This window comes from Microcoleus pseudofavosus SVA1_A4 (assembly GCF_036700565.1).
In the GTDB taxonomy this organism is placed as follows: domain Bacteria; phylum Cyanobacteriota; class Cyanobacteriia; order Cyanobacteriales; family Microcoleaceae; genus Microcoleus.
The window spans coordinates 1-52,066 of the sequence record NZ_JAUBPE010000057.1; the positions used below are offsets into that span (position 1 = coordinate 1).

Here is a 52,066-nt window from a genome sequence, read left to right on the forward strand (position 1 = left end):
TTGCCCAACAATAGCTCAAAACCTCTGCCCTAGTATTTCTGAGTATTTATACTCATCGCAAAAGTGACACGCTCCCCGGCACTGCCGTGTCCTCTATATAATTCCGGTGCAACCAGAAACTATATCACTTGCTAACCGTCAATAAATAGCCTTCGTGAACGTTGAAATTAGGAATAACATAAGTCAAACTGCCGCTACCAACAGACACACTTTCTTCTTTAACCGTCACAAGTTTTTGCACAGCACCTTCTAGATTGTTGGGAATCTTCTCTAATTTCAGACTAATTTTTTGACCGTTTTGGATACCTAGCTGTTGCAAATTCGCGAGGTTTAATGTCACCGTTGTTGCTGAGGAATAATTGCGATCGAAATAACCTAAAAGCACCTGTGCTTTACCTTCAGGATTTGACTTGCTGGCTAAAGCGACAAGGCGATCGTTATCCGATCGACTCCGCACCCGCGAATTAACTCCGTCAGCATAAGCTTTGTAAGTCCACCAAGCGGCTCTCGGCTCAAAAGTATTAGGCGTCACCATCCCACTCAGCGTATTGTTGAAACAATTGCTAACTTTATTTGCCCCTTTAGTCTCCCAACAAGCTCTGCAAGCACCGTCGGCTTTTGCATACTCTAAATTATACAAATAACCTAAGATTTCCCCCGGCTGGTACTGCGCTAAGTCCCCGACAATTTCGTTGACGTAAATTTTTTGCAATTTCAGTTCCTTGTAAGAGGGACTTTGCTGAAAATTGCGTTTAGCATCGATGACATGATCGTCCACAAATAAAATCTTGCTATCGTTTAGCTCGTGCCAAGCTAGGAAATTTACTTCCAGTTTGTTCGCTTTGCAGTAATTCAAAAAAGCGGCGAGATATTCTTTGTTGTAGTTGGTAATGCTCGGCCCGCCAATCATAGCTGACGGCCCCAATTCTTCCCGCAAAATTTTGTAAGCCCTTTTGTAGGTTTCAAAGAATTGTTCTCTGCTTCCATTCCAAAACGGATTTTTTAAATCAGGTTCGTTCCATACATCCCAAATAATTTTTTTGCCTTTATTTTGTTGAGCTAATTGCCGTACGAATGCTTCCCATGCAGGGTAGTTTTGATAGGGCCAACCTTTGGGATTGCTGCCGTAACCCCAGAGGTCGCTGACTACCAGTTGAAACTCGGCTCCGCTGGCGATTACTCGATCGTAAATATCGAGTCTCCCCGCCCGCCACAGCTTCGGCTGCAAGGGTTTGATAGAACTATCCGGCGGTTTTGCGGTGTCGATTCCGTGCAGGATGCCGCTCATGGAAATTGTACCGGTGGCTGGCTGTCCAAAATCAACTGCGACGTTCGATCGCATTTGGGCGATCGCTCTTGGTTGTCCCAAATAGGCTATTAACAGAACAGTGACAATAGCTAAGCAAATTGGCAGCAGTTTATTAATACGTGGGAACTTGAATGTAAATTGCATATCTTTTGTTTGGTTGATGTTTTGTGGAATGGGCTCTCCGGCCCATTCCTAAGAATGCTGCAAGAGATCAGTTTTAACGAACAGATGAAAACACTTCAAAACCCTGTATTGATTCTATCACTTGTTGCCACGATCGGGATTCGATCAGCTCGTTGGTATCGAAATTAACTTTTTTTTCCGCAGCGAAAGTACCAAAATTTTTCACCCAATCAAAGATAGTTTCTGTGGTAAAATAAGGCGTGCATGCCCAAGCAGATTGCAAATTATTCACCATCTCGGACATATCTCCCCGATCGTAAGCATCCCAAGCTTTCCACACTAAATAATAGTATTTCAGCAGGCTATCCACTTGCTGTAGCTGCTTTTTGAATTTCGGACTAATAGAGAAACTGTCGCTCTCACCGTCACTTACAAATGCCTGTTCAATTATTTCTCCATATTCCCGAAGCATCCGTTCTTCTTTGAATAGTTCTTGGGCTCGCGCTTTGCACGCTTGTCCTGCAAGTCGGCGCAATTCGGGATTTTCTGCCCATATTTCCACCGTTTCTACCAACTCTTTTACTGTTCCTTCTGGGTCGATTGTAGGATCGGGGAGCAACTTTCCCGTATCTCCCAATTCTTCAGGAATCCCGCTGACTGCTGTGGCAATTACGGGCAATCCTTTCGCCATTGCTTCCATAATTGCTAGCGGCATTCCTTCTGCTTGGGAAGATAAAATAAAGATGTCGCTGGCGTCGAGCCAATCGGCAATATCCCAGCGCTGTCCTAAGAATTTAACCTGTTCTTCTACCCCCAATTTGCTCACAGTTGCTCTTAATTCAGGTTCCAGATTGTCGTGAGTAGTAGACCCAGGCCCCGCCCAAACAAAGTAAATTTGGGGCCAAACTGGACGATTTTTCAGTTGGGCGATCGCCTGCAATTGATACTGATATCCTTTAATTGGAGTCAATCTCGCCGCCGTAAAACAAACGACAGCATTTTCGGGGATTCCTTGTTCTTGACGCAGGCGTTGGCGAGTGGAAAGATTCGGCGGCTCAAAATAACTATTTGGTCGGCCATAATAGATTACTTTTCCCCGTTCTAGACGCGCTTTAAATAGACTTTGGAACAAGTTTAAATTCTCGTGGGAAACTGCTACTGCTGCTTTGGCTACCATGTACTGGTAGGCAACTGCATCGAAATAGGGGATTTGATCGCCGCGATCGAAGGTTTCATAATTGCGATTAATATAACCCAGACTGATTATGTACGGTATATTTTGCTCGATCGCAACTTGTTTGGCTGCAAAGTTCGCCATCGGCCAGCCGTCACTAAATATAATTAAATCCGGTCGAGCCTGAGCGTAAATCTTTTGAGCATCATCCAAATTGTAAGCAATTCGCAAAAACTCTTTCATCGTGTCGAACTCTAGCCAAATATGTTCTATACCTAGCTGTTTTTGTTCGGTAATTAAAGGGTTAGAAGCTTGACTTTGAACGCTGGTTACTCGGTAGCCATCGGCAGCTAATTTACACATCAGCGAGTGGTTAAACTGAGCCAAACCGCCGACTCCTGAGTCTTCTGTGTACAGGAGTACGTGCTTTGTTTGCTGCCGAGAAGTCGAACTGGGAGCCGATTGAAACTGATAAGGATTGTTCGCTGCGATCGCCACTATGTCTTGCCATTCCTGTAAATTGGTTAAGGCATAGGCATCAAAGTTGTAGCCGTACTGTTCTGAAACCCCCTTAAAAGTTTCCAGCCAATTAAAAACAGTTTCAGTGCCTGTCAAATGAGTGTAATACAGAGATTTTTGCAGACTTTCGACCATTTCTGCCAAATATCCGTCGCGGTACATCCGCCACGCTATCCATACGAAACACTTGTAACGTTCCGCGCGTTTCAAGTCGCGGATGTGCTGAGGCAAATCTGGCCGCGCGAAAAATTGCTCCATCAAAATTTCCGTGTTTTTCATTAATTTGGAGCCGTTAGACATGATATTGCTGTCGTGCTGACGATAGCAGGTTAATATCTCTTTTAACCAAACTGACTTGCAGCCTTTTAAAGCTAAACGTAGGACAAAATCTAAATCTTCGGTTGGTGGCAAGCGAGGATCGAAACCTCCCAAGCGTTCCCACCACTCTCGCCGCAGCATCATGGCGCTGGGACGCACTGATTTGTAAAAAACAAAGGCTTCTAAATCTAATTTTGGTTCTTCTTCCCAAGGCTTTACTCCATAGATGCCTTTCTCGTTTTTGTCAACAATAACCCAACCTGTTTGCACCATATCTAATGTGGGGTCAGCGTCAAAGCAAGCTACTTGTTTTTCGAGTTTTTCTGGTAAGAAGAAGTCGTCAGCATCTAAAAAAGCTAAAAATTCCCCTTGTGCTAACTTGCAAGCACTATTTCGAGCAATGGCTGCTCCTTGATTATCTTGATAGATGTATTGAATTAAATCGAGGTAAGGTGCTAAAAATTGGCGAGTGTTGTCAGTTGAACCGTCGTCTACCACGATAATTTCCCAGTTTTGATAAGTCTGGCCCAGAACACTCTCTACGGATTTGACAATGTAGCGCTCACAGTTGTAAGCCGGGATAATGACACTGACGCGCACTTTTTTAGGAGGAATGATATTACCCATTAACTGTTTCCATTCTGGTATTTTTCTGAGAGCAATGCCATCAATTTGGCAGCCGTAGGTGTTAGAAATTCCGATAAGGCGCTTTACCCAATCTATTATAGTTAGTGTCAGTGAGGACGGGGTGTAATCTAAAGATTTTTGCAAATACTCCGTCATTTCTGCGGGATAGCCACTGTAGTAAAGTTGCCACGCCATCCATGTCAGAGCTTCATAAAAAGCCTGCTTTTCTAATTGGCGGATGTCCTCTGGCAAGTCGGCTCTACTGAATAAATTTTGCTTTAACTTAATACTAAGGTTGGCCTGTTTTAGCGCTCTCTGGATGGACACATTTTGCCCGTGCTGGCGGTAGCATACTGTCACTTGAGGCAACCAAGCAGCTTCGCAACCAGATAGTGCTAAACGCAAGATTAAGTCGGCATCATCTACTGAATCATACTGAGAATCAAAGCCACCGACTCGTTCCAACCACTGCCGCGAAAACATCATGGCGCTGGGAAGTAGGGGCATATAAACAATCCAGGTTTTTAAGTCTAGCTGAGGCAAGTATTCCCAGGGTGTGACATCGAAAATACTTTCGCCTTGCTCTTTAACTATTCGCCAGCCACTATTAACAATTCCTAGTGATGGCTGAGCGTCAAATAACGCAACTTGTCCAGCTAACTTATCGGACAAGAAAAAGTCATCTTGATCTAAAAAAGCAATTAATTCACCTCGGGATTCCTGAATTCCTCGGTTGCGGGCGGCAGCTACTCCTTGGTTTTCCTGATAAACATAGCGAATTCTGTCAAAATAAGGCTGCAATGCTTGGCGGGTGTCGTCGGTTGAGCCGTCGTCTACGACGATAATTTCCCAGTTTTTATAGGTTTGGCTGATGACGCTTTCTACCGCTTGCGCTATGTAGCGATCGCCATTATATGCTGGAATAATTACACTTACTCGCGGTGTCGAATTAGCCATTGACATGAGTTTTATCGGTGATAAGGAATGGTTCGGCAACGAGCACTGTACAGGATGTAACGGAGGTCAGGCAGAAGGCAGATGCAATTCTACTGTTGACAGCCATCGGAATTTGAAAGGTCAATCTAGTATTTTAGCGTGCATAAAATACCGATTCAATACCCTGTAATTCCTCGACTAATTGTTGCCATTCTGCTGAGTTAATTAGAGAATATGTATCTAAATCATGCCCTTTGGCTGACGAAAAGTTGCCAAAATATTCTACCCAGTTTAACAGCGTTTCTGTACTCAAAAAAGGTGTGTACTGCAAAGATTCTTGAAGCGATTTCTGCATTTGGCTTAGATTTTTTTGACAGTAAGCCTGCCAAGCATTCCACACTAAAGAGCTGTAGTGCACCCGGCTTTCTATTTTCGCCATTGACCTGTGTACCTCTTTTTGAGTAACAAATTGATCTGTTTGGCGATCGCAAACTAAAGCTTTTTCGATCGCCTCAATCGACTCTGCCAACATCCGTTCCTCTTTAAACACTTTCTCGGCCCGCTGCTTGCAAGCTTGACCGATTTGATGCCGTAATTCTGGATTCATCGCCCAAGCTTCTACAGTTTTCGCCAATTCCCTCGCGGTTCCCTCTGGATCGGTATTCGGATCGGGCAACAATTTCCCAGTATCGCCAAGCCCTTCAGGAATGCCGCCCACAGCCGTTGCAACTACCGGCAATCCCTTAGCCATCGCTTCCATGACTGCAAGAGAAGGCGCTGCATCTGCTAGAGAAGTCAAAATGAATATGTCGCTAGCATCCAGCCAATCTAGGATATCCCAGCGCTGTCCGATCGACTTCACGCGATCGCTCACCCCTAACTCTTTAATAGTTTCCCTCAATTCTATTTCTACATTGTCAGCGCTTCCCTCACCAGTTCCTGCCCAGACAAAATACAGTTTAGACCACACAGGAGACTGCTGCAACTGCTTGATTGCTTCGATCTGATATCGATGCCCTTTAATCGATGCCAATCGAGCAGATGTGAAACAGACAATCGCATCTTCAGGAATTTCTAATTCTCGCCGCAGGCGTTGACGAGCCGCAGCATTAGGAGGTGCAAAATATTCAGGAGAACGCCCCAAGTAAATCACTTGTCCTCGCTCTTTTGGTAACTTGAAATGTTGGCACAATAAATTCAAATGTTCGTAAGCCCCAACAATCAAGGCTCTAGCTTGCAGGAAGTGGTAGAGCGCTCCTTCTACATAAGGCACTACATCCCCGCAGGCAAAAGTTGCGTGTTCTGGCATAACTAGCCCGATCACCATCATGTATGGTATTCCCATTTCAATAACTACCTGTTTAGCTGCAAAATTGGAAAATGGCCAACCATCGCTAAAAATAATCATATCTGGTTCATTGCTAGCAAAAATTTCTTGTGCATCCTGAGTATTTCTTAACACCCGCTGTAAATCTTTATGACCGCTAAAATCCAGCCACAAGTGCTCTATACCTAACTCTCGTTCTCGCTCAATCAAGGGGCTAGAATGTTTGGTTTGCACGCAAGTTACTCGATAGCCTAATAGGGCTAACTGACAGAGAATGGCATGATTGTACTGCGCTAATCCTCCCACGCCCGGATCGTCCGTGTTGTAGAGTAAAATGTGCGCTCGCGCTTTTAAAGGTGTGGGAATAGAACTCTGTTGAGATTGGGGTGGATTAGTCATCACCATCAAAATTATCTCTTGCCATTCCGCTAAATTACTCAGCGAATAAGCGTCAAATTTTTCACCATATTCTTCAGAAGCCATCTGAAAACTTTCCAGCCAATTCAAGACTGTTTTTGTGGGCGAAAAAGGCGTATATTGCAATGATTTTTCCAAACACTGGGCCATCTCTGCTAGATGACCGTCGCGGTACATCCGCCATGCCAGCCACTTGAAGCATAGATAGCGTTCCTGGTTTTTTAACTGGCGGATTGACTCAGGCAAATCACGTCGCTCGAAGAATTCTTTCATCAAAATTTCTGTATTCTTCATTAGCGGCAAACCGCTTGACATGATATTAGAATTGTGCTGGCGATAACAGGTAAGAATCTCTTCTAACCAAACTGCTTTGCATCCCTTTAAAGCTAAACGCAAGGCAAAGTCTAAATCTTCAGCCAAGGGGAAATTATCATTGAAACCGCCCAATTTTTCCCACCACTTTTGGCGCAGCATCATCGCACTTGGACGCACGCATTTAAATATAATAAAGCTTTCTAAATCTAATTTAGGCGCTTGCTGCCAAGGCTTAACAGCAGAAATCTCTCGCCCTTTTTCATCGACCATAAACCAACCTGTTTGCACCATATCTAATGCGGGGTCAGCGTCAAAGCAAGCTAGTTGTTTTTCTAGCTTGGAGGGTAGGAAATAGTCATCAGCATCTAGAAATGCCAAAAACTCGCCTTGCGCTAGTTGGCAAGCAATATTTCGGGCGGCTGCTACTCCTTGATTTTCCTGATATATGTAGCGAATTCTGTCAATATAAGGCTGCAATACTTGATGGGTGTTATCTGTCGAACCGTCGTCTACAACTATAATCTCCAAATTAGTAAAAGTTTGACATAGGGCGCTTTCTACCGCTTGCACGATGTAGCGATCGCCATTATATGCAGGTATAATTACGCTGATTAGCGGTGTTCGATTGACTGTTGACATTATTGATCTCGCTGTTAACCTATTACTGTCTACTTTATATGAATGTCGCGTACATTGATCACTATTTGTATGTCGGTAGATGTACATGAATTTGAAATTTGGTAACTTGTAGCATATAATTTTACAGGGACTTGTTAATTAACAGGACAATCAAAAATGACTTCGGAAACATCGCAGGTGAATTTTCAGCAACAGGCAGAACTTTATTTAGCTACAGGGATGTTCGATCGCGCGATCGCACTTTGCCAACAAGTTTTGGCATCTGAACCCAATTCTGCAGAGACTTGCAAGACCTTGGGAAAGGCGCTGCAAGCTCAGGGTAAACTAGAAGACGCAAGGTATTGGTATAAAGTTGCGATCGCCCAGCAACCGGATTTTGCCGAAGCTTTTGCTAACCTCGGCACTCTCTGCGCTACATTGGAACAGTGGCAAGAGGCGATCGGCTGTTACCAAAAAGCTATCTCCCTCCAACCAGACTTTGCAGGATTTTACCGCAATTTGAGCCGGATATTTACCCAAGTCGGTCAAGCTGAGGAAGCAGCAGACTGTTGGTATCAAGCACTCATGGTGGAACCGATAGAGATAGCGGAAGAATATCTCGATTTAGGTAATACTTTGTTGGCGCAAAACAAGCCCGAAAAAGCGCTGACTTGTTACCACCGCACGATTTATTTAAACCCGAGTTTTTGCGAAGCTTATTGCAAAATAGCCGAAGCTGCTAGCGAGCTAAAGCAGTGGGACGAAGCTATTGTTAACTACCGCAAAGCTATTCAACTCCAGCCGGAGATTTCGGAGTTTCATTACAAATTAGGCCATGTTTTGCAAGCTAAGGAACTCTGGCGCGAAGCGGAGGTTGCCTACCGCGAAAGTATTGATTTGAATCCGAATTATTTTTGGTCTTACTACAATTTAGGCGGCGTTCTGCTCGAGTTAGAGCAATGGCAAGAAGCCATCGCGATCTACCGCACGGCTGTTGAAATTAACCCGGATTTTTCTTGGTCTTACTACAGCATCGGTGAAGCTTGCGACAAATTAGAAAAATGGTCGGAATCCGCCGCAGCATACCAGCGCGCGACTGAATTAGACCAAAAATTTTTCGCAGCTTTTCACAAGTTAGGAGATGCTCTTTTTAAACTAGAAAAATGGTCGGAAGCTGAGGCTGCATACGAACGGGCGATCGCACTTAATTCAGATTTATTTTGGTCTCATTATAACTTAGCTTTGACTTTAGTTAAACTTCAAAAGTTTGCACCAGCAACATTCGCTTATCGGCGGGCGATCGCACTCAATCCAGAATTCTCTTGGACTTACCACAATTTAGGAGAAGCGCTGTTAAAAACCCAACAGTGGAAAGCAGCAGCTACTGCTTACCAACGTGCTATTGAACTTAATCCCCATATTTCTTGGTCTTATTACAATTTAGGCGATGCTTTGAGTGGAAGTCACGAATGGAACGATGCTGTCTCCGCCTACCTTTGTGCGCTTCAAATCGATCCCTCTCTACCGGGAATTTACACAAATTTAGGTGATGCTCTAATTAGAAGAACTCCGGTAGATTCAGATGTAGCAAGTAGCTACTATCACCACGAAATGCAGCCGCTACAGGCACCTGAATTTTACTGTCAATTAGCACAAGATTTTGCTAATAGCGCTAGGCTTAACGAAGCCATAATGTTGTACTTGATGGCATTAGAAATTAGACCAAAAGATCCAGAAATCTCCCAAAAATTAGAGGATATTTTAGAAAAACAGCGTCAAACAGGGGAATCCAGTATATTATTAGAGTTAGAGGCTAAGGATATTCGCGATCGCTACATTGCGCGAGTAGTCAAAGGCAAGACTTTTGCAGAAGTCGGCGGATTGTGGGGAACTGTCAGCGAAAAAGTATCTGTAGCTACCAAATACGGCGCAGCCGCTGTCACCATGATTGATGTAATGCCGATATCCGTACAATTGTGGCAAGATTTTCGCGCTCGGATGACCAGTTTAAACATTGTTAATTATCATTGTATTAGCCAAGATATCACTCAAATTAAGCTTGCAGAAATTGGCGAGCCTTACGATGTAGTTCACTGTGCAGGAGTTTTGTACCATCACCCCCATCCGTTGCAGATTTTAGTTGCTTTGCGTCAGATAACTCGCGAGCATTTAATTTTCACTTCAGCTATTACCCAAGAAGTTATAGAGAATGAGTTGGGACGCTATGAAATTCCCGCTTCTGGAGTAATGTTTATTCCCGCTTTGGACGACGCAGAACGAGCTATTTTAACAGCTTATTGGCGGCAATACATCAACAGCAACCAACTTATAGGGATAACAGAGAAAGCAGTTTTTGAAATCAACGACTTTGGCCCGTGGTGGTGGCTGCCTACAGCTACTGCTTTAGAAGCTATGTGTAAAGTAGCTGGATTTAAGGTTTTAGATAAAAAATTCACTTGGAACAATAATGCTCTGACTCTGCTGCTAAGCCTGTGAGAATTAGCCAATTCAAAATATTAAAGGTAGACTGAGAGAAGGAAAGAAAGTAACAGCCAATTGTGAACAATTCATAACTGAGGGCTATAGCAGCAATGAAATTAAAAACAAAATAGCCGCCACCATTGTTTTTTAACCGAAAATAATCAATCAAATGAATAACAACCTACAGGAAACGCAATTAGGAAACATTTTAGTAGTAGACGATACGCCAGAAAACCTGCGTCTGTTGTCTACGATGTTGACTCATCGGGGGTACGCGCCCCGCTGCGTTATTAACGGAAAAATGGCTCTGAGAGCCTGCAATTCTCATCCGCCGGATTTGATTTTGCTCGACATAATGATGCCGGAAATGAACGGCTACGAAGTGTGTAAGCACCTGAAATCAGAAGCTAAAACTCGCGAAATTCCGGTAATCTTTATCAGCGCTAAAGATGAAATTTTCGACAAAGTAAACGCATTTGCTGTGGGAGCAGTTGACTACATCAGCAAGCCATTTCAGTTTGAAGAAGTGCTCGCCCGCATCGAAAGTCACCTCACCCTGCGGAATTTACAAAAGCAGCTAAAAGAACAAAATCTGCTGCTTCAAGAAGAAATCAACAGCCGCTTAGTCGTTGAAAAAAACATTCACGAACAAAACAAAATCCTGCAACAAGAAATCAGCAACCGCCGCGCCGTAGAAAAAGTCCTGCAAGAGCAAAATTTGCTCCTCCAACAAGAGATATCGAACCGCCAGCACGCCGAATCTGCTCTCTTAAAATCTAACCAAGAATTGGCGCGTTCAAATGCGGAACTAGAACAATTTGCTTATGTGGCTTCTCACGACTTGCAAGCGCCTTTAGCAACCATTGCCAGCTACGCGCAACTTTTAGAAAAACGTTATAAAGACCAACTCGACAGCCAAGCTAGTAAGTTTATCGGCAATATCGTTCATGGCTGCACGAGAATGCAAAGTTTAATTGACGATTTGCTCGAATATTCGCGAGTTGGTCGGAGTCAGAAACCTTTTCAACTGACAGATTGCAATCACGCAGTCCAGCAAGCAATCGCCAACCTGCAAGGGGCGATCCGCGACACTCAAGCAGTTGTTACCGTAAGCGAATTGCCAGCGGTAATGGGGGATAGTTCTCAGCTCGTACAGCTCTTTCAAAATTTAGTCGGCAATGCGATTAAATATCGCCACGATGCACCGCCGGTGGTTCATATTACTGCTTGCAAACAGGAGGAAAACTGGTTATTTTCTGTCTCCGATCGGGGAATTGGCATTGCTTTGCAGCATCAAAAACGCATTTTTCAAATTTTCCAGCGCTTGCACACTCAAAAAGAATATTCTGGGACAGGTATTGGTTTAGCAATTTGTCAAAAGATTGTAGAACGTCACGGCGGATGTATTTGGGTGGACTCGGAACCGGGTAAAGGCTCAACTTTTCACTTTACTCTCGCTTAATCGAGACATACTTTCGGCAGAAGCTAGAAGCTAGAAGGCAGCGGAAGCTGAATAAAATCTTATATTTTAAGGCAGAAGCTAGAAGGTACAAGGTAGAAGTTAAATTGCAAGTTAGAATAAAAAATGTTTCGCGTTGACACCAGAGTTGGTTCGTGATATAATTATAAGTCTTAAACACAATCTTTCTAGCGATCGCTCACACCGCAATCTGACCTAAATTTTGAAAGAGCCGATGTATGTGTAGGTGCAATTTAATAAGTACCCAGGAAATAAAAGGTGAAATCAAAGTTAGCTTGACATTTTTTTGATTAATAACTATTATGAAAGCAGTTTTTAACTTAGCTGTGCCTCCTACCTGCTTTAAAGTTCTGTTAGTAGAAGACAACGCTCAGGAAGCTGAGCTTATTGAAGATTTGCTGTCAGGAATTAGCGGGTCGCAGCGTATATTGCTGACGAAAGTAGAGCGCCTCAGCGAAGCGCAGCAGCGATTGAATGAAGAAACTTTTGACATAATTTTATTAGACCTTTCACTGCCAGACAGTCTGGGAATTGAGACGGTTGCTCGGATACAAGAGTACGCGGTAAATGTGCCGATCGTAGTTCTGACCGCTCAAAACGACGAAGAACTTGCCCTGCGGTTAATTTCGGCGGGCGTACAAGATTATTTAGTAAAAAGAAAAATCGACGGCGAACTGTTAATTCGATCGCTCCGTTACGCCATAGAACGCCAGAACAGTCAAGATGCTTTGCGAAACAGCGAAGAAAAATATCGCTCGGTGGTGGAAAATTCCCTGATCGGAATTGCCATCATCGCTCCAATTATTGACCGCGAAATTCCTGAAAATTGCAATTGGATAGAAGTTAACGATGCGCTGTGCAATTTGCTGGGCTACGAGCGCGACGAACTCGTACAAAAGAATTGGCTGGAGTTGACTCATCCAGAGGATTTTGATGCTAATTGTGAAAAATTGTCTCAGATGTTAGCAGGTACGATCGACGGTTACATCTCAGATAAAAGGTGCCTCAGAAAAGACGGCGAAATAGTTCACACGCAAGTTTCGCTGCGCTGCATCCGCGGCCTGGACGGGTCGATCGACCGGATGCTCGAAGTAGTGTTGGACGTGAGCGATCGCTACCGCTACGAAGCCAAACTGAAAGCGTCAGAAGAATTTTTAAACCACACCATAAATGCTACGCCAGACCCAATTTTTGTCAAAGACGAGCAGCACCGCTGGATGATATTAAATGATGCTTTTTGTCAGTTGCTCGGCAAATCGCGGCAAGAACTGCTGGGCAAATCAGATTATGACTTTTTCCCCAAATCAGAGGCCGATCTTTTTTGGACAAAAGATGAAGAAGTATTGACAACGGGTGTCTGCTTAGAAACTGAAGAAAAATTCACAGACACCGCCGGGAAAGAACACATCATCTCTACCAAAAAAAGCGTTTTTAAAATAGCAGACGGCAGTAAAGTAATAGTAGGGACAATTAGAGATATTACCGAAGAGAGACGGCAGCAAAGAGCCCTGGAACAAAGCGAAGCTCGATTTCAAAAATTGGTAGCTAATATGCCGGGAATAATTTATCAATTCCGAAGGTCAGCAACTGGAGAAAGGTCTTTTCCCTACGTATCTTCAAGCAGTCGCGAACTGTACGGATTAGAGCCAGAAGTAATAGAGCAAAATGCAGAAATAATTTTCAGCGGAATTCATGCAGACGATATCTTAGATTTAGAAGCATCGATCGAAGTTTCAGCCGCTACCCTGGAACCTTGGCAGCAGCAGTGGCGGCATACCCTGTCATCGGGAAAAGTTAAGTGGCTGCAAGGAGCGGCGAGACCGGAAAAGCTCAATAATGAGGCAAAATCTGGGAGCGAAGGCGATATTCTCTGGGACGGTTTAGTGATGGATATCACTGAATTAAAGCAGGCACAAACAGAGCGCGATCGCTTTTTCACCATCTCCTTAGACTTGCTTTGCATTATCGGTTTCGACGGATATTTTAAACGATTAAACCCTGCTTGGTCAACGGTTCTAGGCTACAGCAGCGCCGAACTTTTTTCCAAGCCGATGCTCGAATTTGTTCATCCAGACGATCGAAAAGCCACCGCAGCCGAAGGGACAAAACTAATAGCCGGTACGTCCAGTATCTCCTTTGAAAACCGCTATATCTGCAAAGACGGTTCTTACAAATGCCTGCTGTGGACGGCATCGCCATTTAGCGAAGAAGGTTTAATCTACTCAGTCGGTCACGACATTACATCTCGCAAACAAACAGAGTCCAAAATCGAGCGACAAGCAGTAGCAATGGCCGCGGCTTACGACGGCATCGCCATTTTTAATAATAAAAAATGTATTTATTCAAACGACGCTTATATCAAAATGTACGGCTTGGCTAGCGCTAGCGAACTGTATGGGAAGACATGGGAAATGCTTTACAGCCAAGCAGAAATTCAAAATTTTGAACTACAAGTAATGCCGGTGCTCCAGCAAAAAGGGTACTGCAATATAGAAGCGATCGGTCAGCGCCGCGACGGTACTAAATTCCCTCAAGAATTGTCGCTGACAATGCTTGCAGGCGGCGAGATAATTTCGATCGTCCGCGATATCACCAAAAGAAAACAGGCAGAATCAGCACTGCAATTGAGCCAGCGCCGCTATCAAACTTTGGCAGAAGCATCGCCGGTTGGCATATTTCACAGCGATGCGTTTGGCAATTGCCTTTATGTCAATCAGCGGTGGAGCGAAATCACGGGATTAGACGCAGAATTAGCAGCAGAAACTGGCTGGATGAATGCCATACATCCCGAGGATGCGGAGCGGGTGAGAAATGAATGGTATCGGGCCATTATTGACAAAATTCCTTTTAAATCAGAATACCGCTTTCAGCGTCCAGACAATCGTGTAATTTGGGTCATCGGTCAAGCAGTAGCGGAAATCGGAGATGGCGGCGAAATTAAAGGCTATATCGGCACTATTACTGATATTAGCGATCGCAAACAAGCAGAATTAGACCTACTGCGAGTTACTCAAGCGGTAGAAAGCACCAGCGATGCGATCGGCATTGCTGACTTGGCAGGGCGATCTATCTACCACAATCAAGCCTTTGTTCAGCGGTACGGCTACACAGCAGAAGAACTCAACACAGCAGGCGGAGCAACGGCACTTTACCCCCAAACTCCAGTGCTGGTAGAAATGTATAAAACGATCCGTAAAGGCAAATCTTGGCAAGGCGAACTCAAAATCCAAACTAAAACCAACGAACTGGTAACGACTTTATTTCGCGCCGACTGCATTAAAGATGAAACTGGCAATTTAATCGGGCTAGTGGGAGTAATTACCGACATCACCGAACGCAAACAAGCCGAGATGGCGCTGCTGCTGCAATTAAGGCGAGAACGGCTGGTAGTTGCCATGCTCGATCGCATTCGCTCCTCCCTCAATTTAGAAGAAGTCCTCACCACTGCTGTCGAACAAGTGCGGCAATTTTTGCAAACAGACCGCACAGTTATTTACCGTTTTAATCCCGACTGGAGCGGCTTTGTCGTTGTGGAATCCGTGGCAAAAAATCGAATTTCGCTGCTAAATTTTAACAATATTGATGGCTGTTTTAAAGAGAAATTTGTTGATATTTATCAGCAAGGCTGTATTAGATCTATGGAAGATATTTACCGGGAAAATTTGACGGAATGCCACATGAAATTTCTCGAAGGATTGGAAGTAAAAGCTAACTTAATAGTGCCGATTTTAAAAGCACGAGAAAGCATTTCCCAGACCCAACAGACCGCAGAAAATCAGCTCTGGGGACTGCTGATCGCCCAGGATTGCAGCGGCCCCCGTCCCTGGGATTCCTCAGAAATAGAATCCCTCCGGCAATTGTGCGTCCAATTGGCGATCGCGATCCAGCAATCGACGCTATTTGAACAAGCACAAACCGAAATTGCCGATCGCAAACTTGCAGAATCCGCCCTCCAACAAGCCGCATTAGTCGCAGAAAGAGCCAACCGCGCCAAAAGCGAATTTCTCGCCAACATGAGCCACGAACTGCGCACGCCTTTAAACGGCGTTTTAGGTTACGCTCAAATCCTCAAAACCGACAAAGACTTAAGCGAAGATCAGCAAGAAAGTCTCAGCAACATTCAACAGTGCGGTCAACACCTGCTGATGTTAATCGACGATGTTTTAGATTTATCCAAAATCGAAGCTAGAAAAATGGATCTCTACCCGGAAGAGTTAAATTTTCTAAATTTCACGAAAAACATTGCCGATCTCTTTCAGATGCGGGCCTCTCAAAAAGGAATTTCTTTCAATTACGAACAAGTATCTCCCCTGCCTAGCTGCGTCCGTGTCGATCAAAAAAGATTGCGCCAAATTCTCATAAATTTACTCAGCAATGCCGTTAAATTTACTAACAGCGGCGGAGTGACTTTCAAAGTCGGCTATGTCGGCACAGGGGCCTGGAGTCGAGGGCAAGGAGAAAATTATGAATTATCGATTTTGAGTTCGGAACTGAAACAAAATTATATGCGCTTCGCCCACAATGCGATCGCAGCCCAACACGCTTTAAAAATCCGCTTTCAAATCGAGGATACCGGCACTGGAATAGATCGAAGCAAGTTAGAAGAAATATTTTTGCCCTTCCACCAACTAGGAAGCAATACTTTTGTTGAAGGTACGGGTCTCGGACTCTCTATCAGCCAGAAATTAGCGAAACTGATGGGCAGCGAAATTCGCGTCAACAGCACTTTGGGAAAAGGCAGCACTTTTTTGCTGGATTTAGAATTGCCCGCAGCCAAACGGTACTTGGAGGTGTCTCCTTTTCGGGAAAAACGCTGGATTGTCGGTTTTGTCGGCAACAAGCGGAAAGTGCTAATCGTGGATGACAATCAACTAAATCGCGATTTGTTGTGCAGGCTGCTGCGGCGTTTGGAATTTGAAATTGCAGAGGCCCAAAACGGTCAAGAATGCCTCTGCAAAGCAGTTGAATTTCAACCGGATATCATTTTAATGGACTTGCGGATGCCTGTAATGGATGGCTTAGAAACTGCCAGGAGACTGCGGCAGTTGCCGGAATTAAAAGATGTGGTGTTAATCGCTCTGTCCGCTAGCGTTTTCGAGGCTACGCAGCAAGATAGCATCCTCGCAGGGTGCGATGCTTTTCTTCCCAAGCCGATCGAAGCAAATCACTTTTTGGAACAGTTGCGCGTGCATTTGGGACTAGAATGGATTTACGAGGAATCTTCCGAAAGCAAAAAGCGCAAAACTCCCAGTTTGTCACCAGCATCTGATTTTCCTGCTTATTCTTCTCTGTTACCTGCGGCTTCTGAGTCGGTAGCAAAAATTTTGAAACTCGCAGCTATGGGCGACATTGAAGAAATTTTTGAGGAGAGTGCTAAGCTGGAGAGTTTAGAGCAAAAATTAGTGCCGTTTGTCTCGAAGCTGCGCCAACTTGCTAAGGGATTTCAGCTCAAACAAATTCGGAATATTTTAAAACAATATATCGATGGTCAGTAGTCAGTAGTCAGTAGTGATATCATGTCCGGTCGCTCGATCGGACATGATATCACTCTAATAGCCAACCAAATAATTCTCCTACTGTCAGTTGCAATTCCCTGGCAAAAGATGGCACGGGCAATAACTGTTCCGGCTCGTCAAACACCTCCGTTGATTGAGTCGGCCGATATACAAAAACCGATCGCTCCTCTGGATCGATTAACCAACCCATTTGAGTTCCGTGTTTGAGACAATGTAAAATATTTTTAGTAACTTTAGTTTGGCTTTGGTCGGGGGATAGGATTTCAATTGTCCAATCCGGGGCGATCGCAAACACATTTGCCACACCACCATTTTCTTTGCGGGGAATGCGCTCCCAAGTGAATACAGTCACGTCGGGAACGATCGCTCGACCGCCAAAAATGCACCGTAGTTCTGGAAATGCTCGCGCCACCTTTTGAGGTTTGAGAGCAGTATTAGCAGCGCTTGTCAACTCGCCTTGAATGACACTATGTTCTCCTTGAGGCAGGGGTTTTTGAATGATTTCACCGTCAATGTACTCGCTGGCTGGTTTGGTTTCTGACAACTTCAGAAACTCTTCGAGTGTCAGAGATTTTGGCAGGGTTTGTACCATCCGATTTTACCTCTAAAATAGGAGTTTCACCTGCTATTTTACCAAAAATTGCCCGACTCGCGCGATCGTCGATCGACTTACTTCTTCCTTCGGCTATACCACCTTGCATCCTGCGGCTAATCTTGCTTCTATATATTCAGAGACAGTTTTTGAGAGATTTGGGATTGAAAATACTTTGCCTCAGTAACGGCCACGGAGAAGACGCGATCGCCCTTCGCATCTTGCAGGAACTGCAACAGCACCCGCATCCCCCAGAATTAGCCGTGTTTCCGCTAGTGGGCGAAGGGCAAGCTTTCGCTCAACTAGAAAACGCCCGCATCATCGGCCCGGTGCAGCGGATGCCTTCGGGCGGATTTATTTACATGGATAGAAGAGAATTTTTGCGCGATGTCAAAGGCGGGCTGCTTCAGTTGACCCTAGCTCAGTTTAAAGCCATCCGCGCTTGGGTGCGGACGCAAAAACAATCTGGGAATCAAGAGGGCGTTATTTTAGCCTGCGGGGATATTGTACCTCTGCTGTTTGCTTGGCTGAGCGGCGCGCCCTATGCTTTTGTCGGTACGGCCAAGTCCGAGTATTATTTGCGGGACGAAAACGGGCCTCTAACTCGCAAATCCCGCGCCTTTGGTTGGTGGGGTTGGTCGCGATCGGTTTATTTCCCTTGGGAGCGCTGGTTGATGACTCGATTGCGCTGTCGGGCCGTTTTTGCCAGGGACGCGCTGACTGCCGAGACCTTACAAAAGCTGGGAATTCCGGCTTACAATCTCGGAAACCCAATGATGGACGGACTCGAACCGGAAAATCCCGCCGGTTTTTACGGCCCTGACGCAGAGTTTCGGGAAATGGAGCGAGCGCTCGTCATCACCTTACTCCCCGGTTCTAGAGCGCCGGAAGCCTATGCTAATTGGCTGCTAATAGTAGAGGCTGTAGCCGGAATTTTGTCGCTGTTTGCCGATCGCAAATTGTTATTTTTTGGAGCGATTTCAAGAGAGTTAAATCTAGAAGCTTTGCGACCTAGTTTAGAATTTTTCGGCTGGCGACAAGACGGCGAAATTAGAACGCAGCGGCGAGAAGGAAGTATTTTGCGACCTCCTGTTTCTAGCGCTCAAGAAATTCAGAAAGAATCTCCTAATTTGCTATTGCCCTTGACATTTGTGCAGAGAAACGCCACGATGATTTTGACTCAGCAAAGTTTTAACGATTGTTTGTACGAAGCCGATTTAGCAATAGCAATGGCCGGAACGGCTACAGAACAGTTTGTAGGTTTAGGAAAACCGGCGATCGCCATTCCCGGAAACGGCCCGCAATTTACTCCCGCTTTTGCAGAAGCTCAAAGTCGCCTGTTAGGCCCCTCATTAATTTTAGTCAAACATCCCGTCGAAGTTGCCGGCGCCGTGCAGTCTTTGTTCCGCGACCCCGACAGGTTGCAGCTAATCGCTGAAAATGGCTGGCGCCGCATGGGAGAATCCGGTGCAGCAGCCAGAATTGCCGAGTGTTTAATTCAGCGGTTCGGCGGTGAAGACAGCAATTCTCAATCGCCGACCGTACACTAGGGACACAACAATGTTGCGTCCCTACCGAATATCTTTAATTCTAGTTTCTTTTAAAAAAATCTTGTGCACTAACTACTAATATCAAATCCGGTTGCATCGGAATTATATTACCCACAATCAGGACACGGCAGTGCCGTTTCCCTACAATTAATCGGGGTAGGGAAACGGCACTGCCGTGTCCTGCGTTTATATCATTCCGGTGTTACCGGAATTGATATAACTTCCGTAGGGTGCGCATTGCGCACCTTACTAATACTTGACTCGCAGAAAATTTCAATTTGCCGTTTTTTCTGAAGATTGAACCCAGAAATCAGTCTGAGGAATTTTAAAATCCGACTTAACCAAAACTCCCGGTTCTCGCTGCACCGGCAGCACATCCAAAGTATCCGTTTGCGCGCAATATTTTAAATCTTCAATAACACCTAAACCGAGGAGGCGCTGGCCGTGACTGGCTTTTTCCAACAATTCGTGCAACCGATCTTGCCAGTGCAAATAAAGAGCAATAGCAGCAAATACTTCATCGTTACCAGCAAAATCGCTCGCAGGAATACCGCTTTCTGCTAGGAGACTTTGGGCGATCGCACCAGCACAAACCGTATCTTCCAACGAATAACTCCCTTCCCAACCAGAACCCACAATCCAAATAGTTTCCGGCTGTTTACTTAACAAAAACTGCACCACAGATTTGCGGTTAATCAAAGCCGCCGTTAACACAGTTGCAGCAGATTGCACTCGCTCAAGAGCCCGAGTACCGTTAGTTGTGCTGATAAAAATTCGCTTAAGAGCCACCTTTTCTGGCGTGCAGTCGAAGGGGGAATTCCCCATGTCAAATCCGTCAACTTTGCCGCCGCCGCGCTCTCCAGCGCGAATCCGCTTATCTGCAGGCCATTTTTCGCTGCTTGCCATCAGCTTATCTAAGTCGCTGAAAACTTGGACAGCTTCCGCCCCATTATTCAGGGCAGTTGCCATTGTCGTAGTCGCCCGCAGCACATCAACTGCGATCGCGCAAGCCGGCATTTTGTCAGTTGGCGTAAGTTCCGGGGTATGGTAAATAAAAAGCTTCACTTTTGGGGCTACCTGCAATAAATCCTCATAGGCAATAATAATAGAAAGTGACGCTCTCATGGCTGATATGTCAAAACAGATCGATTCAAATCCCGCCCAAGCCGCCATTACCGCGCCCCTCGGACTTCTGGCAGGTTTTACCTATCCTTTTCGAGCTTTCACGCTGATTTGGCAAACTCCCAAGCTGTGGAGTTATGTATTAGTTCCCGTGGTACTAAATTTTATAATTGGTATCGGTCTTTATTTAAGCTTGCTATTTCCCAGTTTGGCAGGCATAGACGTTTTGGTTGCCGATTTGTCCGTCCGATTTAATGCTTTAATTGCGAGTTGGCCAGCTTGGCTGAGCTTTCTCGGCGCGTTAACAGTCGCTTTCGGCTGGCTGCTGCGGGTACTCCTAGTGTCAGGACTTTTGCTGATAATCGGATTTTTGTTAGTGCAGTTTGGCGTGATTTTAGGTTCGCCCTGGTACGGCAAACTTTCGGAACAATTGGAACTGCTGCGGAACGGTCAATTGCCCGCAGAAGCACCAATGAATTTGGCGAGTAGTTTGCGGGATATTCAAAGGGCGATCGCCTTTGAACTGCGAAAACTACAAATTTTGTTGAGCATCGGGATACCGCTGCTGCTGCTGAATTTTCTCCCTGGCGTCGGCTCTATTCTTAGCAGTTTGGGTGGCGTAGCTTTGGGCGCGACTATTGTCTGTTTGGACTTTTTAGATGCACCTTTGGAGAGGCGGAGGCGACCTTTTAAGGAGAAGTTGGAGATAATTTGGGCGAGTTTGCCGGCCAGCGGGAGTTTTGGTGTGGTTTGTTTGGGTTTGGTGAGCATTCCGCTGTTGAATCTGTTGGCGATTCCGCTGTGCGTGACGGCGGGAACTTTGTTTTTCTGCGATCGCATTTGGCCGGTCCGCTTTGCCCCAGAAGAAACTCATAGCGATCGAGAAACTAACATGACCAATTAAACACTAGGGAGAGGCTTCTCCCTTCGGCTGAATCTGGGAGTTAAGACGCAGAAACGGGCTTAAAAACAGCCAACTAACGAAGAAGAATGAAGCTGTAAATAGCTGGACAATATCAACCGCCGACAAATATCCGTCAGACAATAGTGCAATAGTTCTATCTGTCAGCCCGAATATCCAAGAGAGAATCCCAAACAGCCAAATGCCTTTTTGGAGCATGGAAAAAAATGCTGAAACTTCGGAGTTTTGCTGCTTGTTCATTGATTTAGCCCTTGTTTGCGAAAAGTCTGATTAACCGGGCACCCCAAGGGCTTAAGGATTTTTGGTGTCTCCTCGGATTCCCTTTGTTATCTATATGTTAAGAAATGTTTCCCGATATGGCAACACTCTTCAGGAGGTATTTGCACATCTATCTCAAGAGGTAGTTGGAGCGCTGACAAAGAGTTATATTTGCTACACTTTGGCAGCGACGCTAGAGATTTTGCCGATTTTTTGAGATATAAATTGCTGGGCACGGGTAGCGGCGGGATCTCTTGGCACCGCGCCTACAAAAAAAAACCTTGTAATTTTTATTGAATTATGTAATACTACAAAAGGAACAAGTCTGGTTAAAGAACGATCGTGAGGTTTGTACTGAGGACTGAAGTCCTCAAAGCCCTAAAAGCCACAGGACAAACAATTTGATTATCAAAATCAACCGGACTTGATGTGAGTTCAGCGTCAATAAAATCGAACAATGGCACGCTTAAATCAGATTATTGCGATCGAAAAAGGCATCAAAAGCCGCTCCGTCCAAGAACTAGCAGAAGCTCAAAAAGCGCTCCAGAAGCCCGCTGTGCTTTCTGGAATCTCCCGCACTTACCGTCCCAAAGACGAAGAAGGCGAACAACTGCCGCCCGAGTCCAAAAAAGTTGAAGTCAAAGCCGAAGAGATTATCCGCAAAACAACTGAAGTTTTGACCAAACTCTTCGACGTAACCGCAACCAAAGATTGGACAAATTGTAGCGCCCGCGCGGACGTGACTGTAGACGGAAATGTGCTTTTGAGCCAAGTTCCCGTCAGCTATTTGCTATTCATTGAAAAGCAGTTAGCAGATTTGCAAGCATTCATCAAAAAACTTCCAGTTTTAGATGCTTCCGAGACTTGGAACTTCGATGCTTCGGCCGACTGCTGGGCCACAGAACCGGTGCAAACTCTCAAGACTTTTAAAACTCCGCGCAATCACGTTAAAGCTGAAGCTACCGAACACCATCCGGCGCAAGTCGATGTTTATTACGAAGATATTACGATCGGCTACTGGCGGACTGTCAAGTTTTCTGGATCTTTGCCAGCGCGGCGGATCAATGAGTTGCTGCAAAGGGTGGAAATCTTGCAGCAAGCTGTTATGTTCGCCCGCGAAGAAGCTAACAATTCAGAAGTTGAGGAACAGAGAGTGGGAGAGCGAATTTTTCAGTTTATTTTCCGCTAATTGCTTGCTTTTTTTGATAGTTATGGTTTAAGATATAAACAGAGTACAAGTTCAATCTCAAACTTCAACTTAAACCGTACAAATGTGACAGTACAGGTTCGACTCCTGTCCCTTCTAACCAAAATAGGGGGGTAGCCCAATTGGCAGAGGCAGCATTGCGTACAAATTCAACAGCAAGTTATTACTCAAAACTCAGCATTCTCCGCCGATCGCTAAAACAAATGTCAGGAAAATCACATCATCGATGTTGCTGGTTCAACTCCAGCCTCCTCAACCAAACGCTGGGGAGTAGCTCAATCGGTAGAGCGCGATGCTATTAATCTTAAATCCTTGACTTAAATGTGATAGCGTGCGCAAATGGGCGGTAAATATAAACCCAGTAGTAAGGTCAGAACTGCTGGGTTTTATGCTAATAATTGAATCAATTTGTTAAATCCGTCAGTCCTGGACGCATCAAGACAGATGATTTACTGCATCAATCCTCAATGCGAACAACGCGAAAACCCTGTTGCTGCTCAAAATTGTCAGGCTTGCGGTACGGCTTTGTTAATTGGCGATCGCTACCGCATCCTTAAACCAGTGCGATCGCCCAATCCCGCACGCCCCACAGACATCTTTGAAGTTGAAGATTTGGGAACAGGGGAAAACGAATGGGGGACTGTCAAAGTTTTAAAAGTCTTGAAACACACCCACAATCCTGATTTAGTTCGCTTGTTCAAGCAAGAAGCGCGAGTTTTGATTTGGCTGGCGGGAATGGGCGCAGTTCCCCAAGTCGAACCCGACGGTTATTTCCAAATTCCACTCCTCAATAACTTCCAGAAATTGTCTTGTTTGGTAATGGAAAAAATTAGCGGAGAAAACTTGGCAGAATTCTTAACTAAAAACCAGTACGTTTCTCAACAACTAGCTATTGATTGGCTGCAACAAATGCTTCATATTTTGCAGGAAATCCACAAATATCATTTAGTGCATCGGGATATTAAGCCATCCAACCTGATGGTTGAAGCCAATGGGAAATTGAGATTAATTGACTTCGGCGCCGCAACAGAAGCAGAGATAGATACCGCACCCATAGGTTCTGCTGGATACTGCGCGCCGGAACAAATTGCAGGTAAAGCTGAAGTGCGATCGGACTTTTTTGCCCTGGGGCGTACTTTTGTACATTTATTAACAGGCATACAGCCGATCGACTTTCCCGTTAATGAAAAAACTGGTAAAATTAATTGGAGGAACCAAGCTGTAGATATTGACCAGTTACTCGTAAACTCGATCGACGAATTGATGGAACCGCTACCGGAAAACCGACCCGAAAATACCCAAGTTATTTTAGAAAAATTAAAAATTTACGACTGAGACCCCTGAAAAAGGGGGACGCAACATCGCTTCAATAAATCTGTTCCAACCTGCGAAAATCCCGCTCAACTTCCGCCCACAAAGCCCGATTGTGAGGGTCAGTTTTCACAGCCTTTTTCAAATAAATTCTCGCCTTATCAACCTGCTTTTCCCCGATCAAATGCCGTCCCCAGCGCTGATAGGCGATCGCCTGCCACTGACGCACCTCCAAATCTTCGGGAACCCGCTGTGCCAAACCTTCAATCAAGGCGATCGCCCGTGGAAACCTCTGATATTTTAGCAACTGCTGCAGCTCAAAATAAGCATCTTGCTTTAACTTTTGTTCCGCCGCCGACAGATCCGCATTAGATTGAACCCGCGGCTCTTTTCGAGTCACCTTAACTGCCTGCGGTTGAGCTTTCACCCCCAGATCCGGCGCTGTCGAAGTAGGCGGCACAGTTGAATTGGCAACTTTCGACTCCGCAACATCGGGGGGGGCAATATTCACCAGGAACTTATAAGCCTCAGTAATAGCAATAAACTTATTCTTAGCCTGTTCGTTTCCCGGATTCACATCGGGGTGATACTGTCTCGCTAACTGCCGATAAGAGGTCTTAACTTGCGATAAACTCGCACCCGACCTCAGTCCTAACTGTCGGTAATAATCTGCAATATCCATTTAGCATGAATGAGCGTTTATAATACCATTAAATATGGCAGAATCCTTAAATGTAAAGATTCTGCCAAAATTTACTGCGAACTAGGTTGTAGTGCGAGGGTTGCCCGCACTACTGAAGCGAAAAAATAACTTACGGACGATCTTCGATCACTCTGTCAATCAAGCCGTATTCCTGGGCTTCCTCAGCGGACATGAAATAGTCGCGATCCATGTCCTTCTCGATTTTCTCGATCGGCTTGCCAGTATTCTTAGCATAGATATTATTCAGTTGGTGGCGCAGCCGCAGAATCTCTTTCGCCTCAATCTGAATATCCGTTGCTTGTCCCCGCGTGCCCCCAGAAGGCTGGTGAATCATGATTCGCGAGTGAGGCAAAGCTAACCGTTTTCCTTTCGCACCGGCAGCTAACAGGAAAGAACCCATCGAAGCAGCCAAGCCCACACAAATCGTCACCACGTCCGATTTAATGTGCTGCATGGTATCAAAAATAGCCATGCCTGCCGACACCATCCCGCCTGGGGAATTGATGTACAAAATAATATCCTTACCTGAATCTTCCGAATCGAGATAGAGCATCACAGCGATGATTTGATTGGCAATTTCATCGTCAATGTCCCTGCCCAAGAAAATAATCCGTTCCCGGTAGAGGCGATCGTAGATATTAATCCACTGAGTATCATAACCCCCCGGCATTTTGTAGGGAACTTTTGGCACACCGATAGGCATAATTCGGAACTCCGTTTAGTTGGTAATTGGCGATCGGGCAATTGGGCATCGGGCATCGGGCATCGGGCATCGGGCATCGGGCATCGGGCATTGGGCATTGGGCATTGGGCATTGGGCATCGGGCATCGGGCATCGGGCATTGGTAATTGGGAATTGTTAGTCATAAAAAGACTATTGAATAACTAATCAGGGTAGAAACTACTAGCCATTAACCCTTAATTCTTACTCATTCCCCATTACCCATTCCCTATTCCCCATTCCCCATTCCCTATTCCCCATTCCCCATTCCCCATTCCCAGTTAGATGACTCCAGCCGGCAGAGGTTTAGGCAATTCTTCCGAACTTTCAAGAACGCGATCGATCAAACCGTATTCTTTAGCTTCCTGGGGCGTCATGTACAGCAACCGATCCATATCTTTAGTAATCTTTTCGATCGGTTGGCCAGTACAGCTTGCAAAAATATCAAGCATCGTCGCTTTATTTGCCAGCACTTCCTTAGCCCGAATTTGAATGTCGCTTGCTTGACCCTGGGTGTACGCCTTGGGTTGGTGCAACACAATCGAAGCGTGGGGCAAACTCGCCCGAAAGCCTTTTGTACCAGCCGCTAACAGCATCGCAGCCATGCCCATTGCCGAACCGAGGCAAATAGTGTGCACGGGCGGCTTAATGTACCTGATCGTGTCGCAGATAGCGAAGGCTTCCGTTTCAAAGCCCACGGGTTCGCCGCTGTAACCAGAAGTGCCGGTCGAGTTGATGTAGATTTTGATCGGCTTATCCGCATCTTCGTACTGCAAGAACAACAGTTCAGCAATAATCAGTTCTGTTACCGCAGGCACCAGAGGCATACCCAGATAAACGATCCGCTCCTTCAGCAACAGGGATGGCAAATCCGGAGGCGGCGTCCGAGAGTTGCCGTCCCCGTAGTATGGCGATTGCACTGCTTTAATGGGTGTGTTCATATAACCGAAATGTTGCCTGAACTGATGGAGTTATTCTTAAAGAAATAGTAACGCAATCTTTAGGTATCCCGCATGAAAGTTAGTTTGCTCCCGGTTTTAAACGACCCTAACCTTGACGCTGCCGCGCCCTCGACCCAGCGCCAGCTAGCGGTTTCAGTCTCTGCGACGGCAAGCTCGATCGACTCCAGCGTACCCTTAAACCTGTGCCTGATTCTCGATCACAGCGGCTCGATGGGCGGACGCCCCTTGGAAACCGTCAAACAAGCCGCCGGACGTTTGCTCGATCGGTTGAAGCCCGGGGATCGCTTTTGCGCGGTGGCTTTCGACCACAAAGCCAAAGTCCTCGTCCCCAATCAAATTGTGGGAGATCCCGCTAACATTAAACGGCAAATTGAGCAATTGCGCCCTGCCGGCGGCACAGCAATTGATGAGGGCATTAAGTTAGGTATTGAAGAGTTGGGCAAAGGCAAAAAAGAAGCTATATCTCAGGCGTTTCTGCTGACTGACGGCGAAAACGAACACGGCGATGACAGCCGCTGTTTGAAGTTGGCTAAACTGGCTGCAGAGTATAACATGACTTTAAATTCTCTGGGATTTGGCGATAACTGGAACCAGGATATTTTGGAAAAGATTGCTGATGCTGGTGGCGGTGCTCTGGCTCACATTCAGCGGCCGGAAGATGCGGTTGAGGAGTTTGGTAAGTTGTTTACTCGCATCCAAGGTGTAGGTTTGACTAATGCTTATTTGCTATTTTCGCTGATGCCAAAAGTGCGGTTAGCCGAACTTAAACCGATCGCCCAAGTTGCACCAGATACGATCGAATTACCGGTGCAGCAAGAGGGCGATCGCTTTATGGTGCGCTTGGGAGATTTAATGAAGGATGTAGAGCGAGTAGTTTTGGCTAATATTTATATTGGACAGTTGCCGGAAGGTACACAGGCGATCGGGCAATTGCAAATTCGCTACGACGATCCGAGTGTCGGTGAAGGTTTGCTCTCCGATCCAGTTGCAGTTTCCGCTAATGTCCTGAAAGTTTATCAGCCGGCACTTAACCCGACGGTGCAGCAGCACATTTTAGCTTTGGCTAAGTACCGCCAAACTCAACTCGCAGAAACTAGATTGCAACAGGGCGATCGGGCAGGCGCGGCTACGATGCTGCAAACTGCTGCGAAAACTGCTCTGCAAATGGGCGATAAAAGTGCCGCAACTGTGCTGCAAACTTCTGCTACTCGTTTGCAGTCTGGCGAACAATTGAGTGAAGCCGATCGCAAGAAAACTCGCATTGCTTCTAAAACTATTTTGAAGTAATCCGGTGATTTAAAATTTTAAATAATTTTAAATTGGGCGATCGGACAATTTGGCGATGCGAAACCGCCTCTACAAAAACGAAACCCGCGCCCAGGCGGGTTTCAATATTCTGAGTTTCGCCAGCAGAAAGCGAAAGTCAGTGTAGCCCGATTGTTTCAAGCTGTGGAGCGTGTAGAAGCTCGATCGTTTAGAATGTTTGTATCACCTATCAAGAGTGCTTGTATGAACCAGACAATATCTGATAAAGTACGCTGGACTACCGCCGATTTAGAACTATTGCCAGATAACGGCGATCGTTACGAAATTATTGATGGAGAGTTATTTGTGACTAGAGCACCGCATTGGGGTCATCAACAAGCTATAGGCAACCTCTACCAAGAACTTAATACTTGGTCGCGAGAGACTAATTTAGGACGAGCAGGAATCAATCCAGGTATCATTTTCACGGATGCTGATAACGTTATTCCTGATTTAGTTTGGATTAGCAACGAACGTTTGGCTATCTTGCTAGACGAAGCCGGCCATTTAACCGCCGCACCTGAGTTAGTTGTTGAAGTATTGTCCCTCGGTGCAGACAATGAAAGACGGGATAGAGATTTGAAACTCAGACTCTATTCGGTACGAGGAGTACAGGAATACTGGATTGTGAATTGGCGGTTGCAGCAAATAGAAGTTTATCGCAGGGAACAAGCAAGTTTAAGGCTCATTGCTACGCTGTTGAGCAATGATGAACTAACTTCGCCTTTGTTGCCCGGTTTTAGTTGTTCTGTCGCTCTAATTTTTGCCTAAATTATGAAATCCTCATTTTACAATTTAATTGCTACTCTAGTAATCTTTACTATCTTTGGTAATATATCCCCTGCTGTCTCTGCTAAATCCTCAGCAATATTAAGAGTTCAAAAAACGATTGTTCAAAATCCTGCTGAAGACTTATTCAATAGTGCTTTAGCCAAATCAGAGGCTGGAGACATTGAAGGTGCGATCGCCGATTACACCGAAGCTATTCGCCTCAACCCCAACTACGCCAAAGCCTACAACAAACGCGGCATCATCCGCGGCCGCAATCTCAAAGATTACCCAGTAGCTAAAGCAGATTTCGATCGCGCAATTGAAATCAACCCCAACTACGGCGACGCCTACTACAACCGCGCCAGAGTCCGCGAGTTCTTAGAAGACAAACCGGGGGCGATCGCCGATTATCATAAAGCAGCCGAACTCTATCAAAAAGATGGCAATACCAACGATTATCAAGATGCTATCAAGCATCTTCAACTGCTGCAAGAATAAATGGCTTTTGAAAACATAGTATAATACCTTCAATCTGCGTTCATCCGCGTCCATCTGCGGTTAAACACTCCAAATTAATTATTCAAAAAATGTCCGTAATCTCCACTGTCACCGTTACCGTACCCGCCACAACCGCCAACCTAGGCCCCGGTTTTGACTGCATCGGTGCCGCTTTAAGCCTCTACAACCGCTTCCAATTCTCCCGACTCGAACCCTCAGCAACCGAGAAACTAAAAATTACCGTTACAGGCCAAGAAGCCACCAAAGTCAAGATAGACGAAAGCAATCTGGCTTATGTAGCATTTGTCACTTTATACGATCGCCTCCAACAATCGCCGCCGCCTGCAGCCATACATATAGATATGCAAGTGCCGCTGGCTAGAGGCTTGGGGAGTTCCGCTACAGCTATTGTCGGCGGGTTAGTCGGTGCAAATGAATTAGCCGGTGCGCCTTTGAGTCAGGTGGAAGTGATGCAGTTGGCGATCGAACTTGAAGGACATCCCGACAACGTTGTCCCCGCTTTACTGGGAGGATGTCGCCTCGCTGCTAGCAATACACCAAGCGGTTCCTGGGAAATTTGCGATATTCCGTGGCATCCTGATATTGTGCCGGTGGTAGCGATTCCCGATTTTGAACTTTCTACAGCCGAAGCGCGCCGAGTTTTGCCCGCAGATTACAGCAGGGCTGACGCGATTTTCAATGCCGCACACCTCGGTTTGCTGATGCGGGCTTTGGAAACTGGGAATGAAAACTGGCTGCGCTGCGCCCTCCAAGACAAAATTCACCAGCCTTACCGGCAATCTCTGATTAAGGGATATGAAGCGGTGCAACAAGCCGCCCTGAATTCAGGGGCCTGTGGAATGGTAATTAGCGGTGCCGGGCCGACGCTTTTGGCTTTAACGGATGCTACTAATGCTGATGCGGTTGTGAGGGAAATGGCGGCTGCTTGGATGGAATTTGGGGTGAAAGCTGATGTAAGGGCGATCGACCTTGACACTCAAGGAGCACAAATCTCCCGTTAATTATTCCACTCCTGGACGCACAACATCAACATAAGCGCCTTTTGTAGGGGCAAACGTAACAGCACTATACGGTATCAGAACCATCAATCATCAATTAACCGCAGGAATGATTGAAATCGGTTCCCCTGCTGTATCTTTATCGCCAGGATTAAGACAAATTTGCAAAGTTTGCGTTCTTCTGCTGGAACCACAGCCGCATTTTTTGCCTAAGTCCTATTTGATTGACTTTTGGCCGAGGTAATCAGCACACATCTTTTGATCCTCTTCTGTCACTTTCGGGTTGGTTCTAAGATAATCGCTAATCCAATTGCAACCTAATGCCATTAGTTTATCGAAATCCCAAATCCACAGTTTGATAGTGTTGTCACTGCTAGCAGAAGCCAATGTCAAGCCATCGGGACTAAAGGCGATGCTATAGAGCGGATTGCTATGCCCGGTGAGGGTAGCGATGGGTTTTTGGCTTTGCAGGTTCCACAGTTTGATGGTGTGGTCACTGCTTGCAGAAGCCAAAGTCAAGCCATCGGGACTAAAGGCGAGGCTATTGACCCAATTGCTATGCCCGGTGAGGGTAGCAATGGGTTTTTGGCTTTCGAGGTTCCACAGTTTGATGGTGTGGTCACGGCTTGCAGAAGCCAATGTCTTGCCATCTGGACTAAAGACGACGCTATTGACCCAATTGCTATGCCCGGTGAGGGTAGCGATGGGTTTTTGGCTTTGCAGGTTCCACAGTTTGAGGGTGTTGTCAAAGCTTGCAGAAGCCAATGTCTTGCCATCTGGACTAAAGGCAACGCTCCACACCCAATTGCTATGCCCGGTGAGGGTAGCGATGGGTTTTTGGCTTTCGAGGTTCCACAGTTTGATTGTGTGATCACTGCTTGCAGAAGCCAATGTCTTCCCATCTGGACTAAAGGCGACATTATAGACCGGATTGCTATGCCCGGTGAGAGTAGCGATGGGTTTTTGGGTTTGCAGGTGCCACAGTTTGATAGTTTTGTCATAGCTTGCAGAAGCCAAAGTCAAGCCATCTGGACTAAAGGCGAGGCTATTGACAGAATTGCTATGCCCGGTGAGGGTAGCGATGGGTTTTTGGCTTTGCAGATGCCACAGTTTGATGGTGTTGTCACTGGCTGCAGAAGCCAAAGTCAAGCCATCTGAACTAAAGGCGACGCTATAAACCTCATTGCTATGCCCGGTGAGGGTAGCGATGGGTTTTTGGGTTTGCAGATGCCACAGTTTGATGGTGTTGTCACGGCTTGCAGAAGCCAAAGTCAACCCATCTGGACTAAAGGCGACGCTATTAACAGGATTGCTATGCCCGGTGAGGGTAGCGATGGGTTTTTGGGTTTGCAGATGCCACAGTTTGATGGTGTTGTCACGGCTTGCAGAAGCCAAAGTCAACCCATCGGGACTAAAGGCGACACTATTGACAGAATTGCTATGCCCGGTGAGGGTAGCGATGGGTTTTTGGCTTTGCAGGTTCCAGAGTTTGATGGTGTTGTCACTGCCTGCAGAAGCCAAAGTCAACCCATCTGGACTAAAGGCGACGCTCCAGACCCAATTGCTATGCCCGGTGAGGGTAGCGATGGGTTTTTGGCTTTGCAGGTTCCACAGTTTGATGGTGTTGTCACTGCTTGCAGAAGCTAATGTCTTACCATCTGGACTAAAGGCGACGCTATAGACCCAATTGCTATGCCCGGTGAGGGTAGCGATGGGTTTTTGGCTTTGCAGATGCCACAGTTTGAGGGTTTTGTCATAGCTTGCAGAAGCCAAAGTCAAACCATCTGGACTAAAGGCGAGGCTATTGACAGAATTGCTATGCCCGGTGAGGGTAGCGATGGGTTTTTGGCTTTGCAGGTTCCACAGTTTGATGGTGTGGTCACTGCTTGCAGAAGCCAAAGTCAAGCCATCTGGACTAAAGGCGACGCTATTGACCTCATTGCTATGCCCGGTGAGGGTAGCGATGGGTTTTTGGCTTTGCAGGTTCCACAGTTTGATGGTGTTGTCACTGCTTGCAGAAGCTAATGTCTTACCATCTGGACTAAAGGCGACGCTATTTACAGAATTGCTATGCCCTTCCAAATGATTGCGCTCTTTTACTGCGGACACTGCTTGTTGCAGCGCAGCTATCACTCGTCCTCTAATATGTTTTGTCGTCTCGGCTGAAGAATCTAGTTGTTTGAATGCTTGCCCTGCCTTTAATGCTTCCAACAGTGCTTGGAATGTCTGTCCTGAACGAAATGATTCATTAGAAAAAGCAGTTTCCTGGATGACATTTGCTAAATTTTGGGCTTGAGTGACTTTATACGTGGCCAATTGCTCTGCTTTAATTAGCGTCTGATTCGCCTCAGTCAAAATTTGATTCGCTTGTCTCTGTGCTTCTAACTCTCGTTCAACTTCCCGTTGTTGGACTTCCCGACTGCCATTTAAAAACTGATAATCCAAATCGCTCAAACTTTTATCGGCTGCCCAAGTTTGAGCATCTTGCAAGGCTTGACCCCGCAACAGTCGCGATTCATCTTGGCAATCAGAATCTATCCAAGTTTTTAAACTTTCGCTGTAAGGGCGGAGCTCAGCTAATTGTTTTTCCACCCAATCAAGGTTAAAAACCGATTGATAAATTGGATTATAAACTTTAAGTTTGCCAGACTGCTTAACCACCAACCCAGTTAACCGCAGTTCCATTTGTTCGGGAGTATCATCAGTCGCTATTTGATTATGCTGCAAAATTTGCTGATAGAGTCCCAGCAACCGACTGGCACGCTGTTCGCTGCGTAAAATGCGGTCTCGAATCGTCTTCAAGTGTTCCGGTTCATCCTGTCCTTCCCAATTCTCAATCACCTTTTCTCTAACTAAATTTCCTACCCAGTCAGCGGGAGTTTGCATAAATGCAGAGTTGGCATGATTGAGCAGCAATCTACAAATTTTTTGAGTTAAAAATGGCTGTCCGCCAGTCCAATATAAAACAGCTTCTAACAATGCTTGCGAATTTTCTGCTCGAGTTTCTAACCCGACTGCCAAAGGTTGCGCTTCTGTTAATTGAAACCCCGTTAACTCTATCCCTCGACCAATATTAAAAGGAGTTCGTCGCTTGTCTTGAATTAAATCTGAGGGAGTTGCCACCCCTAACATCGTAAATGTTAATCGACGATAGTCGGGTTTATCGGCTCGATTATTATAGCAATCACGAATCACAGCAAAAAAATCTTCAATCTTAAAATTTAAGCCGATCAAGCTGTCGGATTCATCGACAAAAATTACTATATTTCCTGAAATCTTATTGAGCAATACTTCTTCAATAAATTTACTAAATCGTTTAACATTCGATAGTAACCTATTCTGCTCCCACCATTCATCTAAATCAAAAACGTCATACAAATCTAATCGGCTGACGATGCTATCAATCGCGCCTGCATACCACTCTTCTGGCGTAATATCTGAGGTACCAATTTCTGTGATATCAATGCTACTACAGGCTATTCCCTCTGCTTGTAACCGCTGCATTGTCCGCACTCGCAGTGATGATTTTCCCATTTGTCTGGAATTAAGAACATAGCAAAATTCTCCGGCTTTTAAAGCTTGATAAAGTTCTTCATCCGCCTTTCGAGTGACATAAGTTGGGGCGTTTGCAGGCAGGCTCCCTCCAACTTGATATTGATAATCTTTCATAGGTCATTGTTAATTTATAGGTGGAAAATCAGAGCATCAAGGAATCAATTTGTACAGCCGTACAGGTTCAGGAATTCCCTTTAATTGTTGCAGACCTAAGTCAATAACATTTAAAGGTGAGTGGGTTTTAACGACTTGATAAACTGTTTCAGAAATACAGATTCCTCCTGGCTCTGCTTTCCCTTCTAAACGAGCAGCTAAATTTACACCAGTCCCCCTGATATCATTATTAAAAAAGAAGATTTCCCCCAAGTGAATACCAATGCGGTGTTGCAGGACATGACTCGGAGGTAAGGTTGTAGCAGCTTCGGCGAAATTTCGTTGTATTTCTAACGCACAGGCGACTGCTTTAACGGCACTTTCTGGAAAGAAAATTAATAAACCATCGCCCATTTCTTTAAGGACTTTGCCTTGATGTTTAGCGCAGATTCCTCGGATGATGTTGAAATCTCGATTCACTAATTCTAGTGTCAGCTTTTGGTTGGCAACTGATAAAGCGGTGGAATTAACAACATCCGAGAACATAATAGCTGCTAAATGACTCTCTACGTGCAAGCTTGATTGAGCAGGTATATTAAATGCTTGAGGAGAGGCTAGGCGATGGCGAAAATATTGACGGTACAAACCACACAATGGCATTACAGCATTTCCCTGAAATTTGATCAACCCCATGCTTCGCAATTTAAAAGCCTCTCCGGTATTAATTTCTACAGGTTGTTCGCTGTGAATCACTTGTCTAATTGTTGCTGCTAGTTCTGCATCTGTTTCCAAGTTAACTAAATGCCGTCGTAAATGATCGCAGTAAGGGCTTTCTTCAGTAGGAGCGACTTTTAGCAAGCGATCTAAGGTAATTCTCCCCCTGGCAATTTGGTAGAGAGCAACTCGAACTAAATAAGGATGACCGCCCACCATTTCCATCAGGTCACAAATCTCTTGATTAGACCAATTTAATTGGTGTCGATTCACTAAATCTATTACCTGTATCTGATTGAATTCAGGTAAATATATGGGCAATCCCACGTTAAATGGCGACTGATTAATATTGAGAGGAATATAAACTTCTTGAGAGTGAGAAATAACTAACCTCAGCTTTTTCCAAATTTCCTCATTTTTTCCCCGCTCGTGCCAAGCTCGTAATAATCCAAAGAAGTCGGTGGCTATTTCGGAATGCTGAAAAATCCGATCGACTTCATCTAACCCTAAAACAAGAGGTCGAGCGCTGTCAGATAGTAGATAGCGTTGGAAATACTTCGTGCTTTTATTTTTACTGCCGAGAACGCCTTTCCAATATTCTCCTAACCTATCTTCTAAATTTAATTCATTGGTAATCTCACCACAAAACCACTGCAATAATTCATCAAGATGGGTGAGAAAACTGCCATCAGCCGATTGAAAGTTTAAATAAGCTGTTTGATATCCCTGTTCCTTGGCGCGGTATAAAATTCGCTGCACTAAGGAAGTTTTTCCCATTTGCCGGGGGGCTTTGACTCGGATTAAAGCTCCGGGTTTTACAATAGTTTGGTAGCAGTCCGATTCAATGGGAGGCCTGTCAATATATAGGGGTGAATCTAAACTAACAGAACCTTCTGGGTTGTCTAAGTTGGAAATCAAAACGGGAGGTGCGGCGATCGATCGCGCATTTTCCACCGCAGGCGACGACTCCTCAACGATATCGCTAACAGAAGCATCGCGCGATCGCTCTGCTGCTTCGTCAGAAAAATCAGACTTTTTCTTTAATACTGGAGTCAGTTCTTCGGAAATTCCTGCCATGCTGATGCTAACGCAACCCAATTTATAGGCACGTTCGATCGACTCTCCCGCCGCCAACGTATCGTAAAAACCTACAGCGAATTCTCGTGCGGCGTTATCTCCCACCGCTTGCTTCATGCCGATCACGTAGGGAATGTGACGTGCGATCGCCACCGCTTGCACTTCTGAATAGCAAGCGTTGAGTATTACGCACTCCACGTACTCGTTAAACGCCTCAAACAAAGCTGCCAATGCTTTGGCATTTACTAGCTTAATCTGCCCCATATCATCTTCTAGGGCTAAACCCCCTTCTCCTGCACCATGCCCGGAGAAATGCACAATCTCTGGTTTATAATCTAATACGGCTCGCTGCATTTCTCTTGGCGTCACCGCCCACTGTTGCTCCAGTTGAAACTTGTCGCGCTTTTGCGAGCGTTGCAACCCCTCTGCAATTTCCTTCGCCTCTTTCTGTAAGTCCACAGGAGTGGTGTTTTTGGGGTTGGCTGCCAAAAATAGGATAGTTTTTTTATTTTGAGTAGAAATACTCATTAATGGAACCTTCACGCTTAGGAGATACAGGAGCTTAACGACACTACCCCAGTCAGAGCGAGATATTTCTTGCCTTGACGGTATTTAAGCACAAACATCTTTATTTTTGTTGGTCAGTAAACTGGCAGAAACGATCGCCCTGACTCAAGCATAACCAATCGACAAGGCGATCGCTACTCTCAACTAATCATTTGAGCTACGTATTCAATAAGTGCGATCGGCTTCCCCTTTTGCAGTCGTGTTTTCATAAATATCGAGATTCTTTATAGTTTTATTCTGATGCCTGAGCTAGCACTTTTTGATTTTTTGAGCGCCTAAATTAGTAGATAAAATCTTATCGGATTCTGCATTTGCTTATTTTTTTTGCAGATTCAATCGCGCCTCTAAAAAATGGCGTTTTAGCTACAGATTAAACATCAATTGAATCAACAAGAAAAACTCTTGGGACACTTTTTCCTGTTAAATATCTTCCCATTTCTTCGGCTAGTGTACCAAGCCTTGCTTCGAGTACATCTTCAAATTAAATTGCTATAATAACTTGTTCCCTCTTCCTTCTTCCTTCAGCTCTTCCTCTACGTCAAGAGGGGTAGGTTAAAAATTTTAGTGATTTAGAATACAATTCCCAACTCAACAGCCGATCGAACTCCTCAATGTTGTGTGGGGATCTAAAATTCACCTAAAGTTCGACGCCCTTTCGCAAAACCCTCCCTAAGATAGAAGTTAGGGGACGATCGGTCTAATAGCCGATTCAGGAGCAAGTGTCAAGCACTCCATCGAACCCAAATCCAGAGCCGCAAGACAGGGAGGTTATCGAAATCATGGTACAAGCGCCGACAGGAGAAACCCGCCTGGGCCCGATCGATCAGGTGCAAGCCCTAGACCGCGATTGCACGACTCTATCCCGTCACGTACTCCAGCAACTCCACAGCTTTTCGGCAGATGCTCAGGATCTCAGCGCGCTGATGAATCGCATCGGGCTCGCTGCCAAGCTGATCGCGAGGCGGCTCAGCAGAGCCGGGTTAATGGAAGATGCTTTAGGGTTTACAGGGGCTGTCAACGTGCAGGGAGAATCCGTCAAAAAGATGGATATCTATGCCAATGAAGTGTTTATCTCGGTATTCCAGCAAAGCGGACTTGTCTGCCGCTTGGCTTCGGAGGAAATGGAAAAACCCTACTACATTCCCGAAAACTGTCCGATCGGACGCTACAGTCTGCTCTACGACCCCATAGACGGTTCTTCCAATCTTGACATCAATCTCAATGTCGGCTCGATCTTTAGTATCCGCAAGCAAGAGGGAGATGATGCAGACGGATCGGCCTCAGACTTGCTGCAACACGGACACAAACAAATCGCGGCCGGCTACGTGCTCTACGGCCCTAGTACCATGCTGGTTTATTCGATCGGGCAAGGCGTTCATTCCTTTACCCTCGATCCCAGTTTGGGCGAGTTTATTCTAGCAACCGAAAACATTCAGGTGCCAGACAGCGGCCCGATTTACAGCGTTAATGAAGGTAACTTCTGGCAGTGGGAGGAATCTTTGAGGGACTACATTCGCTACGTACACCGCAGCGAAGGCTACACCGCCCGGTACGGTGGGGCTTTGGTGGGAGATTTCCACCGGATTTTATTTCAGGGAGGCGTGTTTTTGTACCCGGGAACGGTGAAAAAACCGGAGGGCAAATTGCGTTTGCTCTACGAATCGGCTCCTTTGGCGTTTTTGATGGAGCAAGCCGGCGGGCGCGCAAGTACGGGCATTCAAGACATCTTAGACGTAGTGCCGACCAAACTGCACGAGCGATCGCCCTTGATAATCGGCAGTAAAGAAAATGTAGCGATGGTGGAGTCTTTTATTCAAGATCGATCGCGCAATCCTCGAACAATTTCCGAGTGAAGGAAGTTCGGCAACGGATTGTGTAACGGATGTAACGGATGTAACGCCGGGAAGGAAGCAAGAATGTTTTAATTCCCAGTTGCCAATTCTCAATTTCCAATTGCCAATTCTCAATTTCCAATTTCTAATTCCCAATTATCAAATATCAAATTGTAGGAGTTACAGTAATGACGGAAACAACAAAGAATCACCTGTTAGAAATCAAAGAAATTGGCCAGAGCATCTGGATGGACAATTTGACTCGCGATCTGATCGAGTCCGGCGAACTCAAACAGATGATTGAAAGTCGGGGACTGCGCGGGATTACATCTAATCCGGCCATTTTCGAGAAAGCGATCGCGGGTAATGTGATTTACGACGCGGATATCGAAGCGGGCATCCGGGCGGGCAAATCTGTCATGGAGATATACGAATCTTTGGTATTTGAAGATATCCGCAACGCTTGCGATATCTTCGCCCCAGTTTACGCAGAGTCCAACGGTTTAGACGGTTACATTAGCATTGAAGTGCCACCGACGATCGCCAACGACACAGAAAGCACTATTAGCGAAGCCCTGCGCTATTACAAAGCCCTCGGCAAAGAAAACGTGATGATTAAGATTCCGGGAACCGCTCAAGGGTTGCCCGCAGTCGAGCGAGTCATCAGCGAAGGGATTAACGTTAACGTGACTTTGCTGTTCTCGGTTGACAGCTACGTCGAAACCTTCTGGGCTTACATTCGCGGTTTGGAAGCGCGGGCTGCTAAAGGTTTAGATATTAGCAATATTGCTTCTGTTGCCAGTTTCTTCTTGAGCCGGATCGACATCAATATCGACGGCAAAATTGACGAGAAACTCAAAAACGTCACTGATATTTCCACAAAAGCCAAACTGGAAGCGGTGAAGGGGAAAGTTGCGATCGCCAACGCGAAGGTAGCTTACCAGAAGTATAAAGAGATCGTAGCGAGCGATCGCTGGCAAGCTTTAGCAGCCAAAGGAGCGAAAGTGCAGCGCTTGCTGTGGGCTTCCACCAGCACCAAAAACCCCAACTACAGCGATGTGATGTACGTCGATGAACTGATCGGCCCCGACACCGTTAACACCTTGCCGCCGAACACCGTTGAAGCTTGTTTCGATCACTGCGATGTCGCACCCCGGATTGAGAACAATGTTGCAGAAGCTTACACCCTGATCGAAAGTCTCAAAGATCCCGACATCGACATCAACTTGGACAAAGTGATGGCAGACTTGCTCCTGGAGGGGATTGAGAAATTCGTCAGCCCGTTCCAATCCCTGATGGATTCCTTGGAAGAGAAAGTGCAGAAGCTCGCACCCGTGGCTTAGGCAGATATCTGTATCCTTGAAGGCAGAAGCATTTAGGAGTCGGAATAGATAATTGTTTTGGTTCCTAAATGCTGAGTTTTGAATCTCGAACCGGGAAAATTTGAGACCCATGGGTCTCAAAAATCCGAGAAAGGAAAATCAACTATGATTTGGGATCTCAAGTGCTGAGTTTTCCATCCCGAACCGGGAAAATTTGAGACCCATGGGTCTCAAAAATCCGAGAAAGGAAAATCAACTATGATTTGGGATCTCAAGTGCTGAGTTTTCCATCCCGAACCGGGAAAATTTGAGACCCATGGGTCTCAAAAACCAGAGAAAGGAAAATCCAGTCCGTCCTCTAGCAGGAATCTCGCCAGAAGATCCAACTCGAATTCTCAATCTACAACCGCTGAGGAATTGCTATGCCAACTACCAATACCCTACTAGAAAGCGAGTATGCAACAGCCCAACTTGATGTCACCGAACGGGCTAGGCTGGAAGAACTGGAATCCATTGTAGAAAATGGACTTCAGACTTTTTACGAAGTTGGCAAAGCCCTTGATGAAATTCGGGAACAGAAATTATATCGGGAAACCCAAAAAACTTTTGAGGCTTATTGTCAGGATAAGTGGGGCATAGCAAGACGGACAGCAGATCGATTTATAGGGGCAGCACGGGTAATGGAAAATTTGAGACCCATGGGTCTCAAATTTCCAGCAAACGAGCGCCAAGTCCGTCCTCTAACAGGATTATCGCCAGAACTGCAACTCGAAATCTGGCAAGAGGCTCTGGAGTCATCGCCCAATGGTATGCCCACTGGTGCAGCAGTTCAGCGCTTGGTTGAACAGCGATTTCCATCACTAGGAAGCGGGCGAACTGGCAAGGATGATGCTTCAGAATTGGAGAAATTGCGATCGGACAATCAGCGCCTTAGAGAGCAAATCCGAGAGCAAAACAGAGAGAGGGATCGCCGTGCTGCATCTGTGGCGTTGGAATTGGAGCAACTTCGAGCCGAAAACAGGCAGTTGAAAGCTGAACTGCGGCAGCGGGATAAAGATTGGGAAATCCGTCTGGCCGTTGAGAGAATAAAAATTAGAGAGGAAGTTAGGGCTGAACTCAGGGAGGAAATCAGGGCTGAAATCAAAGCCGAATATGAAGGGCAAATTAATTCCCTCACTCAGCAACTAGCGGAAATGACAAAAAACTATCAAGCTGTATTAGCCAGACTCACAGCTTTAGAAGGAGCAAAATAAAAAATGGTAACGCTACTTGAAAATCCACTGCGCGTCGGTTTGCGAAAGGAACGGGTGCCGGAACCGCAAATTCTGGTAATCTTCGGAGCTTCTGGAGACCTCACCCAGCGCAAACTCGTACCAGCAATTTATCAGATGAAGCGCGATCGGCGCTTGCCACCGGAAACTACCGTAGTGGGAGTAGCCCGCCGCCCTTGGAGTCACGATTACTTCCGAGAGCAAATGCGCGAAGGCATTGAAGAATTTGGCGGCGGCATTGGCAATGAAGAATTTTGGCAAGATTTCGCTCAAGGTTTGTACTACTGTCCGGGCGACATTGACAACCCCGAAAGCTATCAAAAACTCAAAGCTTTCTTAGCCGAACTCGACGAAGAAAGGAGAACTCGCGGCAATCACATATTTTATCTCTCGGTTTCCCCGAACTTTTTCCCAGAAGCAATTAGGCAACTGGGCGCGGCTCAAATGCTGACCGATCCAGTAAAACACCGCTTGGTAATTGAAAAACCCTTCGGCCGCGACTTGAGTTCGGCAAAAGCTCTCAACCGAGTCGTGCAGAAGGTTTGCCAAGAACAGCAAGTTTACCGGATCGACCACTATTTGGGTAAAGAAACTGTTCAGAATTTAATGGTGTTCCGGTTTGCCAACGCGATTTTTGAACCGCTGTGGAACCGACAATTTGTCGATCACGTACAAATTACAGTTGCAGAAACAGTAGGCGTAGAAGACCGGGCCGGTTACTACGAATCCTCCGGGGCCCTGCGGGATATGCTGCAAAACCACTTGATGCAGATTTTCTGTCTGACGGCGATGGAACCGCCGAATTCCCTGGACGCTGACAGCATCCGCACCGAAAAGATGAAAGTTCTGCAAGCAACTCGCTTGGCAGATTTGAATAACTTGGACTTCTCAGCGATTCGGGGTCAATATTCCGCAGGTTGGATGAAGGGCAAACCCGTGCCAGGATATCACGAGGAACCGGGGGTTGCTCCCAACTCCACAACCCCGACTTTTGTGGCGATGAAGTTTACGATCGACAACTGGCGCTGGCAGGGAGTGCCTTTTTACCTGCGAACCGGCAAACGGTTGCCGAAAAAAGTCAGCGAAATTGCGATTCAGTTTCGCGAAGTGCCCCTGATGATTTTTCAGTCGGCGGCCCAACAAACTACCCCCAACGTTTTGACCATGCGCGTGCATCCCAACGAGGGGATTTCGCTGAGGTTTGAGGCGAAAATGCCGGGGCCGGATTTGCGGACGCGGACGGTGGATATGGATTTCAGTTACGGTTCTTCGTTTGGGGTGACATCCTCGGATGCTTACGATCGACTGTTAATTGACTGTATGCTAGGCGACCAAACTTTGTTTACCCGTTCTGATGAAGTGGAAGAAGCTTGGCGGGTGGTAACGCCGGCGCTGATGGCTTGGGAATCGTCCAACGAACAGGAGTTGGTTCCTAAATACGAAGCGGGTACTTGGGAACCGGCGGAAGCAGAACTGCTGATTAACAGAGACGGCCGCAAGTGGCGAAGACTTTAAGAGTCAGTTGACAGTTGACAGTTGACAGTTGTCAGTTGACAGTTGACAGTTGTGATTAGCTAAGAGTTGCTAACTAAGAATCAATCACTAATGACTGATGACTGATGACTAATAACTAACAATCAATGACCAATGACTAATGACCAATGACTAATAACTAATAAGAAAGGAGACAAGATTTATGACGATGACACCGATGAAAGCTCCGCCTCTGGTTTCGCTGCAAAGTCCTAAAGATGTGTCGATCGACCAAATAGAGGCAGAACTCAGTAAAATCTGGGAAAGTTACAAAGAATCTGGGTCAAAGGGCGATTTTCCGATCGCGACTAGGGCAACAACTTTTACTTTTGTAGTCTACGAACCGGAAGAAACTCAACAGTTATTGGGGGATCTGGGGTTTTACGAGGGGCCGATCGACGGTATTAGCGGGCCGATGACGGCATCTAGCATCAGGGCGGCTCAAAAAGCTTACGGAATGGCGAGAACTGGCAAACCTAGCGCTGAATTACTGGCAATGTTGCGGGAAGAAGTGGCTCGCAAAAATTCCAGTGGCGAGCTTTTGGGCCCGACTGGCTTGGGTTCAGGCGGTTCGGGGGTGGCTGACGCGATTGTGGCTGCCAACCCCTGCCGGATTATTGCTCTGTGCCCGACGGGGGGGGAAGATACGGGCGTGCAGGCTCAAGTGGCTGCTTATTGTCCGGTTCACAAGCGCAGCAGTGGCAATCTGATCTGCTGCGAGTACATTACGCTGCGGGGTACGGAAGCTGCTCTGGAACGGGTGAGTGGCATTGTGACGGCGCTGATGATTGCGGATTTACCAAAGTTGGTGTGGTGGAAAGCGAATCCAGATGCCGATCGAGGTTTGTTCCAGCGGCTGGCGGAAACTAGCAGTTCTGTAATTATCGACTCTAGCAGTTTTGCTGAGCCTGAAGCGGAATTGTTGTTGATGCAAAGTCTGATCGAGGAGGGAATTCCGATCGCGGATCTGAATTGGCGGCGGCTGGCCGCGTGGCAAGAGTTGGCTGCTGAGGCTTTTGACGCCCCAGAACGCCGCGCTGCGATTGGGGAAATCGATCGGGTGACGATCGATTACGAACAAGGAAATTCTACTCAAGCGCTGATGTATTTGGGTTGGCTGGCGAGCCGACTTCAGTGGCGTCCGGTTGCTTTCCAACAGGAAGAGGGAGATTACCAAATCAAGCGAATTAAATTCGCGGGTGCCGACGAACGGGTTGTCGAAGCCGAGTTGGCTGCTATTCCTACTGCGGATTCGGGCGATGTCCCGGGCGATTTGATTGCTCTGCGTTTGAATTCTACGAACGAAAAAGCTGACTGCGGTACAGTTCTGTGTTCGGAAGCGGGTGGCTGTATGCGGATGGAAACGAAAGGGGGCGCTCAGACCGATCGGTTTAACCAGGTGAGTCCTCTGTTCGACCAGGTGACGGAACAATTGCTGGGTCAGCACTTGCAGAGTTGGGGCCGAGATGTGCTTTACGAAGAAAGTTTGGCAGTGACGGCTCAAATGCTGAAGTTAGCTAAACAGTAAAAAGAAGGAAGTTCGGCAACGGATTCTGTAACGGATGTAACGGATGTCGGGAAGAAGGAAGAAGGAAGAAGGATTGAGTTAGTATTCAGTGGGGCAGGCAATGTCTGCCCTACTTTTTTAGGAGTTATGAGTTTTGAGTTTTGAGTTTTTAATTAATAATGTTCTTTGACTCAAAACTATAAATTACTTCTAAAAATCAACGAAATTACTATTATTCTTCTCATTCTTCCTTCGCGCCCTTCGCGTCTTCGCGGTTCGTTAAATATGTATTTTTTGTAACTAATATAGAACTATGACTTTAGTAATTGCTGGCGAACGCAGCGGGGCGGGAAAGACTACTGTAACGATCGCCCTTTTAGCTTATTTAATCCGCCGCAGCTTCAATGTTCAATCTTTTAAGGTTGGTCCCGATTACATTGACCCGATGTTTCATGCTTTTGTTACTGGTCGCCCCTGTCGGAATTTAGACCCGGTATTAACGTCTGAATATTATGTAAAAAAGTGTTTTTCTCGTCACATTCAAGAGGTCAATTATGCCTTAGTTGAAGGGGTAATGGGTTTATTTGACGGTGTTTCTCGGAAGAAGGAAGAAGAAAGTTCGGCAACGGATTTCGTAACGGATGTAACGGATACAAGTTCGGCAACGGTTGTACGAGATGTAAAGGATTTAACGGATTTAAGGAAGCCAGAAGGAAAACAACACTATTCTATTTCCTTTGCTTCTACGGCTCATGTTGCTTCTTTGCTGAATTTGCCGGTATTGTTTGTGATCGATTGCAGCAGGCTCTCTGGTTCTGTGGCTGCGATCGCCCACGGTTTTCGTTCTTTTAACCCTGACCTTAAATTCGCTGGTTTGGTGCTCAATCGGGTGGCGAGCGATCGACATTTGGAACTGCTTCAAGATGCTCTCAAACCGCTCAATTTACCGATTTTGGGCGTTTTGCGTAGGGATGAGGCTGTTAGTATTCCCGATCGACATTTGGGGCTGATTCCTGCTGAGGAGTTGCCGAATCTTCATGCTGCGATCGATAAGTTGGCGGATTTGGCTGCTGTTAGTTTTGACTGGGAGCAACTTTTGCCTTTGTTGGCTGCAACTCGAAATGGGGGTGAGGGGTCTGAGCAACTTTTGGGTAGGCACGGTCTCCCTTCGGGAATTGTAACTCAAAAAGATGATGTTGTCAACTGTTTGGGAAAACAATTTGGAGTGAGGATTGCAGTTGCGCGCGATCGGGCGTTTAATTTTTACTATCAGGACAATCTTGATTTGTTGGAAGAGTTGGGCGCGGAGTTGGTGTTTTGGAGTCCCCTTGATGACTCGGTTTTTCCTGACAATGTGCAGGGGTTATATTTTGGCGGCGGTTTTCCCGAGGTGTTTGCTCAAAATTTGAGCGGTAATATTTTAATTCGGGATGCGGTAAGAAGTGCTATTTTTTCGGGAATGCCGACTTATGCGGAGTGCGGCGGTTTGATGTATTTGTGCGATTCTATTGTAGACTTCGATGGCAATTCTTGGCCAGGGGTGGGAGTGTTGGAAACTGCTGCTGCGATGGGAAAGCGTTTGACGCTGGGATACCGAGAAGCTGTGGCGGTGAGGGATAGTTCGGTGTTAACTGCTCTCGATCGGGTTTGGGGACATGAGTTTCATCGATCGCATTTAACTGTGGAACCGAGTAATCCAGTTTATCACAGTTGGAGGTATGGGAAACGGGGGGAAGTTGAGGCGGTTGCGGAAGGTTGGGGAGTTTGTCAGGTGCACGCTTCTTATTTGCATTTGCATTGGGGTGCTCGCCCTGATATTCCGGCTCGTTTTTTGCAGCAGTGTGCTGATTTTGATTGTAAGGGTAATTTGGGCGATCTGACTTAATTAATATTTTTTTAACGAACCGCAAAGACGCTAAGGACACGTAGGAAGAGAAACAAGAGGAAGCAGAAGATAGGTAATGTCTGTAGCGCTTTGGCAGTAAATCAATTAAGTTTTTTGTGGAACAAGTAGAAAAGCCTATTCCTGGCTGTGTCCCGTGTAGAAATTAAGCGATCTTACTATTTATATTAGAATATTTATGACGGAGAAAGCTAGGGATATTGGGATTTATGAGCGAATCACTTTCGACTAAGCAGTTGTCCGCACAATGGGTGACACCGGAGAATTTTCGGAGTTACGGTCAAGTTATCTTTGCGGCGGTTGATGGCAAGTCTTTCGATGCTGAGGACGCTCAGTTAAACTTGCAAAATGGCATTCCTAGATTTTACATTATGCGGCTCCAGAAAGAAGGTCGCAAGTTTGGCAAAATTACCCGTCACATTCAATGTACTCAGTGTTTGGGTTCTTTGGAGGGGAAGGATTGGTTGATGGCGGTTGCGCCTCATGGGGATAGCTATACACCGAGTTTAGAGGAGATTGCTGCTTTTCGGATTCCGGGCAATTGTTTTATTAAGTTAGATGTGGGGACTTGGCACGCTGGGCCGTATATTGATGCGGATTTTGTTGATTTTTACAATCTGGAATTGAGCAATACTAATGTGGTTGACCATTTTACCTTTGATTTGGTAAAAAATTACAATCTGGAATTTGAGATTGTCTGAATGTTGGCGATTTGTAGTTGTGCTTTTTTCTGGGTGATTATGGTTATAGGTTGGTTTTTTGAGTAAGATTTTTTAACCGCAGAGGGCGCAGAGGACGCAGAGGAGGAGAAGGAGGGGGTTCGCAAGTGATTGGGGAATTTTTTTTGTCTCACTAGGCTGAGTAGCAACTAGGAAGGATCGAGTTTACAAGTGTTAAATTTAGGTGCAATTTTCATGCCTGAGCAAAAGTATAGCATTGTTCTGCGCGAATGTCGTTTGTTAGGTGCGATCGACAGTCAAACAGTGGATATCGCCATTGATGGGGACAAAATAGCCGCCGTAGCGTCGCAGATTCCCGAATTGGGAGAATCCGAAATAGACGTTGGAGGCAAATTAGTCAGTCCCCCGTTTGTTGAGTCGCACATTCATCTCGATTCGGCTTTGACTGCGGGGGAACCGCGATGGAATCAAAGCGGCACTTTGTTCGAGGGAATTCAAATTTGGGGGGAACGAAAGCAAAGTTTAACTCTGGATGATGTCAAAAAACGGGCTGTTGAAACTTTAAGGATGCAAGCGTCTCAAGGGATTTTGTTTGTCAGGAGTCACGCTGATGTTAGCGAACCGACGCTGACTGCTTTGCAAGGACTTTTGGAAGTGCGGGAACAAGTCAAAGATTGGATGACTCTGCAAGTTGTGGCTTTTCCCCAAGACGGGATTTACGGAAGTCCAGAAAATGACAAACTTTTAGAGAAATCTCTGGATATGGGTGCGGATGCTGTGGGCGGAATTCCGCATTATGAGTTGACGCGGGAAGATGGGGTAAAGTCGGTTGAGCGAATTTTTGAACTTGCTGAAAAATACAATAGATTAATAGATGTTCACTGCGATGAAATAGATGATGAACAGTCGAGATTTTTGGAAGTAGTAGCGGCTTTTGCGATTAGAAGCGGGGCGGGTTCGCGGGTGACTGCAAGCCACACGACGGCTTTCGGTTCTTATAACAATGCTTATGCTTTTAAGCTGATGGGAAGTTTGGCAAAATCGGGAATTAATTTCATCGCCAATCCTTTAATTAATATCACCCTGCAAGGCCGCGCTGATACTTATCCCAAACGCCGTGGGGTGACGCGGGTTAAGGAGTTGTGGCAGCAGGGATTGAATGTGAGTTTTGGCCACGACTGCGTGCAAGATCCCTGGTACAGTTTGGGTACGGGAAATATGTTGGATGTCGCTCATATGGCGGTTCATGTTTGTCAGATGACGGGAATGGCTGAAATTGCAGCTTGTTTTAATATGGTGACTGTCTGCGGTGCGAAAACTCTATTTTTGGGAGATGAAAATTACGGGATAGATGCGGGGAAATCTGCAAATTTGATTGTGTTGGATGCTGACGATTGTTACGATGCAATTAGGAGGCGCGCTGCGGTTCGGTATGTGATTTCGCGGGGTAAGTTGTTGGCGGAAACTGCACCTGCTAAGATTAGTTTTTATGGTATTTGACAAACAATATTTGAAGCTGTTAAATTGTGAATCAAGGTGCTATTCCCGATGAGAGTCCGAGAAATTTGCAGGAGCAACTTCTGTTGCAAGATGCTAAAGCTAGCGTCGGCAAGCGAATTCAAGGCAGTGCAGATAAGCCGTTGGGAGATGCTCCCAGATTGGTTGCTAATTACGGAGGGAAAGTCGGTGATTGGGTTAAAATGGTTAGTGCCCAAACCGCAGTAATTGAGGGAGCAGTTGTTGAAGTACATTGGTTCAGAAATAACGAGACTGCCCAAACTGTTGAGTTCAAATTCAAACGTACATATCCTAAAGCTGCACTAAAAAATCTGTAGTTATAAAAAACATGAAAATTCGCTGTATTGCCAATACAGGTAATGCTCTCCCTGAAAGTTACCTCAAGCCAGAGTTCTATTTTACGAAAGAATTGGAATTTCCCCTAACGCTTGGCAAGGAATATGTTGTCTACGCTCTTTACCAATCGCAGGATAATGTTTGGTATTATATTTGTGATGATAGCTACACCTATTATCCCATGCAGAATCCTGCACCGCTGTTTGAAGTAGTTGACAGCCGAGTTTCTAAGTATTGGCGGTTTGAACTAGCACCGAGTGGGCGGTTAGAGATTGCTTTTGAGCAGTGGTTTACTGACCCTTGTTTTTATGATAAGCTGACGGATCAAGAAGAGGCGGAGGTGGAAATTTTTGATAAGGTTAAGGAATTGATGGATGCTGAGGATTTTACTTTGCCTCCGCTGGATGTTGCAGTTGAGAAGTTGCGGGAAACTGTCAGTGTTTGAGTTGGGAAAGTGGGTAGGTAAATTTAGTCTTTTGCCGTTGATTCAAACAGCTTTTTGACAAATAACATCTGCAACTGTTAAACTATGAATCAAGGTGCTATTCCCGATGAGAGTCCGAGAAATTTGCCGGAGCAATTGCTCCTGGAAGATGCTAAGGCTGGTAATTGCATAGTCATTCATTGCGGTACAGATAGACTGTTGGGCGATGCACGGAGACTTATGGCTGTTTATGGCGGGAATTCTGAAGATTGGGATAAAATGACAAGTATTGAGGCTTTTGAAATTAATGGAGCTTCCGTACAAGTCCATTGGTTTCGGAACAGTCAGACTCTTCAAGATGTGGAGTTTAAGTTCAAGCGACAGTATCCCAAAACAGCCCCTAAAAATCTGTAGGTAATCAAGTTATGAAAATTCGTTGTATTGCTAAGACTGGTGAATCTCTTCCTGAAGAATATATAGATCCGCCACGCGGTTACACTAGAAAGGTTGAGTTACCGCTAACTATAGGCAAGGAATATGTTGTTTATGCTATCCGAGAATGGAAAGGGACTATTTGGTACTACATCTGCAATGATAATTATAGCTATTATCCCATCCATAATCCGGCGCCGATGTTTGAAGTGGTTGACAGCAGAATTTCTAAGTATTGGCGGTTTGAACTTTCGCCCAATGGGTTGTTAATGATCGTGTTTGAAGAGTGGTTTACTGATCCTTATTTTTATGATAAGCTGACGGATCAGGAAGAGGCGGAGGTTGAGATTTTTGAGAAGGTTAAGGAATTAATGGATGCTGAGGATTTTACTTTGCCTCCGCTTGATGTAGCTGTTGAGAAGTTGCGGGAAACTGTCAGTGTTTGAGTGGGAAAAGTGCGATCGCAAATTGTTTCTTTACCACCTTGATTCACATACCTTCACATGGTATAAAATAGGAAGCAGCATAATTGGGTTAAAAAATGAACGATAAAATTGAAACTCACAATAACTATGAGATACTAGACGGCGAGGATGATGTTTTGTTATTGGGTCAAGCTACTTTTACGGTGGGTAGGTTTAAACAGCTAGCCGGCAGTAACTTTCAGAAGATGCTTCTGACTAATGCACCAGAAACTAACCAACGTCATAAGGCGATAATTGAGTGGATGACAGAGGTACAGATTAACGAAGAAACAAAAATTAGAGGAGGGGAAATAAACTGGAACTCCCCTCAAGAAGGAATTGATTGTCAAATCCTCAAGATAGGTTCTAAGGGTTGGCAAAAAGGAAAGCTTCAAATAGCCATTAATACAAATTGGCAGCCTGGGAAACAGCAGGTATGTATAAAGTTTTGTCCTGATGAACCAGCAAAGCAAAAATCGCCTTTAGATGATATCAGACAATCCGAGGAATACAAAAAACTGAGCAATAACAACTGACAGCCCGATCGCGCTTACAATACAATAATCGATCGCACTTATATCTGAATCTTAGATTTTTAACCGCAGATGGGGGCGGATGAACGCGGATGAACGCTGATGTTTTTTTGGGAGGGACTGATGGTAAATGTAGAAGAATATGTCGATCGCACCGCTGAACTGATAAACTTACCCCTAAACCCGGAACACCGCCCCGGTGTTGTGGTAAACTTCGAGAGGATAGTGGCGATCGCCCAACTCGTTACTGAATTCCCTTTACCCCACGAAATCGAAGCTGCGCCAGTGTTTGAACCTTAGATTTTTAACCGCAGATGAACGCAGATGAACGCAGATGAACGCAGATGAACGTAAATTTTTAGCACAAGCGGATGCAGTCGCCACAGCATCGGCGGTTAAAAGTGGTAAAATTACAGCGACAGCGGTTGTGACTGCGGCATTAGAACGAATTGCCGATCGAGATAACGTCCTCAATTGCTTTACTGCAATCACTGCATCAAGCGCACTCGCAGCAGCCGAAAATATAGATAATTCGATCGCAAATAACCAAAACCCAGGCCCTTTAGCAGGCGTTCCCTTCGCTGTCAAAAACCTGTTCGATATCGGCGGAATTACTACTCTAGCAGGGTCAAAAATCAACGCTGACAATCCTCCGGCTACCCAGGACGCGGCGGTGGTCGCCCGACTCAAACAAGCCGGGGCTGTGCTCGTGGGTACGCTCAACATGGATGAGTACGCCTACGGTTTCGTCACGGAAAACAGCCACTACGGGCCGACTCGCAATCCCCGCGATACTGCGCGCATCGCCGGCGGTTCCAGCGGCGGTTCCGCAGCCGCAGTCGCCGCCGGTTTAGTACCCATCACTCTCGGTTCGGATACTAACGGTTCCATCCGCGTACCGGCTGCTTTGTGCGGTGTCTTTGGGTTTAAGCCTACTTACAGCCGTTTGTCGAGGGCTGGCGCTTATTTATTTTCGAGTAGTTTGGATTGTGTGGGGCCGTTTGGGCGATCGCTCAGAGATATGGCGCTGCTGTACGATATCCTGCAAGGCCCTGATGATCGCGACCCAGTTTGCACTCAACGCCCGCCAGAACTTTGTTCGCCGCAGTTAAATCAAGGCATCGAAGGATTGCGAATTGCTGTTGCTGACGGGTATTTCGCCACAGGGGCCGAACCGGAAGCAATGGATGCTGTAGAAATAGTTGCTAAAGCCTTGACAAATGTCTTGGATTGTGGTACTGGCACAGAAAAAACAACAAACCCCCCAAAAATAGGGGGGCTTGCAACTGTCAGCATACCGGAATCCGATCGCGCCCGGGCTGCGGCATTTATCATTACCGCCTGCGAGGGCGGAAACTTGCATTTGGACAATTTGCGATCGCGCCCTCAAGACTTCGATCCTGCCACGCGCGATCGCTTTTTAGCGGGAACCCTGATCCCTGCGACTTGGTACTTGCAAGCCCAGAGATTCAGACAGTGGTACCGCGATCGAATTCGCGAAATATTCCAACAAACAGACATCATCCTCGCACCCGCAACCCCGATTGCTGCCCCTGAAATTGGCGTCGAGAAAATGGTAATAGCCGGACAAGAAATCTTAGTGCGTCCCAATCTCGGACTGTTCACCCAACCCCTATCATTTATTGGCTTGCCCGTTCTTTGCGTGCCCGTACAGCGGCCCGGCGCTTTGCCCTTGGGGGTACAAATTATTGGTGCTCCCTACAGCGAAGCGGTGATTCTCCGAGTCGCTGCGGTACTAGAATCGCAAGGCATTATATCTGCCGAATCAATTTAGTGCTATTTCTAGGGTTTGTTGTTGCGGTGGAAGCGTCTCTTAGTGCGTCTGGCAATAGCTTTGCGCTTCTGCTTTTCGAGGGGGGTTTCAAAGTGGCGGTGTTTTCTCATGTCGGGAAAAATTCCCGCTTTGGAAACTTGTCGCTTAAACCGTCGTAGGGCTGACTCAATCCCTTCATTTTCGCCTATTACAACTTGGGTCATTATTTCTCCTTAGTGTTTGTTAGATCAAGTTTTATCATATCAAGGTTTTTGACCGCGCGACCTGTTGAAGGTCGGGCGATCGGCCAAAAACCTTAAAATTATACCAAATCCGCTGCTAAGTTGTTGCGCTTCTAGATAGTGTATGGCGATAGAGGGAGGGGGAGAGGGGGAGAGGGGGAGAGGGGGAGAGGGGGAGAGGGGGTGAG

General features: G+C 46.0%; 38 protein-coding genes. 26 read left to right on the forward strand and 12 right to left on the reverse strand.

Features of this window, described 5'->3' with window-relative positions; genetic code table 11:
• Window positions 1-124: 124 nt before the first annotated feature.
• The 3 genes from QUA02_RS22130 to QUA02_RS22140 form a co-directional block, all read right to left on the reverse strand.
• On the reverse strand, window positions 125-1,453 hold the full coding sequence (locus tag QUA02_RS22130; protein ID WP_333030687.1) for a GH39 family glycosyl hydrolase: 1,329 nt from the start codon (window positions 1,451-1,453) through the stop codon (window positions 125-127).
• A gap of 73 nt (window positions 1,454-1,526) precedes the next feature.
• Window positions 1,527-5,033 carry a glycosyltransferase gene (locus tag QUA02_RS22135; RefSeq protein ID WP_333030689.1) on the reverse strand — a complete coding sequence of 1,169 codons (3,507 nt, stop codon included), beginning with the start codon at window positions 5,031-5,033 and terminating at the stop codon, window positions 1,527-1,529.
• Window positions 5,034-5,160: 127 nt separating this feature from the next.
• Window positions 5,161-7,704: a glycosyltransferase gene (locus tag QUA02_RS22140; RefSeq protein ID WP_333030690.1), complete on the reverse strand. Its 2,544-nt coding sequence runs from the start codon at window positions 7,702-7,704 to the stop codon at window positions 5,161-5,163.
• 156 nt (window positions 7,705-7,860) lie between these two features.
• Between QUA02_RS22140 and QUA02_RS22145 the strand changes: the two genes are divergently transcribed.
• From QUA02_RS22145 to QUA02_RS22155, 3 genes are all read left to right on the forward strand, one after another.
• Window positions 7,861-10,179: a tetratricopeptide repeat protein gene (locus tag QUA02_RS22145; RefSeq protein WP_333030691.1), complete on the forward strand. Its 2,319-nt coding sequence runs from the start codon at window positions 7,861-7,863 to the stop codon at window positions 10,177-10,179.
• Between the two features lie 154 nt (window positions 10,180-10,333).
• Entirely contained in the window at window positions 10,334-11,626 is a 1,293-nt protein-coding gene (locus tag QUA02_RS22150) for a response regulator (protein WP_333030693.1), read from the forward strand.
• A gap of 320 nt (window positions 11,627-11,946) precedes the next feature.
• Entirely contained in the window at window positions 11,947-17,139 is a 5,193-nt protein-coding gene (locus QUA02_RS22155; protein ID WP_333030694.1) for a PAS domain S-box protein, read from the forward strand.
• Window positions 17,140-17,188: 49 nt separating this feature from the next.
• Here the strand turns inward: QUA02_RS22155 and QUA02_RS22160 are convergent, their stop codons facing one another.
• Window positions 17,189-17,752 carry a Uma2 family endonuclease gene (locus QUA02_RS22160; RefSeq protein ID WP_333030695.1) on the reverse strand — a complete coding sequence of 188 codons (564 nt, stop codon included), beginning with the start codon at window positions 17,750-17,752 and terminating at the stop codon, window positions 17,189-17,191.
• Between the two features lie 164 nt (window positions 17,753-17,916).
• Between QUA02_RS22160 and QUA02_RS22165 the strand changes: the two genes are divergently transcribed.
• Window positions 17,917-19,302, forward strand: a complete 1,386-nt coding sequence (locus QUA02_RS22165) for a lipid-A-disaccharide synthase-related protein (protein ID WP_333030739.1) — start codon at window positions 17,917-17,919, stop codon at window positions 19,300-19,302.
• Window positions 19,303-19,575: 273 nt separating this feature from the next.
• On the opposite strand, the gene QUA02_RS22170 is transcribed toward QUA02_RS22165, so the two are convergent.
• A complete protein-coding gene (locus tag QUA02_RS22170) occupies window positions 19,576-20,367 on the reverse strand; it encodes a 2-phosphosulfolactate phosphatase family protein (RefSeq protein ID WP_333030741.1) in 792 nt (263 codons plus the stop codon).
• Window positions 20,368-20,434: 67 nt separating this feature from the next.
• Here QUA02_RS22170 and QUA02_RS22175 point away from each other — a divergent pair, with 67 nt between their 5' ends.
• Window positions 20,435-21,328, forward strand: coding sequence for an EI24 domain-containing protein (locus tag QUA02_RS22175; protein WP_333030697.1), 894 nt, complete (start codon window positions 20,435-20,437; stop codon window positions 21,326-21,328).
• 3 nt (window positions 21,329-21,331) lie between these two features.
• Here QUA02_RS22175 and QUA02_RS22180 read toward each other — a convergent pair whose 3' ends face one another.
• Complete coding sequence (locus QUA02_RS22180; RefSeq protein WP_333030699.1) at window positions 21,332-21,586, reverse strand: hypothetical protein; 255 nt, start codon at window positions 21,584-21,586, stop codon at window positions 21,332-21,334.
• A gap of 475 nt (window positions 21,587-22,061) precedes the next feature.
• On the opposite strand from QUA02_RS22180, the gene QUA02_RS22185 reads away from it, so the two are divergent.
• Both QUA02_RS22185 and QUA02_RS22190 read left to right on the forward strand, forming a co-directional pair.
• Window positions 22,062-22,793, forward strand: coding sequence for a DUF7873 family protein (locus tag QUA02_RS22185; protein ID WP_333030701.1), 732 nt, complete (start codon window positions 22,062-22,064; stop codon window positions 22,791-22,793).
• Window positions 22,794-23,255: 462 nt separating this feature from the next.
• Entirely contained in the window at window positions 23,256-24,146 is an 891-nt protein-coding gene (locus QUA02_RS22190; RefSeq protein WP_333030702.1) for a protein kinase domain-containing protein, read from the forward strand.
• A gap of 31 nt (window positions 24,147-24,177) precedes the next feature.
• Here QUA02_RS22190 and QUA02_RS22195 read toward each other — a convergent pair whose 3' ends face one another.
• From QUA02_RS22195 to QUA02_RS22205, 3 genes are all read right to left on the reverse strand, one after another.
• Window positions 24,178-24,804, reverse strand: coding sequence for a J domain-containing protein (locus QUA02_RS22195; RefSeq protein WP_333030703.1), 627 nt, complete (start codon window positions 24,802-24,804; stop codon window positions 24,178-24,180).
• A gap of 130 nt (window positions 24,805-24,934) precedes the next feature.
• Window positions 24,935-25,528: an ATP-dependent Clp protease proteolytic subunit gene (locus QUA02_RS22200; protein WP_333030705.1), complete on the reverse strand. Its 594-nt coding sequence runs from the start codon at window positions 25,526-25,528 to the stop codon at window positions 24,935-24,937.
• 299 nt (window positions 25,529-25,827) lie between these two features.
• Window positions 25,828-26,487 (reverse strand): ATP-dependent Clp protease proteolytic subunit, encoded by a 660-nt coding sequence (locus QUA02_RS22205; protein WP_333030706.1) that lies wholly within the window; start codon window positions 26,485-26,487, stop codon window positions 25,828-25,830.
• Between the two features lie 72 nt (window positions 26,488-26,559).
• Here QUA02_RS22205 and QUA02_RS22210 point away from each other — a divergent pair, with 72 nt between their 5' ends.
• From QUA02_RS22210 to thrB, 4 genes are all read left to right on the forward strand, one after another.
• Window positions 26,560-27,795, forward strand: coding sequence for a vWA domain-containing protein (locus QUA02_RS22210; protein WP_333030708.1), 1,236 nt, complete (start codon window positions 26,560-26,562; stop codon window positions 27,793-27,795).
• A gap of 222 nt (window positions 27,796-28,017) precedes the next feature.
• The gene (locus tag QUA02_RS22215; protein WP_333030710.1) at window positions 28,018-28,584 is read left to right on the forward strand and encodes a Uma2 family endonuclease; all 567 of its coding nucleotides are present in this window, start codon (window positions 28,018-28,020) and stop codon (window positions 28,582-28,584) included.
• A gap of 3 nt (window positions 28,585-28,587) precedes the next feature.
• Complete coding sequence (locus tag QUA02_RS22220) at window positions 28,588-29,082, forward strand: tetratricopeptide repeat protein (protein ID WP_333030712.1); 495 nt, start codon at window positions 28,588-28,590, stop codon at window positions 29,080-29,082.
• A gap of 89 nt (window positions 29,083-29,171) precedes the next feature.
• Window positions 29,172-30,104, forward strand: coding sequence for a homoserine kinase (thrB, locus tag QUA02_RS22225; RefSeq protein ID WP_333030713.1), 933 nt, complete (start codon window positions 29,172-29,174; stop codon window positions 30,102-30,104).
• A 213-nt stretch (window positions 30,105-30,317) separates the two neighbouring features.
• Here the strand turns inward: thrB and QUA02_RS22230 are convergent, their stop codons facing one another.
• Entirely contained in the window at window positions 30,318-33,770 is a 3,453-nt protein-coding gene (locus tag QUA02_RS22230; protein WP_333030715.1) for a WD40 domain-containing protein, read from the reverse strand.
• Window positions 33,771-33,806: 36 nt separating this feature from the next.
• Window positions 33,807-36,068, reverse strand: a complete 2,262-nt coding sequence (locus tag QUA02_RS22235) for an AAA-like domain-containing protein (RefSeq protein WP_333030717.1) — start codon at window positions 36,066-36,068, stop codon at window positions 33,807-33,809.
• Between the two features lie 818 nt (window positions 36,069-36,886).
• Between QUA02_RS22235 and fbp the strand changes: the two genes are divergently transcribed.
• From fbp to QUA02_RS22310, 15 genes are all read left to right on the forward strand, one after another.
• Window positions 36,887-37,960 carry a class 1 fructose-bisphosphatase gene (fbp, locus tag QUA02_RS22240; RefSeq protein WP_333030743.1) on the forward strand — a complete coding sequence of 358 codons (1,074 nt, stop codon included), beginning with the start codon at window positions 36,887-36,889 and terminating at the stop codon, window positions 37,958-37,960.
• Window positions 37,961-38,127: 167 nt separating this feature from the next.
• Window positions 38,128-39,282 (forward strand): transaldolase, encoded by a 1,155-nt coding sequence (gene tal / locus QUA02_RS22245; protein WP_333030718.1) that lies wholly within the window; start codon window positions 38,128-38,130, stop codon window positions 39,280-39,282.
• 401 nt (window positions 39,283-39,683) lie between these two features.
• On the forward strand, window positions 39,684-40,514 hold the full coding sequence (locus QUA02_RS22250; protein WP_333030720.1) for a hypothetical protein: 831 nt from the start codon (window positions 39,684-39,686) through the stop codon (window positions 40,512-40,514).
• Window positions 40,515-40,517: 3 nt separating this feature from the next.
• Window positions 40,518-42,047, forward strand: a complete 1,530-nt coding sequence (gene zwf / locus QUA02_RS22255; RefSeq protein WP_333030722.1) for a glucose-6-phosphate dehydrogenase — start codon at window positions 40,518-40,520, stop codon at window positions 42,045-42,047.
• Between the two features lie 181 nt (window positions 42,048-42,228).
• Complete coding sequence (opcA, locus tag QUA02_RS22260) at window positions 42,229-43,593, forward strand: glucose-6-phosphate dehydrogenase assembly protein OpcA (RefSeq protein WP_333030724.1); 1,365 nt, start codon at window positions 42,229-42,231, stop codon at window positions 43,591-43,593.
• Window positions 43,594-43,885: 292 nt separating this feature from the next.
• Window positions 43,886-45,457, forward strand: coding sequence for a cobyrinic acid a,c-diamide synthase CobB (locus tag QUA02_RS22265; RefSeq protein WP_333030726.1), 1,572 nt, complete (start codon window positions 43,886-43,888; stop codon window positions 45,455-45,457).
• 227 nt (window positions 45,458-45,684) lie between these two features.
• Window positions 45,685-46,176, forward strand: coding sequence for an ureidoglycolate lyase (locus tag QUA02_RS22270; RefSeq protein ID WP_333030728.1), 492 nt, complete (start codon window positions 45,685-45,687; stop codon window positions 46,174-46,176).
• 213 nt (window positions 46,177-46,389) lie between these two features.
• Complete coding sequence (gene codA, locus QUA02_RS22275; protein WP_333030729.1) at window positions 46,390-47,655, forward strand: cytosine deaminase; 1,266 nt, start codon at window positions 46,390-46,392, stop codon at window positions 47,653-47,655.
• 26 nt (window positions 47,656-47,681) lie between these two features.
• Window positions 47,682-47,990 carry a hypothetical protein gene (locus QUA02_RS22280; protein WP_333030730.1) on the forward strand — a complete coding sequence of 103 codons (309 nt, stop codon included), beginning with the start codon at window positions 47,682-47,684 and terminating at the stop codon, window positions 47,988-47,990.
• Window positions 47,991-48,001: 11 nt separating this feature from the next.
• Entirely contained in the window at window positions 48,002-48,454 is a 453-nt protein-coding gene (locus QUA02_RS22285; RefSeq protein ID WP_333030732.1) for a hypothetical protein, read from the forward strand.
• 84 nt (window positions 48,455-48,538) lie between these two features.
• A complete protein-coding gene (locus QUA02_RS22290; protein WP_333030733.1) occupies window positions 48,539-48,847 on the forward strand; it encodes a hypothetical protein in 309 nt (102 codons plus the stop codon).
• Between the two features lie 11 nt (window positions 48,848-48,858).
• Window positions 48,859-49,311 carry a hypothetical protein gene (locus QUA02_RS22295; RefSeq protein WP_333030734.1) on the forward strand — a complete coding sequence of 151 codons (453 nt, stop codon included), beginning with the start codon at window positions 48,859-48,861 and terminating at the stop codon, window positions 49,309-49,311.
• Between the two features lie 95 nt (window positions 49,312-49,406).
• On the forward strand, window positions 49,407-49,865 hold the full coding sequence (locus tag QUA02_RS22300) for a KGK domain-containing protein (RefSeq protein WP_333030736.1): 459 nt from the start codon (window positions 49,407-49,409) through the stop codon (window positions 49,863-49,865).
• Window positions 49,866-49,985: 120 nt separating this feature from the next.
• The gene (locus QUA02_RS22305; protein ID WP_333030737.1) at window positions 49,986-50,162 is read left to right on the forward strand and encodes a DUF4089 domain-containing protein; all 177 of its coding nucleotides are present in this window, start codon (window positions 49,986-49,988) and stop codon (window positions 50,160-50,162) included.
• A gap of 34 nt (window positions 50,163-50,196) precedes the next feature.
• Window positions 50,197-51,657, forward strand: a complete 1,461-nt coding sequence (locus QUA02_RS22310) for an AtzE family amidohydrolase (protein ID WP_333030738.1) — start codon at window positions 50,197-50,199, stop codon at window positions 51,655-51,657.
• A gap of 8 nt (window positions 51,658-51,665) precedes the next feature.
• Here the strand turns inward: QUA02_RS22310 and rpsU are convergent, their stop codons facing one another.
• On the reverse strand, window positions 51,666-51,860 hold the full coding sequence (gene rpsU, locus QUA02_RS22315) for a 30S ribosomal protein S21 (protein WP_006632476.1): 195 nt from the start codon (window positions 51,858-51,860) through the stop codon (window positions 51,666-51,668).
• Window positions 51,861-52,066: the final 206 nt, after the last annotated feature.

Bases quoted from the DNA above. Each gene is read 5' to 3' on its own strand.
- codA (WP_333030729.1), top strand. From the start codon at position 46,390: ATGCCTGAGCAAAAGTATAGCATTGTTCTGCGCGAATGTCGTTTGTTA.
- QUA02_RS22295 (WP_333030734.1), top strand. From the start codon at position 48,859: ATGAAAATTCGTTGTATTGCTAAGACTGGTGAATCTCTTCCTGAAGAA.
- QUA02_RS22185 (WP_333030701.1), top strand. From the start codon at position 22,062: ATGGCACGCTTAAATCAGATTATTGCGATCGAAAAAGGCATCAAAAGC.
- zwf (WP_333030722.1), top strand. From the start codon at position 40,518: ATGGTAACGCTACTTGAAAATCCACTGCGCGTCGGTTTGCGAAAGGAA.
- QUA02_RS22215 (WP_333030710.1), top strand. From the start codon at position 28,018: ATGAACCAGACAATATCTGATAAAGTACGCTGGACTACCGCCGATTTA.
- QUA02_RS22200 (WP_333030705.1), bottom strand. From the start codon at position 25,528: ATGCCTATCGGTGTGCCAAAAGTTCCCTACAAAATGCCGGGGGGTTAT.
- QUA02_RS22230 (WP_333030715.1), bottom strand. From the start codon at position 33,770: ATGAAAGATTATCAATATCAAGTTGGAGGGAGCCTGCCTGCAAACGCC.
- QUA02_RS22310 (WP_333030738.1), top strand. From the start codon at position 50,197: ATGAACGCAGATGAACGTAAATTTTTAGCACAAGCGGATGCAGTCGCC.
- QUA02_RS22265 (WP_333030726.1), top strand. From the start codon at position 43,886: ATGACTTTAGTAATTGCTGGCGAACGCAGCGGGGCGGGAAAGACTACT.
- QUA02_RS22290 (WP_333030733.1), top strand. From the start codon at position 48,539: ATGAATCAAGGTGCTATTCCCGATGAGAGTCCGAGAAATTTGCCGGAG.
- QUA02_RS22175 (WP_333030697.1), top strand. From the start codon at position 20,435: ATGTCAAAACAGATCGATTCAAATCCCGCCCAAGCCGCCATTACCGCG.
- QUA02_RS22145 (WP_333030691.1), top strand. From the start codon at position 7,861: ATGACTTCGGAAACATCGCAGGTGAATTTTCAGCAACAGGCAGAACTT.
- QUA02_RS22285 (WP_333030732.1), top strand. From the start codon at position 48,002: ATGAAAATTCGCTGTATTGCCAATACAGGTAATGCTCTCCCTGAAAGT.
- QUA02_RS22155 (WP_333030694.1), top strand. From the start codon at position 11,947: ATGAAAGCAGTTTTTAACTTAGCTGTGCCTCCTACCTGCTTTAAAGTT.
- QUA02_RS22250 (WP_333030720.1), top strand. From the start codon at position 39,684: ATGCCAACTACCAATACCCTACTAGAAAGCGAGTATGCAACAGCCCAA.
- QUA02_RS22210 (WP_333030708.1), top strand. From the start codon at position 26,560: ATGAAAGTTAGTTTGCTCCCGGTTTTAAACGACCCTAACCTTGACGCT.
- opcA (WP_333030724.1), top strand. From the start codon at position 42,229: ATGACGATGACACCGATGAAAGCTCCGCCTCTGGTTTCGCTGCAAAGT.
- tal (WP_333030718.1), top strand. From the start codon at position 38,128: ATGACGGAAACAACAAAGAATCACCTGTTAGAAATCAAAGAAATTGGC.
- QUA02_RS22150 (WP_333030693.1), top strand. From the start codon at position 10,334: ATGAATAACAACCTACAGGAAACGCAATTAGGAAACATTTTAGTAGTA.
- QUA02_RS22195 (WP_333030703.1), bottom strand. From the start codon at position 24,804: ATGGATATTGCAGATTATTACCGACAGTTAGGACTGAGGTCGGGTGCG.
- QUA02_RS22220 (WP_333030712.1), top strand. From the start codon at position 28,588: ATGAAATCCTCATTTTACAATTTAATTGCTACTCTAGTAATCTTTACT.
- rpsU (WP_006632476.1), bottom strand. From the start codon at position 51,860: ATGACCCAAGTTGTAATAGGCGAAAATGAAGGGATTGAGTCAGCCCTA.
- QUA02_RS22190 (WP_333030702.1), top strand. From the start codon at position 23,256: ATGATTTACTGCATCAATCCTCAATGCGAACAACGCGAAAACCCTGTT.
- QUA02_RS22180 (WP_333030699.1), bottom strand. From the start codon at position 21,586: ATGAACAAGCAGCAAAACTCCGAAGTTTCAGCATTTTTTTCCATGCTC.
- QUA02_RS22235 (WP_333030717.1), bottom strand. From the start codon at position 36,068: ATGAGTATTTCTACTCAAAATAAAAAAACTATCCTATTTTTGGCAGCC.
- QUA02_RS22135 (WP_333030689.1), bottom strand. From the start codon at position 5,033: ATGTCAATGGCTAATTCGACACCGCGAGTAAGTGTAATTATTCCAGCA.
- fbp (WP_333030743.1), top strand. From the start codon at position 36,887: ATGGTACAAGCGCCGACAGGAGAAACCCGCCTGGGCCCGATCGATCAG.
- QUA02_RS22160 (WP_333030695.1), bottom strand. From the start codon at position 17,752: ATGGTACAAACCCTGCCAAAATCTCTGACACTCGAAGAGTTTCTGAAG.
- QUA02_RS22270 (WP_333030728.1), top strand. From the start codon at position 45,685: ATGAGCGAATCACTTTCGACTAAGCAGTTGTCCGCACAATGGGTGACA.
- QUA02_RS22205 (WP_333030706.1), bottom strand. From the start codon at position 26,487: ATGAACACACCCATTAAAGCAGTGCAATCGCCATACTACGGGGACGGC.
- QUA02_RS22130 (WP_333030687.1), bottom strand. From the start codon at position 1,453: ATGCAATTTACATTCAAGTTCCCACGTATTAATAAACTGCTGCCAATT.
- QUA02_RS22140 (WP_333030690.1), bottom strand. From the start codon at position 7,704: ATGTCAACAGTCAATCGAACACCGCTAATCAGCGTAATTATACCTGCA.
- QUA02_RS22300 (WP_333030736.1), top strand. From the start codon at position 49,407: ATGAACGATAAAATTGAAACTCACAATAACTATGAGATACTAGACGGC.
- thrB (WP_333030713.1), top strand. From the start codon at position 29,172: ATGTCCGTAATCTCCACTGTCACCGTTACCGTACCCGCCACAACCGCC.
- QUA02_RS22305 (WP_333030737.1), top strand. From the start codon at position 49,986: ATGGTAAATGTAGAAGAATATGTCGATCGCACCGCTGAACTGATAAAC.